The organism is Novosphingobium sp. 32-60-15, from assembly GCF_002280675.1.
GTDB lineage: Bacteria > Pseudomonadota > Alphaproteobacteria > Sphingomonadales > Sphingomonadaceae > Novosphingobium.
On record NZ_NCEN01000002.1, the window covers coordinates 1 to 56,651 of the forward strand.

54 protein-coding genes (1 of these 54 running past the window's edge) are annotated in these 56,651 nt (G+C 60.0%); 26 read left to right on the top strand and 28 right to left on the bottom strand.

The features are described from left to right. A partial coding sequence (locus B7Y89_RS01520) for a methyl-accepting chemotaxis protein (RefSeq protein ID WP_292935076.1) occupies positions 1-688 on the bottom strand: 688 nt, incomplete at its 3' end. Positions 689-970: 282 nt separating this feature from the next. On the opposite strand from B7Y89_RS01520, the gene B7Y89_RS01525 reads away from it, so the two are divergent. Beyond that, positions 971-1,972 carry an HWE histidine kinase domain-containing protein gene (locus B7Y89_RS01525; protein WP_292935078.1) on the top strand — a complete coding sequence of 334 codons (1,002 nt, stop codon included), beginning with the start codon at positions 971-973 and terminating at the stop codon, positions 1,970-1,972. Between the two features lie 422 nt (positions 1,973-2,394). Here B7Y89_RS01525 and B7Y89_RS01530 read toward each other — a convergent pair whose 3' ends face one another. The 8 genes from B7Y89_RS01530 to B7Y89_RS01565 form a co-directional block, all read right to left on the bottom strand. After that, positions 2,395-2,925 carry a VOC family protein gene (locus B7Y89_RS01530; RefSeq protein WP_292935080.1) on the bottom strand — a complete coding sequence of 177 codons (531 nt, stop codon included), beginning with the start codon at positions 2,923-2,925 and terminating at the stop codon, positions 2,395-2,397. Beyond that, positions 2,922-4,361 carry a dihydrolipoamide acetyltransferase family protein gene (locus B7Y89_RS01535; protein WP_292935082.1) on the bottom strand — a complete coding sequence of 480 codons (1,440 nt, stop codon included), beginning with the start codon at positions 4,359-4,361 and terminating at the stop codon, positions 2,922-2,924. The genes B7Y89_RS01530 and B7Y89_RS01535 overlap by 4 nt, the downstream gene beginning before the upstream one ends. An 11-nt stretch (positions 4,362-4,372) precedes the next feature. After that, a complete protein-coding gene (locus B7Y89_RS01540) occupies positions 4,373-5,386 on the bottom strand; it encodes an alpha-ketoacid dehydrogenase subunit beta (protein WP_292935084.1) in 1,014 nt (337 codons plus the stop codon). A 16-nt stretch (positions 5,387-5,402) separates the two neighbouring features. Next, positions 5,403-6,377, bottom strand: coding sequence for a thiamine pyrophosphate-dependent dehydrogenase E1 component subunit alpha (locus B7Y89_RS01545; RefSeq protein WP_292935086.1), 975 nt, complete (start codon positions 6,375-6,377; stop codon positions 5,403-5,405). Positions 6,378-6,390: 13 nt separating this feature from the next. Further along, entirely contained in the window at positions 6,391-7,605 is a 1,215-nt protein-coding gene (locus B7Y89_RS01550) for an acyl-CoA dehydrogenase family protein (protein ID WP_292935088.1), read from the bottom strand. An 8-nt stretch (positions 7,606-7,613) separates the two neighbouring features. Then, a complete protein-coding gene (locus B7Y89_RS01555; RefSeq protein ID WP_292935090.1) occupies positions 7,614-8,765 on the bottom strand; it encodes a thiolase family protein in 1,152 nt (383 codons plus the stop codon). Further along, positions 8,762-9,169, bottom strand: a complete 408-nt coding sequence (locus B7Y89_RS01560; RefSeq protein ID WP_292935092.1) for an OB-fold domain-containing protein — start codon at positions 9,167-9,169, stop codon at positions 8,762-8,764. Before B7Y89_RS01560 ends, B7Y89_RS01555 begins: the two co-directional genes overlap by 4 nt. A gap of 180 nt (positions 9,170-9,349) precedes the next feature. Next, a complete protein-coding gene (locus B7Y89_RS01565) occupies positions 9,350-10,117 on the bottom strand; it encodes a LuxR C-terminal-related transcriptional regulator (RefSeq protein ID WP_292935094.1) in 768 nt (255 codons plus the stop codon). 142 nt (positions 10,118-10,259) lie between these two features. Here B7Y89_RS01565 and B7Y89_RS01570 point away from each other — a divergent pair, with 142 nt between their 5' ends. After that, complete coding sequence (locus tag B7Y89_RS01570) at positions 10,260-11,357, top strand: acyl-CoA dehydrogenase family protein (protein WP_292935096.1); 1,098 nt, start codon at positions 10,260-10,262, stop codon at positions 11,355-11,357. Positions 11,358-11,533: 176 nt separating this feature from the next. Here B7Y89_RS01570 and B7Y89_RS01575 read toward each other — a convergent pair whose 3' ends face one another. After that, positions 11,534-12,310 carry a ThuA domain-containing protein gene (locus B7Y89_RS01575; RefSeq protein WP_292935098.1) on the bottom strand — a complete coding sequence of 259 codons (777 nt, stop codon included), beginning with the start codon at positions 12,308-12,310 and terminating at the stop codon, positions 11,534-11,536. Next, positions 12,307-13,719 carry an aromatic ring-hydroxylating dioxygenase subunit alpha gene (locus tag B7Y89_RS01580; RefSeq protein ID WP_292935100.1) on the bottom strand — a complete coding sequence of 471 codons (1,413 nt, stop codon included), beginning with the start codon at positions 13,717-13,719 and terminating at the stop codon, positions 12,307-12,309. The genes B7Y89_RS01575 and B7Y89_RS01580 overlap by 4 nt, the downstream gene beginning before the upstream one ends. Positions 13,720-13,884: 165 nt before the next feature. Here B7Y89_RS01580 and B7Y89_RS01585 point away from each other — a divergent pair, with 165 nt between their 5' ends. Genes B7Y89_RS01585 through B7Y89_RS01595 form a run of 3 tightly spaced genes read left to right on the top strand, consistent with a single transcriptional unit; the run spans position 13,885 to position 16,264 of the window. Further along, complete coding sequence (locus tag B7Y89_RS01585; protein ID WP_292935102.1) at positions 13,885-14,667, top strand: SDR family oxidoreductase; 783 nt, start codon at positions 13,885-13,887, stop codon at positions 14,665-14,667. 5 nt (positions 14,668-14,672) lie between these two features. Beyond that, positions 14,673-15,488 (top strand): glucose 1-dehydrogenase, encoded by an 816-nt coding sequence (locus B7Y89_RS01590; RefSeq protein ID WP_292935104.1) that lies wholly within the window; start codon positions 14,673-14,675, stop codon positions 15,486-15,488. After that, a complete protein-coding gene (locus B7Y89_RS01595) occupies positions 15,485-16,264 on the top strand; it encodes an SDR family oxidoreductase (protein ID WP_292935106.1) in 780 nt (259 codons plus the stop codon). The genes B7Y89_RS01590 and B7Y89_RS01595 overlap by 4 nt, the downstream gene beginning before the upstream one ends. Positions 16,265-16,307: 43 nt before the next feature. Here B7Y89_RS01595 and B7Y89_RS01600 read toward each other — a convergent pair whose 3' ends face one another. From B7Y89_RS01600 to B7Y89_RS01610, 3 genes are all read right to left on the bottom strand, one after another. Next, positions 16,308-16,742, bottom strand: a complete 435-nt coding sequence (locus tag B7Y89_RS01600; protein WP_292935108.1) for a nuclear transport factor 2 family protein — start codon at positions 16,740-16,742, stop codon at positions 16,308-16,310. Between the two features lie 12 nt (positions 16,743-16,754). After that, on the bottom strand, positions 16,755-17,441 hold the full coding sequence (locus B7Y89_RS01605; protein WP_292935110.1) for an SDR family NAD(P)-dependent oxidoreductase: 687 nt from the start codon (positions 17,439-17,441) through the stop codon (positions 16,755-16,757). 62 nt (positions 17,442-17,503) lie between these two features. Further along, the gene (locus B7Y89_RS01610; protein WP_292935112.1) at positions 17,504-18,169 is read right to left on the bottom strand and encodes a TetR/AcrR family transcriptional regulator; all 666 of its coding nucleotides are present in this window, start codon (positions 18,167-18,169) and stop codon (positions 17,504-17,506) included. Between the two features lie 170 nt (positions 18,170-18,339). On the opposite strand from B7Y89_RS01610, the gene B7Y89_RS01615 reads away from it, so the two are divergent. The 13 genes from B7Y89_RS01615 (at position 18,340) to B7Y89_RS01675 (ending at position 33,015) form a co-directional block, all read left to right on the top strand. Further along, positions 18,340-20,640: a TonB-dependent receptor gene (locus B7Y89_RS01615; protein ID WP_292935114.1), complete on the top strand. Its 2,301-nt coding sequence runs from the start codon at positions 18,340-18,342 to the stop codon at positions 20,638-20,640. A gap of 233 nt (positions 20,641-20,873) precedes the next feature. Beyond that, positions 20,874-21,935, top strand: coding sequence for a nuclear transport factor 2 family protein (locus B7Y89_RS01620; RefSeq protein WP_292935116.1), 1,062 nt, complete (start codon positions 20,874-20,876; stop codon positions 21,933-21,935). Positions 21,936-21,946: 11 nt separating this feature from the next. Next, positions 21,947-22,693: an SDR family oxidoreductase gene (locus B7Y89_RS01625; protein ID WP_292935118.1), complete on the top strand. Its 747-nt coding sequence runs from the start codon at positions 21,947-21,949 to the stop codon at positions 22,691-22,693. 101 nt (positions 22,694-22,794) lie between these two features. Beyond that, positions 22,795-23,994: a cytochrome P450 gene (locus B7Y89_RS01630; protein WP_292935119.1), complete on the top strand. Its 1,200-nt coding sequence runs from the start codon at positions 22,795-22,797 to the stop codon at positions 23,992-23,994. 86 nt (positions 23,995-24,080) lie between these two features. Then, complete coding sequence (locus B7Y89_RS01635; RefSeq protein ID WP_292935120.1) at positions 24,081-25,502, top strand: aromatic ring-hydroxylating dioxygenase subunit alpha; 1,422 nt, start codon at positions 24,081-24,083, stop codon at positions 25,500-25,502. Positions 25,503-25,506: 4 nt separating this feature from the next. After that, complete coding sequence (locus B7Y89_RS01640) at positions 25,507-26,025, top strand: nuclear transport factor 2 family protein (protein WP_292935121.1); 519 nt, start codon at positions 25,507-25,509, stop codon at positions 26,023-26,025. A gap of 25 nt (positions 26,026-26,050) precedes the next feature. Continuing rightward, positions 26,051-27,370 (top strand): aromatic ring-hydroxylating dioxygenase subunit alpha, encoded by a 1,320-nt coding sequence (locus tag B7Y89_RS01645; RefSeq protein WP_292935122.1) that lies wholly within the window; start codon positions 26,051-26,053, stop codon positions 27,368-27,370. Between the two features lie 5 nt (positions 27,371-27,375). Further along, a complete protein-coding gene (locus B7Y89_RS01650) occupies positions 27,376-27,927 on the top strand; it encodes a VOC family protein (protein WP_292935123.1) in 552 nt (183 codons plus the stop codon). A gap of 33 nt (positions 27,928-27,960) precedes the next feature. After that, the gene (locus tag B7Y89_RS01655; RefSeq protein ID WP_292935124.1) at positions 27,961-28,395 is read left to right on the top strand and encodes a nuclear transport factor 2 family protein; all 435 of its coding nucleotides are present in this window, start codon (positions 27,961-27,963) and stop codon (positions 28,393-28,395) included. Positions 28,396-28,515: 120 nt separating this feature from the next. Further along, complete coding sequence (locus B7Y89_RS01660; RefSeq protein ID WP_292935126.1) at positions 28,516-29,862, top strand: aromatic ring-hydroxylating dioxygenase subunit alpha; 1,347 nt, start codon at positions 28,516-28,518, stop codon at positions 29,860-29,862. A 212-nt stretch (positions 29,863-30,074) separates the two neighbouring features. Further along, positions 30,075-31,832 carry an FAD-binding protein gene (locus tag B7Y89_RS01665; RefSeq protein ID WP_292935128.1) on the top strand — a complete coding sequence of 586 codons (1,758 nt, stop codon included), beginning with the start codon at positions 30,075-30,077 and terminating at the stop codon, positions 31,830-31,832. After that, the gene (locus B7Y89_RS01670; protein WP_292935130.1) at positions 31,829-32,242 is read left to right on the top strand and encodes a hypothetical protein; all 414 of its coding nucleotides are present in this window, start codon (positions 31,829-31,831) and stop codon (positions 32,240-32,242) included. Before B7Y89_RS01665 ends, B7Y89_RS01670 begins: the two co-directional genes overlap by 4 nt. After that, complete coding sequence (locus tag B7Y89_RS01675; protein ID WP_292935132.1) at positions 32,239-33,015, top strand: glucose 1-dehydrogenase; 777 nt, start codon at positions 32,239-32,241, stop codon at positions 33,013-33,015. The genes B7Y89_RS01670 and B7Y89_RS01675 overlap by 4 nt, the downstream gene beginning before the upstream one ends. Positions 33,016-33,259: 244 nt before the next feature. Here B7Y89_RS01675 and B7Y89_RS01680 read toward each other — a convergent pair whose 3' ends face one another. From B7Y89_RS01680 to B7Y89_RS01690, 3 genes are read right to left on the bottom strand one after another with little or no spacing between them, the layout of a single operon-like run. Then, complete coding sequence (locus tag B7Y89_RS01680; protein WP_292935134.1) at positions 33,260-33,616, bottom strand: EthD domain-containing protein; 357 nt, start codon at positions 33,614-33,616, stop codon at positions 33,260-33,262. After that, complete coding sequence (locus B7Y89_RS01685) at positions 33,613-34,416, bottom strand: TIM barrel protein (protein ID WP_292935136.1); 804 nt, start codon at positions 34,414-34,416, stop codon at positions 33,613-33,615. Before B7Y89_RS01685 ends, B7Y89_RS01680 begins: the two co-directional genes overlap by 4 nt. Continuing rightward, complete coding sequence (locus B7Y89_RS01690; RefSeq protein ID WP_292935138.1) at positions 34,413-35,591, bottom strand: SRPBCC family protein; 1,179 nt, start codon at positions 35,589-35,591, stop codon at positions 34,413-34,415. The genes B7Y89_RS01685 and B7Y89_RS01690 overlap by 4 nt, the downstream gene beginning before the upstream one ends. A 193-nt stretch (positions 35,592-35,784) precedes the next feature. On the opposite strand from B7Y89_RS01690, the gene B7Y89_RS01695 reads away from it, so the two are divergent. Then, positions 35,785-37,410 (top strand): AMP-binding protein, encoded by a 1,626-nt coding sequence (locus tag B7Y89_RS01695; RefSeq protein WP_292935139.1) that lies wholly within the window; start codon positions 35,785-35,787, stop codon positions 37,408-37,410. Between the two features lie 42 nt (positions 37,411-37,452). Here B7Y89_RS01695 and B7Y89_RS01700 read toward each other — a convergent pair whose 3' ends face one another. Together B7Y89_RS01700 and B7Y89_RS01705 are read right to left on the bottom strand one after the other, a co-directional pair. After that, positions 37,453-38,928 carry an FAD-dependent oxidoreductase gene (locus B7Y89_RS01700; protein ID WP_292935140.1) on the bottom strand — a complete coding sequence of 492 codons (1,476 nt, stop codon included), beginning with the start codon at positions 38,926-38,928 and terminating at the stop codon, positions 37,453-37,455. Between the two features lie 4 nt (positions 38,929-38,932). Continuing rightward, positions 38,933-39,739 (bottom strand): SDR family oxidoreductase, encoded by an 807-nt coding sequence (locus B7Y89_RS01705; RefSeq protein ID WP_292935141.1) that lies wholly within the window; start codon positions 39,737-39,739, stop codon positions 38,933-38,935. 142 nt (positions 39,740-39,881) lie between these two features. On the opposite strand from B7Y89_RS01705, the gene B7Y89_RS01710 reads away from it, so the two are divergent. The 4 genes from B7Y89_RS01710 (at position 39,882) to B7Y89_RS01725 (ending at position 43,952) form a co-directional block, all read left to right on the top strand. Further along, entirely contained in the window at positions 39,882-40,643 is a 762-nt protein-coding gene (locus B7Y89_RS01710) for an SDR family oxidoreductase (RefSeq protein WP_292935142.1), read from the top strand. A gap of 12 nt (positions 40,644-40,655) precedes the next feature. Continuing rightward, entirely contained in the window at positions 40,656-41,198 is a 543-nt protein-coding gene (locus tag B7Y89_RS01715) for a VOC family protein (RefSeq protein WP_292935143.1), read from the top strand. Positions 41,199-41,347: 149 nt separating this feature from the next. Continuing rightward, a complete protein-coding gene (locus B7Y89_RS01720) occupies positions 41,348-42,757 on the top strand; it encodes an aromatic ring-hydroxylating dioxygenase subunit alpha (RefSeq protein WP_292935145.1) in 1,410 nt (469 codons plus the stop codon). A 10-nt stretch (positions 42,758-42,767) separates the two neighbouring features. Continuing rightward, positions 42,768-43,952, top strand: coding sequence for an SRPBCC family protein (locus B7Y89_RS01725; RefSeq protein WP_292935147.1), 1,185 nt, complete (start codon positions 42,768-42,770; stop codon positions 43,950-43,952). A gap of 46 nt (positions 43,953-43,998) precedes the next feature. On the opposite strand, the gene B7Y89_RS01730 is transcribed toward B7Y89_RS01725, so the two are convergent. After that, positions 43,999-44,727 carry an SDR family NAD(P)-dependent oxidoreductase gene (locus tag B7Y89_RS01730; RefSeq protein ID WP_292935149.1) on the bottom strand — a complete coding sequence of 243 codons (729 nt, stop codon included), beginning with the start codon at positions 44,725-44,727 and terminating at the stop codon, positions 43,999-44,001. Continuing rightward, positions 44,717-45,739, bottom strand: a complete 1,023-nt coding sequence (locus tag B7Y89_RS01735; protein ID WP_292935151.1) for an NADP-dependent oxidoreductase — start codon at positions 45,737-45,739, stop codon at positions 44,717-44,719. The genes B7Y89_RS01730 and B7Y89_RS01735 overlap by 11 nt, the downstream gene beginning before the upstream one ends. Positions 45,740-45,892: 153 nt before the next feature. On the opposite strand from B7Y89_RS01735, the gene B7Y89_RS01740 reads away from it, so the two are divergent. Both B7Y89_RS01740 and B7Y89_RS01745 read left to right on the top strand, forming a co-directional pair. Further along, positions 45,893-48,220 (top strand): TonB-dependent receptor, encoded by a 2,328-nt coding sequence (locus B7Y89_RS01740; RefSeq protein ID WP_292935153.1) that lies wholly within the window; start codon positions 45,893-45,895, stop codon positions 48,218-48,220. Positions 48,221-48,319: 99 nt separating this feature from the next. After that, a complete protein-coding gene (locus B7Y89_RS01745; protein ID WP_292935155.1) occupies positions 48,320-49,084 on the top strand; it encodes a glucose 1-dehydrogenase in 765 nt (254 codons plus the stop codon). Here the strand turns inward: B7Y89_RS01745 and B7Y89_RS01750 are convergent. After that, a complete protein-coding gene (locus tag B7Y89_RS01750; protein WP_292935157.1) occupies positions 49,081-49,872 on the bottom strand; it encodes a ThuA domain-containing protein in 792 nt (263 codons plus the stop codon). The two genes, B7Y89_RS01745 and B7Y89_RS01750, sit on opposite strands and share 4 nt — an antisense overlap. Continuing rightward, positions 49,872-50,882, bottom strand: a complete 1,011-nt coding sequence (locus B7Y89_RS01755) for an NADP-dependent oxidoreductase (protein ID WP_292935159.1) — start codon at positions 50,880-50,882, stop codon at positions 49,872-49,874. The genes B7Y89_RS01750 and B7Y89_RS01755 overlap by 1 nt, the downstream gene beginning before the upstream one ends. Positions 50,883-51,040: 158 nt before the next feature. On the opposite strand from B7Y89_RS01755, the gene B7Y89_RS01760 reads away from it, so the two are divergent. Then, entirely contained in the window at positions 51,041-53,494 is a 2,454-nt protein-coding gene (locus B7Y89_RS01760; protein WP_292935161.1) for a TonB-dependent receptor, read from the top strand. A gap of 241 nt (positions 53,495-53,735) precedes the next feature. Here B7Y89_RS01760 and B7Y89_RS01765 read toward each other — a convergent pair whose 3' ends face one another. The 5 genes from B7Y89_RS01765 to B7Y89_RS01785 form a co-directional block, all read right to left on the bottom strand. Beyond that, the gene (locus B7Y89_RS01765) at positions 53,736-54,164 is read right to left on the bottom strand and encodes a nuclear transport factor 2 family protein (RefSeq protein ID WP_292935163.1); all 429 of its coding nucleotides are present in this window, start codon (positions 54,162-54,164) and stop codon (positions 53,736-53,738) included. 75 nt (positions 54,165-54,239) lie between these two features. After that, positions 54,240-54,590 carry a Rieske (2Fe-2S) protein gene (locus tag B7Y89_RS01770; RefSeq protein ID WP_292935165.1) on the bottom strand — a complete coding sequence of 117 codons (351 nt, stop codon included), beginning with the start codon at positions 54,588-54,590 and terminating at the stop codon, positions 54,240-54,242. 9 nt (positions 54,591-54,599) lie between these two features. Further along, a complete protein-coding gene (locus B7Y89_RS01775; protein ID WP_292935167.1) occupies positions 54,600-55,133 on the bottom strand; it encodes a VOC family protein in 534 nt (177 codons plus the stop codon). Next, positions 55,130-55,867, bottom strand: coding sequence for a glucose 1-dehydrogenase (locus B7Y89_RS01780; RefSeq protein WP_292935169.1), 738 nt, complete (start codon positions 55,865-55,867; stop codon positions 55,130-55,132). The genes B7Y89_RS01775 and B7Y89_RS01780 overlap by 4 nt, the downstream gene beginning before the upstream one ends. 212 nt (positions 55,868-56,079) lie before the next feature. Next, on the bottom strand, positions 56,080-56,651 hold the 3' portion of the coding sequence (locus B7Y89_RS01785) for an NADP-dependent oxidoreductase (protein ID WP_292935171.1). 436 nt of this gene lie beyond the right edge of the window; 572 of the gene's 1,008 nt are visible here — the last part of the coding sequence; the start codon falls outside the window, past its right edge; it ends in the stop codon at positions 56,080-56,082.

Below are 56,651 nucleotides of genomic sequence, written 5' to 3' on the forward strand. Positions count from 1 at the left end.
GCGCTTGCGCTGCCGTATTGGTCAGCGCTGCGGTAACGCCGCCCATCGCGTTTGAGGCGACCTGCAGATTGGCGGCCTGGCGCTCATTGCGCTGGGCCAGATCGGCCGAAGCTGCGTTGATTTCATCACTGCCGCGCAGGACGTGCTCTGCCAGTTCGCGGATTTTGGACATGGTGGCCGAAACTGTGCCAAGGCCGCGATTGAAGTTCACCCGCATGTCTTCGTAATCGCCGGGGAAGGGCTCGCGAATTTCAGCAGTCAGATCGTTTTCTGCCAGACGCGAAAGCGCATGGTTCATCTTTGCGATGATGCGCTGCTGCGTATCAAGGTCCGTTGTTTTTTCAATGGTTTCACCGAATTTGGTCATGGCCTTGGTCATCCGGCCAACGCAATCGGTATGGTGGGTGTACTGGATCGGGCTGCGGGTATCGCCAGCGGCCAATGCCTCCATCCGCAAGACGGTGTTGACATAGGGCGTGCAGATGCGTTCGGCGGCCATGACCATGATGGTGATGACCAGCGCGAATGACAGCGCGGCAAAGCCCAATGAAACCGCCAGTCCCGCTTCGGGGAAAGCCCATGCCAGACCTATTCCGACAAAGTTCAACGAAGCTGCAAACGCTAATGCCTTAAGCAGGAAGCCAAACTTCTGGCGGATCGGCGCGACGGCTTCGAACCAGGCTAGCATCTTGAAACATCCCTTCGATGTTTGGAAACATGCGAATAAATTGCGATCTGTGGCGGCGCGTAGACATTTCTTGCTGAGGGAATAGGCTGCGACCTTGAAGATCAGTGTTAGGGTCCGATGCGTAACAACCCTCACAGCACTCCATACGCGCCATTGCGCATGATCTTAGGGGCAGGTCTGGCGCAGCCTTTGCCTTTGTGGGCGCCTTCGCATTTGCGGTTTGCCTTGCCGGACATAAGGCCTAGAGACGGGCTAGGGGCGCGGGAAACTACGGAATTTCATATGGTTGCCAATGCTCCAATGCCGCATGAATGGACGTCAAAGCAATTGGCGCGCGCGGTTGCGGCTGCAGGGGTGGCGCTGTGGGCATGGAACGTTGATACCGATGCCTTCACCATGGATGAAATGGGTTTCGAACTGTGGGGGATGAAACCCCATGACCATGTGACATTCGAACAGCTTTCGGCGCATGTCCACCCGGCTGACCGGGACCGGGTGCGATCAGCCTTTACCGCCACCCGCGTTATTCTGGGCCCCTATGAAACCGATTTCCGCATCCTGATTGGCGATGAAGTGCGCTGGATTGCCGCGCGCGGGCAGGGCGAAGATGTGGGCATTGTCGGGCGCACGATGTTCGGCATTTTCCTGGATGTCACCGGGCGCAAGCAGGCCGAAGAGGGCCACGAATTGCTGGCAGGTGAAATGAGCCACCGGGTAAAGAACCTGCTGGCAATTGCCTCGGCACTGACCGCAATATCATCAAGATCGGCCAAGACGTGCGAGGAAATGGCGCGCGAATTGACCGAGCGTTTGTCGGCGCTGGGCCGTGCGCATGATCTGGTACGCCCCCTGCCCAATGGACAGGGCCAGGCCGCACTGCTGGGCGATCTGCTGTCATTGTTGCTGGCCCCTTATGACGAAAAAGGCGCGTTCATGGGCCGTATCCGCGTGGCGGTTGAGCGGATGGGCGTGGGCGAAAACGCGGCGACCGGCCTTGCGCTGGTGATCCACGAACTGGCGACCAATTCGATGAAATACGGCGCGCTATCGGTGCCGGTGGGCACGCTCGATGTTGCCAGCGAGGCGGTTGACGGCAAGATTGTGCTGACATGGACTGAACATGGCGGCCCCGAAGTTACCAGGCCCGATGGCAGCGAAGGCTTTGGCAGCAAATTGGTGCGACGCAGCGTTGCCGGGCAACTGGGCGGATCGATAGCCTATGACTGGGCCAGTACCGGATTGATCGTAACGCTGACCATGGACCGGGCCATGCTAACCGGCTGAATTCCGTTTGAATCAAGCGCAAAAACGTTCCGTCCGAAATGGACAGGCTGCCTTTTGGCAGCGCCGCGCGGCCTGCGGCCATGTTTGCTAATGCATTCGATTGCTTACATAAATGTAATCAGTAATAGTCCATTTCCGATGCGCTAGGTGCTGCATTAACTAAAAATTAACCTATGCTCCGTTCATGTTCAGTGCAGGTTGGTGTTTGCGCCGGGCTGCACAATCTTATCGCATGATGGCCCTTCGATCCTAAGGGCAAAAGCTTCGTAGGCGTGCCTTTGCCTCGCGCGCCTACACCGGCAGTCTCCCTTCGCTGGCCGCCCCGGCTGGCCGCGAAGGGAGACGCTTTCCCCGTATTACAATTCAATCTGCGCCGGGTTTGGGCATGATGATTCCGTGCGCATTTTGCGGCTGCGGGGGGATCAGCCCAGCTTGCGCAAGGGCTCCGATCCGTCCCAGTCCTTGCCGGCGTCCTTGATCATCTTGAAAATGCCGTCGGCACCGGTCATGTTCTGCAGCAGTTCGATGACGTGGCCGGGGCCTTGGCCCGGATCGACATAGATCACCGCGCCATCTGCACCGACGGTTCCTTCGACGAGGATTTCCGCGCCCGCCTCGGCACAGGCCGCGCGCGCTTCTTCGATGGAATCCACGAAGATGCAGATGTGGTGCAGGCGGTCTGTCACCGCGTATTCGCCGGTATAGATTGAAGGTTCGGCATTTTCCGCGCGGATCAGCTCGATCTGGACATCACCCCAATAGGCGATGGCGATGGAGAAGACTGCGCCGGTGGGCACACCCTTATACTTGCAATCGCCCAGCGCCACGTTCTCCATCAGGTAGAACGGGCCGACGCCCATCGTTTCAGTCCAGTATTTTACCGCTGAATCAAAGTCTTGCGGCAAATAGGCAAGCTGGCCAACGGGGCCGAGGTCTGTAATCTTGCGGGTCATGCGAACAGCCCTTCCGGTGCTTCGAGCAGGGACTTGAAGGTTTGCAGGAACTGCGCACCCGCCGCGCCATCAATTGCGCGGTGATCGACCGAGAGGGTGAAGGAGATGCGGCTTTCAAAGGCAATGTCGCCATTCTCCGCCTCTGTCGCCACGCGGTTCACCCCGCCCACGGCAAGGATCGCGCCTTGGGGCGGGTTGATGATCGCATCGAAGTTTTCGATGCCGAACATGCCGAGGTTGGAGACGGAGAAGGTGCCCCCGTCCATGTCTTCATAGCCGAGCTTGCCGGCTTGGGCCTTGTCGATCAGGGCACGGGTGGTGGCGGCAATCTGGGCGATATGCATACGGTCTGCCTGCCGCACGATGGGCGTGACCAGACCTTTGGGGCTGGCCACGGCGATCGACACATCGGCATGGGCAAAGCTGTGCACTGCATCGCCGTGCACCTGCACGTTCACTTCCGGGTGGCGCACCAGCGCGAGGGCGACGGCCTTGACGATGTAATCGTTGATCGATGCCTTCGTGCCCAACACGACATTGGCGGTTTTGCGCAAGGCCATCAGATCATCCACCCGCGCCGATGCGCGCAGATAGAAGTGCGGGATGGTCTGCTTGGCTTCGGTAAGGCGTTTGGCCACGACCTTGCGGATCTTGTCGAACGGCTGGACCGTGGCGGGATTGGCGACCAGTTCGAATGCCGCACCGAACACCGGCGCTGCCGCCGTGACCGGCTTGACCAGCGCCAGCACATCGGCCTTGGAAATGCGGCCCCGCGGGCCGGTGCCGGTGATGCCGGCAAGCGAAATGCCGTGGTGTGCGGCAAGGCGGCGGGCGAGGGGCGATGCGAAAGCTTCGGGGCTGTCTTCGACCAGTGTGGCGCTGCCCTTCAATGCGGCGGCGCGTTCGGGGCGGGTGGCCTGGACCACATCCTGATAGGTAATGCGGCCATTGCGGCCCGATCCGGCGATGGGTTCAATGTCCACGCCTTCGGCCTCGGCAAGCTTCAAGGCTTCGGGGCTGATCGCGCGGTTGGTGACGATCTTCTTGGGCGCGCGAGCAGGTTCTGCCGCAGCCGGAGCGGGGGCAGCAGGGGCAGGCGCAGGTGCGCTGCCGCCTGATTTTGCCGCAACCGATGTTTCAGCGGGCTTGAAGCCTGCGATGAAGGCATCGATTTCAGCGTCGGGCGTATCGGCATCGGCAAACACGCCCAAGAGCGCGCCCACGGGATGCGCGTCTTCGCTGGCAGGCGTCAGCAGGCGCTTGAGCACCGCGTCATATTCTGCCTCAACCTCGTTAGTGATCTTGGCGGTTTCGATCAGGCACAGGACCTGGCCCTTGGTAAAGGCGTCCCCTTCCTTGACCATCCATTCGGCGATGGTGCCTTCTGTCATTTCGATGCCCCATTTGGGCATGCAGAACGGGCGTATATTGGCCATGTCGCGGCTCCTCAGCGGTAGGCCAGAACCTTGCGCACCGCCGCTTCGATCTTGTCGACCGAAGGAAGGTAGGCAGATTCCAGCTCGCGCGCGAATGGGACGGGGGTGTGTGGCGGATTGACGGCCAAAGGTGGCGCTTTGAGCGCGGCAAAGGCCTTTTCGGCCACCAGTGCGCAAATGTCGCCCGCAAGGCTGCACCGTGGCGGGGCTTCGTCCACCACGATCAGACGGCCGGTGACTTCGACCGAATCCAGGATGGTTTCTTCATCGAGCGGGCTGGTGGTGCGAAGGTCGATCACGTCGCAGCCGATGCCTTCGGCGGCCAGCCTGTCGGCCACCGCTTCGCAGAAGCCGAGCAGAAGACCGGTGGAAACGATGGTGACGTCTTGTCCTGCACGGCTGAGGCGGGCGTGGCCGAACGGGATCATGTATTCAGGATCGTCGGGCACTTCGCCGCTCATCCCGTAAAGCGCCTTGTGTTCAAGGAAGATCACCGGATCATCATCGCGGATGGCGGTGCGCAGCAGGCCCTTCACGTCGGCAGGGGTGCTGGGCATGACGACCTTCAGGCCGGGCATGCCGGTCAGGATCTGGTGCACGGCCTGGCTGTGCTGGGCCGCGGCGTTGTAGCCCGCGCCATAGGCCATGCGGATGACCGCAGGGCATTTGGTCTTGCCGCCGAACATGTAGCGGAACTTGGCGAGCTGGTTCCAGATCTGGTCAAGCGACACGCCGATGAAATCGGCAAACATCAGCTCGGCAATCGGGCGCTTGCCCGAAAGCGCAAGGCCCGCTGCCGCGCCCATGATCGCGCTTTCCGAAATGGGCGTGTCGATCACGCGGTCTGCGCCGAATTTGCCGAACAGGCCGGTCGATGTTGACCAGATGCCGCCGATGGCTTCGGGGCCGCCGGGCGTGCCCATGCCGCCGACAATATCTTCACCAAGGCAGACGACGTTTTCGTCGCGGGCCATTTCTTCTGCGATCGTTGTAACAACGGCGTCGCGGTACATCATTTTTGGCATAAGTCCGCTCCCCGGCTTAGTACGAGATATAGACGTCGGTCAGGACGTCTTCGGCGGTGGGACGATCAGCTGCCTTGGCTTGGCGCACGGACTCTTCGATGGCTTCCAATACTTCGGCATCCAGCGCATCAAGATCGGCGTGGTCAAGCACGCCTGCATCGGTCACGCTCTTGCGGAAGTTCTTGAGGCAATCGCGGAACTCGCGGATGCGGTCCAACTCGCCCGGGCCGCGATAGCGCTGCGGATCGCCTTCGAAGTGGCCGAAGAAGCGTTCGGTATCAAATTCGACCGCCGCCGGACCATTGCCGGGGGTGCGGACATATTCCAGCACTTCGCGCATGGTTTCAAACACGCTGAAGAAATCGGTGCCATCGCCGCGCCAGACCTTCATGCCGAATGCTTCGGCCCGGCTGGCGATGTCGCGCTGCGTGCCGACTGCGTATTCAAAGCCGGTGTGTTCTGAATAGTGGTTGTTTTCGAACACGAAAATTGTGGCCGCTTTTGTGACGACGGCCATGTTCATTGCTTCGAACGTGGTGCCCTGATTGCAGGCACCGTCGCCCGAAAAAGTGATGGCAACATGACCCTTGCCATCGATCTTGCAGGCAATCCCTGCGCCCACCGCGATGGGTGATCCTGCACCCACGATGCCGTTTGCGCCCAGCATGCCCTTGTCGATATCGGCAATGTGCATCGATCCGCCCTTGCCTTTGCAAAGACCTTCGCGGCTGCCCCAGATTTCCTTCATCATGCCGTTCACGTCACAGCCCTTGGCAAGGCAGTGGCCGTGGCCGCGATGGGTGGAGACGATCTTGTCCTCAACCGAAAGATGTTCGCACACACCGACCGCGACGGCTTCCTGCCCGCAATACAAGTGGGTGAACCCGGCGATTTCACCGGTCTGGATATCGGTATGAAGGCGTTCCTCGAATTCGCGGATCACCTTCATCTGGCGGTAAGCGCGCAATAGCGCCTCGCGGCTCAGCTGCATCCTGTCAGTTCCCTTATAGGCCGAGCACAGTCCGGGCGATGATGCCCGACTGCACTTCGTTGGTTCCACCAAAAATTGTCCACGCGCGGCTGTTCAGATAGCGGGCCGAGGCGACTTGCGCCGCTTTGGAATGCACCGGGGCCGGAGCATTGTCGCCATAGAAGGGCCTTGCAAATTCAAGCTGCAAACCGGCGGTGCCGTAAAGATCGACGGCCAGCAGATCGACATCCTGCCGCAAGTTTGACGCCAGCAGCTTGCACAGCGACGTTTGCGGACCCGGCGGGCGGCCCTTGGCCACTTCCGACAGGATTTTCAGCTCGATCATTTCCAGTGACTGGATGCCAAGGCGCACTTTGGCCATGCGGCGCTTCCATTCGGCATCATCGGCCAGCACACCGCCACGGCCATCGGGTTCGTGGGCTGCGGCGCTTTCAATCTGGCCAAGATCGTATTCCAGCTTTGGCGAATGGCATGATCCGCCGCGTTCGTTTTCCAGCAGGAACTTGGCCAGCTTCCAGCCATCGCCTTCTTGGGCCACGCGGTCTTCCACCGGCACGATCACGTCTTCAAGGAAGACCTGATTGACTTCATGATCGCCTGCGAGCGTCAGCAGCGGGCGCACCGATATTCCGGGCTGGTTCATATCGACCAGCAGGAACGAAATGCCCGCCTGCTTTTTGCCTTCGGTATCGGTGCGGACCAGCGCGAACATCTTGTTGGCCCAGTGCGCGTGCGTGGTCCAGATTTTCGAGCCGTTGAGTTTGTAATGCGTGCCATCATCCGAAAGCGTGGCGCGGCATTGCAGGCTGGCAAGGTCCGATCCGCTGCCGGGTTCGGAAAAGCCCTGACACCAGTAATCCTCGCCCGACAGGATGCGGGGCAGGTACTTGGCCTTCTGTTCGGGTGTGCCGAACGTATAAATCACCGGCGCGACAAGCTTGAGGCCGAGCACGGTCAGGTTGGGAGCGCCTGCGAGTGCGCATTCCTTTTCAAAGATATAGCGCTGAACCGGGCTCCAGCCCGTGCCGCCTGCTTCGACAGGCCATTGATACCCGAGCCAGCCCTTTTCATTCAGGATCGCGTTCCAGCGCTGGCCGATATCGGGTTCGACGAACACGGTGGGCGATGCGGCGGCCCCGTCCTTGATTTCAGACGGCAACTTGGCGGCCAGAAAGGCGCGCACTTCGTCGCGGAAAGCCAGTTCTTCGGGTGAAAGGTTGATGTCCATCGGTTCTATCAGCGTTCGAGGATGGTCACGGCCGAAACGCCCGGCGCGCCATAGACATGGGTGAATGCGGTTTTGGGATTGCCCGGAACCTGGCGTCCGCCGCCATCCCCGCGCAATTGCACGACGTTTTCGTAAACCTGACGCAGGCCCGATGCGCCGATTGGTTCACCGCAGGCAAGGCAGCCGCCATCGGTGTTGACGGGCAGTTTGCCGCTGATTTCGGTCAGCCCTTCGGCCAGCCAACGTTCCTGATCGCCGTCTGCGCAAAAGCCGTTTTCGGCCATGTGCATGATTTCGGCGCCCGCTTCGGTATCCTGCAATTGGGCAACGGCAATGTCTTCAGGCCCGATGCCGGCCATGCGGAAAGCATCGGCGCTGGCGATGCGGGTGGCCGTGGCCTTGCCGCCGCCAATGTCGATGGACGGGGCGAATACTTCAAAGCTGCCGGGCGGGCGTGTGCGCATCGCGGCGGCCTTGAGCCGGATCAGCGGCTTGCCCAGTTCGCGCGCCTTCTTTTCACTGGCAAGGATCAGCGCAACGCCGCCTTCTGCGGGCGAACAGAACATGTATTTGGTGTAAGGATCAGACACCAAGGGCGCATCAAGGATGGTCTGGATATCCACCGGTTCGCGCCGCCATGCGTGATCGGCGTGGACGGCATTGCGGAACGCCTTGTTGGCCACGCGCGCCAGCGATGTCTGGCTGATCCCGTGTTCGTGCATGTAGCGCGTGATCTTGTTCGCAAAGAATTGCGTGGTGATCATGTAGCCGGCATCGCCGTACCATTCGGGCAGGTTATATTCGGACGGCAGGGCGTTGAACGCGCCGCGCGGGTGCTTGTCAAAGCCGACGGCCATGCCGATTTCAAATTCGCCCGACTTGATCGCCATCTGCGCCGAAAACAGGGCAGAGCCACCGGCCGCGCAGCCATTGCGCACGTTGATGAACTGCACGCCCGTCAGGCCGAGCCGTTCGACCATCGTATCGGGATTGCCCGCAGAATCCGATCCGCCATAGGCAAACTGGACGTCGGGCCATTCTATTCCGGCGTCGGCCAATGCCGTGCGTACGGCGGCCACGCCCTGATCAAGCCCGGACAGGCCATCGGTGCGGCCAAACGGGTGAATGCCGATGCCGACGATGCAGACGTCCCCGCTCATGCGCTGGCTCCGATGGGTTGAAAGGCGTAAATCCAGACCGGCTCTGCCGCATCGGGATCGAGCGGTATCAGGATCATTTCCAGCGGCATACCGATGGTGATGGCGTCAAAATCGACATTGGTGAGGCGCGCTTCGACGATGACTTGTCCGGGCAGTTCGACATAGCCGACCGGCCAAGGGCGAAAGGCTTCGGGACCGGCGTAAGGCGGCGATTTGGGGCGATAGCGCTGGATAGTGTAGGACCACAACGTGCCGGTGCGGGACAACGGGATGGGGGCAAACCGGTCACCGGGGGGGCACGGAAAGACGATCCGCCCGCTCTCAAGGTCTTGTCCGCCGATCAGCCGGGGTTGGGCCTCATCGGTGAACAATCCGTCTGCAATGGCGTGCCCGGTGGTCTGCATTACTCTCCCGATCAACTGCGATTCTTTAGTTGTCCCCTTAAGCCACCTGAAATGCCACTTTGCCGACTCTGCAAAACGCTAGGGTTGTCCCTTTTACCAGTATGACAGATTAAGGACGCGAACGCGCCGGTTCGCCGCAAGGCCAAAGATCGCCGCGAAGTCAAAGACCGGTGGGGCAGATCAGGTGGCGAGCGAAATGTAGCCGAGCTGCGCCGCTTTGAACACGGTCTGGCTGCGGTTGACCGCGTTCAGCTTCATTGAGGCGTTGTGGATGTGGAAGCGCACAGTGGCGCGGCTGCGGCTCATGATCATCGAGATTTCGAGGTCGGTCTTGCCGATTGCGGCCCAGCGCAGACATTCCACTTCGCGTTTGGACAGGCGCGATCCTGATGGCAGGGCTTGGGCCGAACCCATCGCGTGGACATAGCTGGCGATGAACGTGCGCGCATAAATGCCCAGCGCATCGCCGATTTCGAGGAACACATCGTCCAGTTCGGTGATCGACGAATCCAGCGGATTGAAGCTGACCGCGCCGATCTGCCCGAACGGCAAGTGCACCGGCACAACGATGGCGCTGCGCGTCATCGCGCGGGTTTCAAAGTTCGTCAGGTCAATCGCGGTCAGGTAATGGTTGGGCTGGCGCGTGTGAAACCCGCTGGCATTGACCCAGAAGGGTTCGCTTTCAAACCGGCAGGCCGATGTGATGGGCGAATCGAGCGCGATGCGCGAATTGCGCCACCACACTTTTTCATCATTCCAGCCAAAAACGTCACGCGCAAGGATGTTGCCATCGGCATCAACCGGCGTGCGTTTGTCAGCAATATCGTGGGCGGGGGCGGCGCGCAGCCCCGCTGCCATGGCGATCTTGTGCAGTTCCTCGGCCGCGCGGCGCACGTCTTGTGGACTTACGATCCGGACTGCGTCGATGGCTTCGACTGAAAGTTGCACAAACCTCTCCTGTTCTTATTGCCGTACCCATACCGGTCGCGGGCTTGCTAAACAACGCCGCGATTAGCAAAATTGCCTAGTCTTTTGCGCAGCGTGGCGGGGCCTTGGACAGTGGTAAGGGTTGCCTCGGAGGAGAGGTTGCGTGAATTTTGACCTGAACGAAGACGAGGAAATGCTGAAGGCTTTGGCCGAGCGCTTCGTTGCCGATAATTACGACTTTGATTCCCGTCGCGGTTACCTGAACGGTGCCAATGGTTTTTCGCCCGAGATGTGGGCAATGCTTGGCGAACTGGGGCTGATTGCCGCGCCGTTGACCGAAGAGAGCGGCGGCATGTCGCTTGACGCCACGGCCATTGCCACGGTGTTTGAAGCGCTGGGCGCAGGGCTTGTGGTTGAACCGCTGATCGAAAACGTGATGGTGGCCGCGCGCCTTCTTGAACGGGTGGCGCCCGATGACATCAAGGCTGCGTGGATGGAAGCGCTGGCAATGGGCAGCCGCCGCATCGCGCTGGCCCATGCCGAACACCGCGCGCGTGGGGGCCGGACTTTTGTTGAAACCAGCGTTGATGCCAATGGCGCGTTGAACGGTGCAAAGTCTTGCGTACCGGCAGGTGCCGGGGTGGACGGCTATATCGTTTCAGTGCGTGAAAGCGGCGCTCCTGCCAGTGCTGATGGCGTGGCGATGTACTTTGTCGCCGCTGATGCGCCGGGGCTGTCAGTCAATCCGTGGCGTATGGTGGATGGCACAGTTGCGGTGTCTTTGACGCTGAGCGCTGTACCTGCTGTCCGTCTTGGCGGATCGCTGGCAGACGTTGCCGACAATGATCTGCTGGCATCGCTGGCGCGGTCTGCCGAAGCGGTGGGGATCATGCAGTGCCTGTTTGATGCAACGCTGGATTATTTGCGGACGCGTGAACAGTTCGGCGTGACGCTGGGCAGCTTCCAGGCAATCCAGCACCGCATGGCCGCGCAATATGCAGCCATCGAACAGGCGCGCGCGCTGCTCAATCTGGCCATCGTGTCTGCCGGATCGGACCGCTTTTCGTCTGCTGTGTTTGGCCTGCGCGCGTTTGTTGCGCCGGCGGCGGTGGAATTGGGGCACGAGATGATCCAGTTCCACGGCGGCATGGGCGTGACCGATGAACTGTTCATCGGTTCAGGCCACAAACGCCTGCTGGCGATTTCGCGCTGGCCCGATGATCCCGAAGTTGCGCTGGACCGGTTTGCCAAAGTGGCTTGAGGGAGGCGCATAGGCTTTAAGCCCACCCCCGCCCCCTCCCCGCAAGCGGGAGGGGGGAAAGAAGGAAAAACCACTTCGTCATTGCGAGCGAAGCGAAGCAATCCAGAGCGCGGTGCAGTACCCTCTGGATTGCTTCGCTTCGCTCGCAATGACGAACTAAAGGGTTTGCTAGGGGTTCAGGCCTTGGCCGGGCGGTCTTTCAGCCAGGCTATTCCGCGCCGGAGCAGGTCGTAGAACACCGGCAGATCCCAAGCGCAGCGATCCACCGTTGGCCACCAGTCGAGCATGGGTTGAAGGTCATAATGACCGCGACAATGGCCCAGTGTGTTATAAAGCACCGCACCTGCGCCGTGGTCCTTCAGGTACATGACCGGATGGTTGCCGATGGCGTCTGCGGCCTCGACAAAGCCGGTGCCGGGGGCCGTGCATTCGGTTTCCAGCAGGACGTGCAGTTGCCCGTGGCATTCCATGTGGTACAACTCGTCCGTGGTTTCGAACGGTTCGATCCCTTGGGTCAGCGGATGATCGGGATCGGCCACGGTGACGGTATAGGGCGCGATGGGCGGGTGGCTGATGAACTGGCTGCCGAGCATGTCCATCATCAAGGGGGCCCAGCGCGGCGCATCCCACAGGCCTTTGTTCGGCCCTTCCGACAGCAGGCGCAGCACCGAATTGGTGCCGTGTAGCGCGTACCAGCGCCCGCCCTTTTCCAGCCATGCCCGCAAAGCTTCCTGCGCTTTCAGCGAAGGGGTGACATCGCACGTATAGGTGATGAGAATGTCTGCCGCTTCGATGGCCGCGATGTTTTCGTAATCCTCGAACACGCGGGTGCACACGGATGGGTCCTCGGCCAGCAGCTTGAGCAGTTCAAGCCGTGCGAAGTCCATGTCGTGCCACACGCCGCCACAGATGAACACGCAGTTGATGCGGGGGGGATGCGCCGTATCGGTCATTCAGCGGCCTCTGCGTTGATGTATTTGTCCAGCGTCTGGTGGAACTGGCGAATGCGGATTTCCTGATAATCGCCAAGGTTGATCTGGCCGGTTTTCGAGGCGTGGAGGCCGTCCTGCACATAAGGCAGGTTGTCCATGTCCTGTTCGAAGACGTGGCCCAACACGCCAAGTTCGGGCGCATCGGTCCACTTCTGGTCGTTGGACAACAGCTTCATGGGCACGCCGTGCGGCATGGGATCGCCCTTTTTGACACGGGCAAGGATGCGCACTTCCATCAGGCAGGTGTCAGGCGTTTTTCCGGGACGCCAGCGATAGACGATGTTCGGCATGAAGCCGCCCCACGGCGCGAAGTTGGGGAACACGTTGTAAACAAGGCCGTCCAGCAGTTCGGCGTCGGTGGCGTGATCATGGTCATAGCCGGTTTGCGCGGTGTAGCCTGCGCGCATCGCAGCACCAAGGGCTGCGCGCGCCGTCATGCCTTCGGGTACGCTGACGGCGAAAGGATCGCCCGATGCATCATAATTGTCAGCGCTGCGGCCATTGTATTTGCAGAATTCGTCAACGATCCACTGCTGCGTCTTGCCATCTGGGTCGACGTGCGGGGACATGATCCCGAACGGCACATGATTGACGTTCACATTGTCGCCATAGATCCAGTAGGCGCTGTTGGCATCACCGGTGAAAGGTAGCAATTGCGGATGCGTGACGACCGTGTGCCACGCTTCCATGAAGGCTTCTGCGGTGACTTTCCAGTTGGCCGGAACTTCTTTGGCCACCCAGATGACGGTGGTGCATTCTTCATGCCGCCAGCGTTTGAAAAAGTCGGGCAGGGGGGCAAGGTATTCCTCAAGGCTGGGGCCGCCCGCTTCTTCGCGCAGGAAGATATAGCCTGCCCAACGGCCCACTTCGGCTTGCGGCAGGGACATCTTTTCAGCCGACAAGTGCTTGAAGTCCCACGAACAGGGCATGCCGTCAAAACTGCCGTCCTTGTTCCAGGCAAAGCCGTGGAACGGGCAGGTGAATTTATCCGCCGTGCCATCTTCGGTGCGCAGCTTGCGGCCACGGTGCAGGCAGACGTTATGCATGGCCTTGACGCTGCCATCTTCCTGACGGCTGATCAGCCATGACCGGCCCGCGTTTTCAAACACGGTGTAATCGCCAGCTTCGGGGATGTCCTCTTCACGTGCGGCAAATTGCCAGACGTGGGGCCACATCTTTTCACGCTCAAGACGGGCGAAATCCTCGCTGGTATAGCGGGCTGCGTCCAAGGGTTCAGAGCCACGGTATTCGTAGCTTTCCTCGGTCAGGATGGCAGGTGCGGGACGCGAATCCTGCGCCAGCAGATCCTGCCAGCTGATTGCCTCGCAACGTGCCCTGCCACCACCCATGTTGGGATCGCTGTCAGCCATTTTCGTTTCCTCACCCACGATTCACGCCCGCATCTCGGGCAATGCTGCCGGTTTTGTCCCACCCGCGCGCCCGAGTCACCTTGCTGAAAGCATAGGTTGCACATGGGCGCGGCAGGCGTAACCACTCTATCCATAATTTCTTACGGATTCTCGCGGGAGAGAACAGTGTCTAAAAGACTTGAAGGCAAAGTCGCGCTTGTCACCGGTGGCACCACCGGCATCGGCGCAGCCACCGTTGCGCGGCTGACCACTGAGGGTGCCAAGGTGTGGTTCACCGGATCGAAGGAAGAGGCCGCTGCTGCCTTGGTGGCAGAAACCGGCGCGGTCTTTCGCAAGCACCGCGTGCAGGATGCAGCAGCCTGGGCGCCATTGATCGATGAAATCATCGCCAGCGAAGGCCGGCTGGACATCGCCTTTGCCAATGCGGGCACCGAAAGCGGCGATGGCAGCATCGAGGATGTGGGGATCGAAGGCTGGGACAATGTCGTGGCGGTCAACCAGACCGGCGTGATGCTGACCGTACAGAACGCCATCCTCGGCATGAAGCGCAATCCCGAAGGCCCTGCCGGTTCGATCATCGTCAATTCATCGATGAACGCCACGCGGCCCTTGGGCAATTATGTGACCTATTCCGTCACCAAGGCGGCAGTTTGCGCGCTGGCCAAATCAGCCGCGGTGCATTGCGGGCAGCAGGGCTACAAGATCCGCGTCAATGCGATTTTGCCCGGCGTGGTGGAAACCCCGCTGATCCAGCAGATCATGAACGCGCAGCCCGATCCTGTGGCGGCGCGCGCGATGTATGAAGGCATGGCACCGTTGAAGCGCATGGCGCAGTTGAATGAAGTGGCGGGGCTGGTCGCTTATCTTTCCAGTGACGAGGCCGGGTTCATTTCCGGCGCGGAATACGCAATCGATGGCGCGACAACCGCCGGAATGATGGGGGTTTGAGCATTATGGAATTATCTGCACAACGGCTGAAGGGCCGCGTTGCCTTCGTATCGGGCGGTCTTCGCGGGATCGGCCTTGCCTGCGCCCAGCGTTTTCTGGCCGAGGGTGCCGAAGTGGTGCTGTCGGACCTTGACGCTGAAGACAGCGATACGGTGCAGGGCGTGATGGCACAGCTTGGTCAGGCCGCCAGCTATATCAGCGCGAACGTGGCCAAGGAAGAAGACTGGGAGCGCGCGGTTGCGCTGGTCAAGGAACGGCATGGCAAGTGCCACATCCTGGTGAACAATGCGGGCATCGATTTGACCGGCCCGGTTGAAGAGCTTTCGATGGACGGCTGGCGGCGGATCATGTCGATCAACGTCGATGGCGTGTTCCTTGGCACCAAGCATTTCGTGCCGTTGATGGCGCAAAGCGGCACCGAGTTTCGCGGTGGATCATCGATCATCAATGTTAGCTCGATCATGGGGCTGGTGGGGATGAACGAGGTTTCGGCCTATAACGCCAGCAAGGGCGCGGTGCGGCTGTTTACCAAGGGCATCGCGATTGAATTTGCGCAGAAAAAGATGCCGATCCGCGCCAATTCGCTGCACCCCGGCTTTGTTGAAACGCCGTTGCTGAAGGCGGGCTTCCAGCGCTGGGTCGATCAGGGTTTTGCCGAAAAGCCTGATGATCTGGTGGCAGGTGTGGTGGGCATGACGCCGATTGGGCGGCTGGCCCAACCGGAGGAACTGGCATCGGCTGCGTTCTTCCTGGCATCTGAAGATTCAAGCTACATGACCGGCACCGAACTGGTGATCGACGGGGGATATACGGCGCAATGACAATCGCTTTGGACAATGTGGTGGCTGTGGTCACCGGGGCCGCCGGCGGGATTGGCCGCGAACTGGTAAAGGCGATGAAGGCCGCCAATGCCGTGGTGATCGCCACGGATATGGCGCCTTCCGCCGATATCGAAGGTGCGGACCATTATTTGCAGCATGACGTGACCAGCCAGGCCGGATGGCAGGCGGTGGCGGCGCTGGTGCAGGAAAAGTACGGGCGGCTGGATGCGCTGGTGAACAACGCCGGTATCTCCATCGTCACCAAGTTTGATGAAACGCCGCTTTCCGACTTTCACCGCGTGAATGCGGTGAATGTGGATGCGGTGATCATCGGCACCCAGGTGTTGCTGCCGCTGCTGCGCGAGGGCGGCAAGGCGCGCAAGGGTGGCGCTTCGGTGGTCAACTTCTCAAGCGTTGGCGGATTGCGCGGCGCGGCCTTCAACGCGGCCTATTGCACCAGCAAGGCGGCGGTGATGATGCTGTCAAAGTGCCTTGGCGCGGAATTTGCGGCGCTGGGGTACAACATCCGCGTCAATTCTGTGCATCCCGGCGGGATCGATACCGGCATGCTGGGTTCGATCATGGACCGTTATGTTGAACTGGGCGCGGTGCCATCACGCGAAGTGGCGTTGCAGGGCATTGTGGCCAATCATCCGATTGGCCGCATGGGCCGCCCTGATGAAATGGGCGGCGGCGTGGTCTATCTGTGTTCGGAAGCGGCCAGCTTTGTCACTTGCACCGAATTCCTGATGGACGGCGGTTTCAGCCAGGTTTGATGGGACAAGTGGGGCGGGGCATTGCTGCTCCGCCCCACCCTTTTCAATCCGCAAACACCGTGCGGTAGGACCGGCGCGTGAATTTCCACGCGCCGTCAATCTTGCGCAGTTCGTCGGTGTAGCGTCCGGTGGTGTGGATGCGTTTGCCCGTTGCGGGATCGTCGTAAATTTCGATGGTATAGGCGATGGCATTGGCCTTATCGCCGTCCACTTCGATGGATCCGGGCTGCATGAAGTAGATCATCGGTTTGGTGCAATTGTCCAAGCCGTAATGCTTCAACGATTCCACCCAGCCTGAAACGATCACGTCCTTGCCGGTAAAGCCGCCAAGATCGGGATAGTCGGGCAATTCCCAATAGGCGTCTTCTGCCCAGATCGATCCCCACAGGTCGGCGTCCTTGGTCATCACGCCGTGAGCGTGGGTATCCATCAATTCGCGGATGGCGGTGCGATCTTCGATTGGTCCGGTAAACGGCATTGTTGCGGCTCCTTACCAGGCGTGGGGTTCGCCGTTCCATTTCAGGAAATCGCCCGATGTTTCGAGCGTCCAGTTGGCCGCGACATTGCGGATGCCGGTGGCGCTTTCTTGCGGCGTGATGTCGGCACCTTCGCCGCCCATATCGGTTTGCACCCAGCCCGGATGGACAAGGCCGATGATCACGCCGCGATCCTTGAGATCAATCGCGACAGAGCGCATCATGCGGTTAAGCCCGGCCTTGGCTGCAACATAAGCGTAGAACCCGCCATAAGGCCATGTGGATGCGGCAAGCTGGCTGGACAGGTTGATGACTTTTGCGCCTGCATGCAGACGGGGCAGGAATGCTTGCAACACGCGCAGCGGGCCTTGGACCATGATGCGCATGGCATCGTCCCATGCCGCCCAGTCCGCGCTTTCCAGTTCAGGCGCTACTGGTCCGGCGACACCGGCCACGTTGTAGAGGATGTCGATAGCATCGTTGCCGGTGTCGGCAGCACCGGCCTTCACCGAGGCATCGTTGCCGACGTCCATTTGATGGACTGTCAACTTGCCGCCCGATGACGCAGCCAGAGCGGCCAGCGCGGTTGCACCTTGCGGATCGCGCACCAGCGCCAGCACACGGTCACCTGCTGCGACATGCTGCTTTGCCAGTTCCAGCCCGATCCCGCGCCCTGCGCCGGTAATTGCGATGGTAGCCATTGGTGTGTTCTCCCACTTTCGTTCCGGGCAATGCTGCCAGTAATCGTAATGCCCGGTAATCGTTATGATTTATAGAGCGCGCTGATGGCCTGCATCGACAGCTTGAGCACCATATCAATGCGGTCCTGCCCGAATACCGGGCGATGCAGCAGCAGGCCCGAATGCACCGCAATGGCAAAATCGCTGCCGAGCTTCATCGCGTGCCACTGGTCGCGCCATTGCGGGAAGGATTCAATCATCTCGGCGGTCCACACCTCGTCATAACGGCGTGCGGCGGGTTCGAATGCAGCGTTGAGCTCAGGATCGGTGCGCGCCGCGACGGCCAGTTCAAGATAGGCGGCATATTCACGCGTTTGCACACTGCGCCAATGCGCCTGCGTTGCCAGATCGATCAGTTCTTCATCACCGCGCTGCGCCATTGCCGCCAGATAATCGTCAAGGAACAGGCGGATGCGCTGGTAGAAGATGTGATCCACGACGGCGGCCACCAGATCGATACGGGTGGCAAAGTGGTGGTGCATGGCCCCACGTGACACGGCTGCGCGTTCCGCCACTTGCGCCGTGGTCAAACCTGCGTAGCCACCGCTGACCAGACAATCGACCGCCGCTTCCAGCATTTTAAGCCGTGTTTGCGCAGACTTGCGCTGCTGCCACCGCACCGGCTCATCAGCCAACGGGGTGGGCCGCATTGCGGCGAGCATTCGCTTTTGCATGGTGGAACCGGGCATCGTCATTGTCCTGTCATGCCTTTTCACGCTTGCCAAGACCTCCTGACAAAACCGCTAGTAGGCACATAACCAAGGTTTGGATCATAAAACAGGCAGATTAGCCGGTTATTCGGTGATTCGAGAAATGAGGCGACCAGCGTGAAATGCTGGCGCCCTTACATGGGAGGGAAATGATGAAAGCGAGACACGCCATTCGTCTGATGTCCGGTCTTTCGGCCTTGGCATTTGTTGCCGCGCCGACGTTCGCCGGGGCGCAAGAGGCGCAGGCCGAAGCCACTACGGGCGGCATCGGCGAAATCATCGTCACAGCGCAAAAGAAGGCCGAGAGCATCCAGTCGGTGCCGATCTCGATTGCAGCGGTTAGCGGCGAACAGCTTTCAGCCATGAACGTGACCACGTTGCAGGCGCTGCAAGGTTCGGTTCCCAACGTGCAGATCGATAACTTTGCCAATACGCCCAACAATGCGGTGTTCACCATTCGCGGCATCGGCGTGATCGAACCCGATCCTTATGCCGGCAACACCGTGTCGATCGTGGTCGATGGCGTGCCGCAGTTCTTCTCGATGGGCGCGCTGCTTGATACTTATGACACGGGCCGCGTTGAAATCTTGCGCGGGCCGCAGGGCACGTTGTTTGGTGCAAACACCACAGGCGGCGTTGTCAACGTCGTGACGAACCAGCCCACCGGCGAATTTGGCGGTTATCTGCGCGGCACATATGGCAACTGGAACCGGTTTGATGTGAACGCTTCTATCGAAGCGCCGCTGGTTAAAGATGTCGTCAGCCTGAAAGTTTCGGGCATTCACACGCAGCGCGATGGCTGGGTAACGAACGTCTGGAATGGCGAGGACATGGGCAGCAAGAACGTGGACGCGGTGCGCGGCCAGTTGCGCATCACGCCCAATTCCGATCTGACGGTCACGCTTCAGGGTGAATATGTGGCCGCACGCAATGGTGCGCCGGTTGTCGTCAACGGCGGTTTGCCCGGCGAGGCGAATTACGTTCCCGAAGGCACGTTCTGGAACGGTGCCAAGCTGCCGATGTATCGCAGCCCGTGCGCCGTGCCGAACCAGCCCTGCGTTGCGCCTGACGAATATTTCTCGGGCAACAACGAAGTGCCTGACCAGTCGGACATGACGACCAAGTTCTTTATCGGCACGATCCAGTACGACAATACCGCGCTGGGCGATATTACGGCGATCACCGGCTACAAGCGTTTCACCCTGTTCGAATATACTGATCAGGATGGCACCGCGAAAACCAACAACGCCACGCGCCGCCGCACGCAGGGCTGGCAGTTCAGCCAGGAACTGCGCAGTTCCTTCGATGTGGGTGATAGCTTCAATGCCGTGGCCGGTCTGTTTTACCTCAAGACGGACTATAACCACTACCAGATGTACCATCTGGACTTCGCGCTGCCAGGGTTGATCCAGTACAATGTGCAGGATCAGGGCACGGAATCGTTCTCGGCGTTTGTCCAGACTTATACCCAGCTGACCGACCGGTTGAAGCTTTCGGCAGGCATCCGCTATACGCATGACAAGATCGATGCGCGCTCAACGCTCGACACCGGGCTTGGCAGTGAAGCGCTGACATCGGCGCAGTGGGACAAGTTCGATGTGGTGTTCCCCGGCAGCCTTGATGTGGGCGGCAAGAAAAGCTGGAACAATGTCGGCTGGAAAATCGGGCTTGATTACGAACTGGCGCAGAACCAGTTGCTTTATGCAAGCTGGGCGCGCGGGTTCAAATCGGGCGGCTTTACGGGCCGTATCGGTGTGGCAGCAGATGGCGACACGCCTTATGGTCCGGAAAAGGTCGATACATTCGAAGCCGGTCTGAAGGCCGACTTCTTTGACCGCCGTGTCCGCGCCAACGTGTCGGTGTTCTACACCAACTATCGCGACATGCAGGTTGCGCAGATCTATTTCGATCCTGACACCAACGTGCAGGGCAACCGCATTCTCAATGCGGCGCAATCTGAAATCAAAGGCTTCGAGCTGGAAATGCAGGCCGTGCCGGTTGAAGGCCTGACGCTGCGCGGATCGCTTGCCTACCTGGATACGAAGTACAAGAACTTCCTGTATTTCGATCCGGTAGCGGCGGCCACACTCGATCTGGAAGGCTTTGCCTTGCAGAATGCGCCGCGCTGGGCATCGACATTGGGCGCAAACTTTACCACGCAATTGCCCAATGACAGCAGCATCGTGGCCGATGTCAGCTGGATGTATACCGCATCGAAGTTCTACACCGCCGTGGTCAACACCCCGCGTTCGACCATCCAGCCCACGTACTATGTCGATGCGCTGCTGACATATTACGGGCCGGACAAGAAGTATTCGATCGGCCTGTGGGGCAAGAACCTGTTCGACAAGCGTTACATCTCGACCGTCTATGACAGCCCCGGTTACATGGGTCTGGTCGGCTACGCCCCGCCACGCCAGTTCGGCGTTTCGGCAGGCTTCAACTTCTGATCTGAAATCCTCCCTGGCCCCGGTTGCTTCACTGTAACCGGGGCACTTTTTTGGCGGCTTTACTCTATGCAAACACTCTCCCTCGTCATTGCGAGGAGGCGAAGCCGACGAAGCAATCCAGAGGCGTTACACACCGCTCTGGATTGCTTCTCCCCGCTTCACGGGGCTCGCAATGACGAAGGTGTGGCGACGACGCTACGGGACGCGTTTGCAAGCGACATGATCACCTTTTTATGAGGACACCCGCCTTGATCGGGACTGACGATTTTATCGCCCGCGCTGGCATTGCCAATGCGCTGGCGCTGCACAGCCGGGGCGTTGACCGTGCCGATGCGAATTTGCTGGGCGCGGCCTATCATGATGATGCCACCGTTGATTACGGCTTTTTCGCAGGCCCTGCGGCCACGCTGGTGGCGATATTGGCCGATGCGCAGAAGGGCACCTTGCCCACGTTGCACCGCACATCGAATTGCTGGATCAGGGTTGATGGCAACCGCGCCACGTCTGAATCCTATGTGATTGCTTATGTTGAAGAGGCAGAGCTGCAACGCTGGGTGTTCGGGCGCTACCTTGACCGCCACGAATGCCGCGACGGGCAATGGCGGCTTTCGCATCGCACATATGTGCTGGATGGCAACAGCAACCGCCCGAACACCGCCGTGCGCACCGATCCGCCCGTCGCGCTCGATCACTATGTGCCCGCAGGCGCAAAAGGCGCAGCCGATCCGGGCCGCGCGCTGCTCGCCTTTCACGCAGCCTCTGCACGAGGAACACACATGACTGCCACACCAGACCGCGAAGCTGCGCTTGAAGCAGCTTTGGCCAAAGCTGAAATCCACGATTTGTGCATGGCCTATGCGCGCGGGGTGGACCGCGCCGATGAAGCTTTGCTGGCATCGATATTTACCGATGATTCCACGGTTATTTCCGGCGTCGTCAACGGATCGGGCAAGGACTTTGCGCGCGATATTGCAGCGTTTGTGCAGGCCAACCTTGAAATGTGCTTTCATTCGGTGGCCAACGAATGGATCGATGTGCGCGGGCATGAAGCGGTGGGCGAGCATTACGCGATTGCGCAAATGGTGCAGGCCGGAACCGAAGTGCTGACCGGCGGGCGTTACATTGACCGCTATGTGAAGCGGGATGGCAAATGGCTGATCCAGTCGCGCACGTTCGTGGCGGATTGGACCCATTCGCACCCGTCAACGATGGAACGCGACGGCTTTTACGAAGCGCTGACCAACCGTGGCTGCTTTGGCAGTGCAGACCCCGTTTACGCCCACTGGGCAGCATAAGGATAACCGACATGGGCAAAATGGAAGGTAAAGTTGCGCTGATTACCGGCGGCGCTTCGGGATTGGGGGCGGAAGACGCACGTTTGTTGGCCCGCGAGGGCGCAAAAGTGGTGATTACCGACATGCAGGCCGATCTTGGCGAGGCTGTTGCCGCCGAAATTCCCGGCTGCGTGTTCCTGCACCATGATGTGCGCGATGAAGCGCGCTGGAATGAAGTGGTGGCGCAAACCATCGCGCGATTCGGGCGGCTGGATACGCTGGTCAACAATGCCGGGCTGGTGCGGTTCGGCACGGTCGAGGAATTGTCTTACGAGGAGTACAAGCTTCAGACCGATGTGATGGCGGGCGGCACGTTTCTGGGGTGCAAGGCGGCGATCCCGCACATGAGCAAGGATGGTTCGGGTTCGATCATCAACATGGCATCGGTTGGCGGGATAAAGGGCATCAGCGTGATCCCGGCCTATGCGGCTGCCAAGGCCGGCATCATCGGCATGACCCGTTCGATTGCGGTGCATTGCCGCGAACAGAACTATCGCATCCGTTGCAACTCCATCGCGCCAGGCGGCATTGTCACGCCGATGACCGCACAGGCGCTGGCGCAATTGCCCACCGATCACGCAGGCCTTGATCAGGCGAACAACCACGGCATGGGCCAGCCCATCGATATTGCCAACATGGTCCTGTACCTTGCCTGCGATGATGGCCGCCACATTACCGGCACGAACATCGTGATCGATAACGGCGAAACTATGGGGTGACCGGGCGGGGCAGGGGTAACGCCCTATCCTAAACGCCAAGCGCCAGCGGCTTCGGAGTGAAGCATGATCCTTGGCAAAACAAGCAAAGAGGATCACCTGACATGATTGCTGCGCGCCCGGACAATGTGCCTGAAGACCGCGTTGTCGATATCGACATTTACATGCCGCCCGGCCTTGTGGAGCATGGTTTCCACAAGGCATGGAGCGACCTGAGCGCGCATAATCCTGCCGTGGTGTGGACGGCGCGCAATGAAGGCCACTGGATTGCGCTGGGCGGCGAGGCGCTGCAGGAAGTGCAGTCTGATTCAGAGCGGTTTTCATCGCGCGTGATCGTGCTGCCCAAATCGATTGGCGAGCAGCATGGGTTGATCCCCACGACCATCGATCCGCCGCAGCACCGCCCCTATCGCCAGTTGCTGAACGCGCACCTGAACCCTGCAACCATCCGTGGCCTGTCCGAAAGCATCCGCGCCACCGCGATTGAACTGATCGAAGGGTTTGCCGCGCGGGGGCACTGCAATTTCACCGCCGAATTTGCCGAACAATTCCCCATCCGCGTGTTCATGGCGCTGGTTGATATTGACGCATCCGAAGCGCCCAAGATCCGCCATTGGGCCGAATGCATGACGCGGCCCGGCATGGACATGACGTTCGAGCAGGGCAAAGCGGCGTTCTTTGAATATCTGGCCCCGCTGGTGGATGCCCGCCGCGCCCATCCCGGCGACGATATGCTGAGCGGGATGCTGAACGCCGATATCGGTGGCCGCACCCTGACCCGCGATGAAGCACTGTCACTGTCGACGCAAGTGCTGGTGGCGGGCCTTGATACGGTGGTCAACGTGCTGGGCTTCATCATGTGTGAACTGGCCGTCAACGCAGGGTTGCGCGCTGATCTGCGCGCGCGCGGGGCGGACACTTTGCCGGTGGTGAACGAATTGTTCCGACGCTTCGGGCTGGTGTCGATTGCGCGCGAGGTGCGCCATGACACCGAATTTTACGGCGTTCACCTGAAGGCGGGAGACATGATTGCCATCCCGACACAAGTCCACGGGCTTGACGCTGCGGTAAACCCCGATCCGCTGGTAATTGATCCTGCGCGCAAACGTGCGCGCCATTCCACTTTCGGCAGCGGGGCGCATATGTGTCCGGGGCAGGAACTGGCGCGCAAGGAGGTGGCGATCACGCTGGAGGAGTGGCTGAAGCGCATTCCCGACTTCGCAATCGGTGCGCAAAGCGATCTTTCGCCCGTGCCCGGCATTGTCGGTGCGCTGCGCCGGGTCGAGCTTGTCTGGCCTACCTAGTGCAAGAGACAGGTTGAGGCGAATCGGGGTACAGTTCATAAAACAGGCCAAGCTGCCGGTTTTAATTGGCGGCGTCGGAGAGAGTTATGCTTGAAGCCATCAATCCCCACGGCCTGCCCGAACCTGCCGATGCCGATGATCTGGCAGGAATCCGCTGCCCCGGCGCGCCCAGCGTTCAGGAAATTGTGGGTCGCGATGCCATGCCGCCGCCTGCCGTACTGACAATGGAGCAGCCAGCCTATCTGGGCAGCGCGCCGGTTTCGGTTGAACGCTATTTCGATCAGGGCATTTTCGAGGCCGAGATCGAGAAGATCTGGAAAAAGACATGGCAGTGGGTCTGCCGTGAAGATCACATCCCTGAACCGGGCGATTTCTACACGTACGAAGTGGCGCATTTGTCTTATGTGGTGGTGCGCCAGGAGGACATGTCGGTCCGCGCATTCGTCAATTCGTGCCTGCACCGGTCGACCAAGTTCAAGCGCGGCGAGGGCGTGGGATCAGGTGACAGCCTGCGCTGCCCCTATCACGGTTGGACGTGGTCCAATGACGGCGCGCTGAAGTCTGTCCCTTGCGCGTGGGATTTTGCCCATATCGATCCTGACAAGACCGCGCTGCCGCAAGTGCGGGTGGGCCAATGGGGCGGCTTCATCTTCATCAATCCCAGTGCCTCAGGCCCAAGCCTTGAGGAATACCTCTCGCCCTTGCCCGAGCACTTCAAGGATTGGGACATCGCCAACCGCCATGTTGCGGTGCACGTGTCCAAGGAACTGCCGTGCAACTGGAAGACGGCGCAGGAAGCCTTCCTTGAATCGTACCACGTGCTGGAAACGCACCCGCAATTGCTGAAGGGCGTGGGCGATGCCAACGTACAATATGATTGCCATTCCGACACGGTAACGCGGTTCTATGCCGCCAGTGGCGTCAATTCCCCGCACCTGGCCAAGCCGCTTTCCGAAAAGGAATTGCTGGCCACGATGATTCTTGGCGACAAGGATTCACGCGATGACAGCCTTGATGTGAAGGAGGGCGAGACCGCCCGCACGGTCATGGCCCGTCATTTGCGCAAGGTGATGGGCGCGGTTTACAAGTGCGATCTGTCGACCGTTTCGGACAGCGAGATGATCGATACCATCGAATACCACGTGTTCCCCAACATGGTGCTGTTCCCCGGCCTGTCCTTGCCGATGGTCTATCGCTTCCGCCCGATCGGCAGCGATCCGAACCGCACCTTGTTTGAAATCCTGTTCCTGCGGCCCAATCCGGAAAACGGGCAAGCGCCCGAACCGCCAGAACCGTTCCATGTGGCTGAACGCGACAGCTATGCGACCGCGCCAGGCTTTGATGCGGCGATGGGCCATGTCTATGATCAGGATACGGACAACTTGCGCGCCCAGCAGCAAGGCTTCCGCGCCAGTGTCACCGGCGTGCAGAACCTTGGCAATTATCAGGAATCGCGCATCCGGCACTTCCAGATGGTGATCGACAAATATCTGGCGGCAGAGGGCTGAGCGGATGGCATTCGATATGGAAGCCGAAGTACGCGATCTTTGTGCCCGCCGCGATATTCACGATTGCCTGTGCCGCTACATGCGCGGGCAGGACCGGCTTGATCCCGAACTGCACCGCAGCGCATTCCATGACGATGCCTGGGTGGATTGCGGGCTGATGCAGGGCACGGCGGATGAATTCGTTGCTTTTGCGCAAGGATTTCTGGCCGATCTGGGCGGCAGCCAGCACATTATCGGGCAGGCGCAGATCGATGTGCGGGGCGATGAGGCATCGGGCGAGGTCTATTTCTATGCCTGGCATCGCACGGTTGAGGATGGCGAGGCCAAGGATCTGGTCGTCGCGGGGCGTTATGTTGACGAATACACCTGCAAGAATGGGCAGTGGCGCATTAGCTGCCGTCGCGAAATAGTGGACTGGGCGCGTACCGACCCGGCGGCTGACGGTTTCCTTGATGGCAACCCGTTGGTCAGACCGGGGCGGCGCGGAACCGACTTCAGCCAGACCCGCGATTGGCCGGTCTGACAAAGCGCTTCAAAAGGATGCCAAGATGACCGTCCAAGACAAGATTTCCCGCTATTCACCGGACTTTGACGTTGCCGTGCGCGGCGATACGATCACGGCAGACCGTTACATCACGCGCGAGTGGATGGATCTGGAAAACAAGCACTTGTGGCCAAAGGTCTGGCACCTTGGCGGCGTGCTGGCCGATCTGGAAGAAGAGGGCGATTTCATCCGCCACAACTTCGGCAAGGAATCTGTCGTCATGGTCCGGCAGGAGGACGGCTCGGTCAAGGCGTTCTACAACACCTGCCCGCATCGCGGAAACCGGCTGGTGCTGGGTGATGCCGGATCAGCCCCGCGTCTGACCTGCGGTTATCACGGCTGGCAGTTCGATACGGCAGGCACGCTGGTGCATGTGCAGGACCCCGATGACTTTGCAGGCGGCAACCCTTGCGGCAAAGTGAAGCTGGCACAATTGCGTTGCGAAACGTGGGGGCCGTTCGTGTTCTGGTGCATGGACGATGATGTTGCGCCGCTGAAGGAATGGCTGGCCCCGCTGACCGAGCGGCTGGCGGGCTACAAGCTGGACAACTGGGTGCGCGTATTTGCGGTTTCGGCAGATTGCGAATTCAACTGGAAGATCATCCGCGATAACTTCAACGAGAGCTACCACCTGCCCACGATCCATCCCGAACTGGCCACTTTCATCAACGACGGCCTGCCCACGACGCTGTTTGAAATGTATGAAAGCGGCCACAATTCGATGTGGATGATCGGCCATCAGGCCACGAGCCGCAAGGATTACGTGAGCGGCGATGTGCCGCCGGGCCTGTATGAAGCCGCCGAAGCTTGGGGCATCGATCCCAAGGAATATCGCGGCCGCACAGCGGACATCCGCGAGGCGGTTATCAAGGCCAAGCGCGAGCGCGGCGCGGATGCGGGATACGATTACAGCGCCATGACCGACCAGCAACTGGTCGATTATTTCCACTGCACGCTGTTCCCCAATCTGACGATCACGATGTCGCCCGAACAGTGCCAGATCCTGCGCACCGAACCGCACCCGACAGACCCCGAAAAGTGCGTGTTCCAGCACTGGTGCCTGTATCCGCAGAACGCAAAGATGACCGAAGTCATCACGCCGGTTGGCCCTGCACCGCTGCGTCATGACGCGATCACGCGGCATTCGGTTTACGGCGATGGCGTCTCGGTCGGCTATGTCGCGGATCAGGACTTGTCCATCGGCACCACGCAGCAGCAGGGCCTCAATTCGCGCGGCTTCAAGGGCTGCATCCTGCCGGGCCAGGAAAAGCGTGTGCAACGCTTCCATGAACGGCTGAACGATTTTGTCTTGAACAAGGATTGATGGCGATGAGCGGAATCACGGTAACGCCGGGGCAGACCAGCCCCCATCTGATGCAGGTGGCCTTCATTGTCGATGACGTGGAAGCCGCAGCAAAGGCGTGGATCGCCACGACCGGCATCGGGCCGTTCTACATGGTTCCGCACATCGAATTGACCGAAATGACCTATCGCGGGGAACCGGGTGAGGGGTGCGATTTTTCGGTGGCGCTGGCGCAATCAGGCGGGATGCAAGTGGAACTGATCCAGCAGCATTGCGACCGGCCCAGCGCCTATCGTGATACGATTGCCAAAGGTGCGCAGGGCTTCCACCACTTCTGCATCTATACCGACGATTACGATGCCTGCCGCCAACGTTATGTCGATCAGGGCTTTGTTGTCGCGGTGGACAGCAAGTTCGGGAACATGCGCTTCTGCTATGTCGATACATCGCCTGCGCTTGGCTGCATGATCGAGATTGTCGAGCAGGACGATCTTGAAACCGAGGCGTTCACGAAGATCGCACAGGGCGCGGCTGACTGGGACGGCGTGACCGATCCGATCCGCCCTCTTTTCGCCTGAAAACAAAAGTTTGCCCGAGAGGATTTGACGCCCATGCAGTGCCCGATTGAAGACCGGTTCGCGATACAGGACCTTATGATCGCTTATGCCCACGCAGTGGATACGGTGAGCGACATTGACGCCGTGCTTGATGTGTTCACGCCCGATGCGGTGTTCGATCTTTCAGGCATCGGCCTGACGCCGCAAGTGGGGCACGCGGGCATTCGCGAATTCTTCACCAATGTTTTCGCCAATATGACGCACCATGCGCATTACCTGACCAACTTTGCGGTGACCGCCTACGCCGGTGATACCGCCACGATGCGCGCTTATGTCATCGGCATGGGTGTGGGCAAGGATGGCAGCACGGTGACGGTGAATGGGCGCTATTACTTTGACGTTGTCCGCACCGATGCTGGCTGGAAAGCCACGCGCTATACCATGGACTTCCTGATGCCGCTGACCGGCACTTTGGAAAACGCCAAATAAGGACAGGTATGATGGCGCTGTGCTGAAAGTGCAGTGCCGGATCGCCCACCCCTGACCTCTCCCGCGTTCGGGAGGGGGATGAAGCACTGCGCCTAAGCCGCGCTACATATGAGGCCCATCATGGCGACATATATCGAAGTTCCCAATCCGCAGGCGAGCTATCCGACCCATCCCGATGCGCAGTTCCCGCAGGCGCGCGGCGATGCGATTACGGGCGACCGGTACTGGTGCAAGGATTTTTCCCGCCGCGAGTGGGACAAGATGTGGACGCGCATCTGGCATGTGGGCGGCCGCGCGGCGCAGTTGGAAGAGGCAGGCGATTTCATCACGCACAACTTCATGCGCCAGTCGGTCATGATGGTGCGCCAGAAGGACGGCAGCATCCGCGCCTTTCACAACGTCTGCCGCCATCGCGGCAACCGGCTGGTCGGCGTGTCGGAAGGCGGGGTGACCGATCACTTTACCTGCCCGTATCACGGCTGGAAATGGAACATCGACGGCGCGCTGGACCATGTGCAGGACGAGGAGGATTTCCCCCAAGGATCGCCATGCGAAAAATTGCGCCTGAAAGAAGTGCCGTGCGAAACATGGGGCGGGTTTGTCTTCTACAGCTTTGATCCCAATGCCGTGCCGTTGCAGGAATATCTGCATCCGGTGCCGGCGTTGCTGGCCAACCGCGATCTGGCCAACTGGAAGCGCGTTGTCTGGCGCACGCTGCGGGTGAACACCAACTGGAAGTTTGCGTCCGACAACTTCAACGAAGCCTATCACATCCCGGCGGTGCATCCGCAGTTCGAAGGGATGATCGACGATCACTATTCGACCACCGTGTTCGAAATGTACCCCACCGGGCACAACCGCATGATCGAGAAGCTGCAACCATCAAGCCGCTATCCCGATGCGCAGCAGATGAAGCCGCTGTGGGCGCAAGTCCTGGCCGAATGGGATCTTGATCCGGCAGCGTTTGAAGGCCGTGCGCAAGAAGCGCGCATCGCCTTGCAGCAGGCGCGGCGTACGCTGGGGCCGCAGCGCGGCTTTGCCCACTTTGACAAACTGACCGATGACGAACTGACCGACCAGTTCCACCACACCTGCTTCCCCAACCTGACGCTGACCGGGACACCCGAAGGTCTGCACGTGTTCCGCACCGAACCCGATATGGAAGACCCCAACTGGTCCACGTTCGATTACTGGTATCTGGCACCGGAAGTGGCAGGCGGCGCTGATGTGCCGACGCTCTATGGCTTGCGTCCGTGGCAGGAAGCCGAACACCAGACCGGCGATTTTGCGGCCTATACCGCCGAAATTCCGCAGGGCGATTTCCTGATTCAGGATCTGGAAGTGGCGGTGACGCAGCAGCAGGGCCTGCATTCGCTGGGCCATGATCAAGCCTATCTTGCCGGACAGGAAACGCGCGTCGGGCGCTTTCATGAAGTGATCAACGATTACCTTGAAGGGCGGCGTTGAGGCGATCGGCCGATACCATGAAATAATCGGGATTATGTTGTTCGCAAATACGACCCTTACTTTCGTCATTGCGAGCCCCGCGAAGCGGGGAGAAGCAATCCAGAGCGGTGTGTAACAACTCTGGATTGCTTCGTCGGCTCCGCCTCCTCGCAATGACGAAGTGATGTTTGCAAACGACACAAGCGCCAAAATGACAACGGGAGAACTTTCCAATGACTGAAAAGACCACCAAGGTTGGCCGCCGTCAGGTTCTGGCAGGTGCTGGTATTGCGGCAGCCGCCGCCGCATCGGGCGGAATTGCCACTGCGGCGCGCGCGGCAGATGCACCGGCAGCGGCAGGATCATCGTCAACCTGGGATCACGAATGTGACCTGTTGTGCATTGGCAGCGGCGCGGCTGCGGGTACGGCGGCGGTCACCGCGCTGGCCGCCGGGGCCAAAGTGATGATGGTTGAAAAGATGCCCATTCTTGGCGGCACCACCGCCAAATCGGGCGGCGTGACATGGGTGTTCAATCACTTCATTTTCCGCGAACAGGGCATTGCCGATCCCAAGGCCGATGCACTGCGCTATACCGTGCGTTATGGCTATCCGCGCCAGTACAATCCCGACAGCCCGACGCTGGGCCTTGATGAAAACCGCTTCCGCGTGGTTGAGGCGTTCTACGATCATGGATCGGCGGCGGTGGACCATTTGCGCGCATTGGACGCGGTGCAGTTCAAGCAGTTCCGCCTGTTTCAGGTGGACAAGCCCGCGCCCGATTATGCCGACCATCTGCCCGAAAACAAGGTGCCGACAGGCCGCGCATTGGAACCGGCGGTCGGGTCTGGATCATCGCAGGGCGGCGGCAGCCTTGCCAGCCAGATGCACGCTTATCTGAAGGCCAAGGCCGTGCCGATCTTGACGCGCACCCGCGTGACGCGCGTGATCAAGGACGCATCGGGCCGCGTGATTGGCGCAGAAGCGGTGCAGGGCGACAAGACGCTGCGCATCAAGGCCAACAAGGGCGTGGTGTTCGGCACCGGCGGTTACAGCCACAATGTGCAATTGTGCGATGTGCACCAGCCAGCGGTTTACGGATCATGCTCGACGCCGGGATCGACCGGCGATTTCATCCCGATTGCGCAGGAAGCTGGCGCGATGATGGGCAATCTGGGGCTGGGCTGGCGCACGCAAGTGGTGCTGGGCGAGGCGTTGAAGACCCGCGCCATCGGCCTTGGTGCATTTGTGCTGCCGGGCGATTCCATGATCCTTGTCAACAAATACGGCAAACGCGTGGTCAACGAAAAGCGCGATTACAATGACCGCACGCAAGCGCATTTCAGCTATGATCCGGCGCATGAGGAATATCCCAACCACCTGATGTTCATGCTGTTTGACGAACGCAGCATCGATGCTTTCGGCGGCGCATTCCCGTTCCCTGCCAACAAGGCCGAACAGCCGCACCTTATTGAAGGGATGAGCTGGGACGAAGTGTTCACCAAGATTGATGCACAACTGGCCGAGTGGACCGGCCGCACCGGCGGCGCGCGGCTTGCGAGCGAATTTGCGGGCAATGCCAAACAGACGATCAGCAATTTCAACGCTTATGCCAAAAAGGGTGTCGATCCTGAATTCGGGCGCGGCAAGTATCTGTATGACCGCGAATGGCACTTGCTGTTTTCGGCCCGTCGCGCCGGCACGACCCAGCCCGAAAACCCGCATCCCAACAATACGATGCACCCGTTCGCGCCCAAGGGGCCATATTATGCGATCATCCTTGCGCCGGGCACGCTCGACACCGCAGGCGGGCCACAGATCAACGCCAATGCGCAAGTGCTGGCGGCAAACGGACAGCCGATCCCCGGCCTATATGCTGCGGGCAATTGCATTTCTGCACCCACCGGCCAGGCCTATCTGGGCGCAGGCGGCACGATCGGTCCGGCTGTGACCTTCGGCTATATCGCGGCAAACCATGCGGTGAAGGCATGAGGCGTATTGCCCTTGGCGGCGCGGCGTTGCTGGCTGCTGCGTGCAGCGCGCAGGCCGAAGTGGCGGCGGTTCCCGCTGCCTCGGTTGCAGTTTCCTATCAGGCGGACATCGTGCCGCTGCTCGAAAGCCAGTGCGCCACTTGTCATCTGACGGGTGAGGAAGCGGGCGGCATGTCGCTGGTGGGCGATGTGGCGCGTGATTTCCTGGTCGGCAAACCATCGCAGGAAGCACCCGCCATCATGCGTGTGGTGGCAGGCAATCCTGATGCCAGCTATCTGGTAATGAAGCTGGAAGGCACGCATCTGGCCAATGGCGGATCGGGCGGGCAAATGCCGTTCGGCGCGCCGCCTTTACCCCCTGAACAGATCACCAAAGTCCGCCAGTGGATTGCGGAGGGAGCAAAACCGTGAACGCCAATCTTGTGAACCTTGCCGGAAAAGTCGCCATCGTCACCGGCGCGGGCGTTGGCATGGGCGCGGCAACCGCGCGCCTGCTGGCAGCGCGCGGGGCCGAAGTCATCGTATCGGACATCAACGATGAAACTGGCGCTGAAACGGTTGCTGCGATCAGGGCTGATGGCGGCACGGCGCATTTCGTCATGGCCAACGTGGCTGACGAAGCGCAAGTCGAGGCGCTGGTGGCGCAAACCGTTGCCACGTACGGGCGGCTTGATTGCGCGGTGAACAATGCCGCGATTACGCCCGACATCCTGCCCATCCACGAAGCGGATATGGCGGTGTTTGATCGTGTGCTGAATGTCGATCTGCGCTCGGTCATGTTGTGCATGAAGTATGAAATCCGGCAGTTGCTGGCGCAGGGCTCTGCCGGTTCCATCGTCAATATCGGGTCGGTCAGCTCATTCCGGCCCCAGCCCAACAACGCGGCTTATGTTGCGGCAAAGCACGGCGTCATCGGCCTGACCAAGACCGGCAGCCTTGAATATGCCGGCCGCAATATCCGCGTGAACGCAGTGCTGCCCGGTGCGATTGATACGCCGATGCTGCGCGGCGCGCTGGAAACCACCGGCTTTACCGAAGCAGACTTTGCCCCCGCGCTCAGCCTGTTCGGGCGCTTCGGACGGCCTGAAGAAGTGGCCGAAGCCAGCGCGTGGCTGTGTTCGGACGCATCAAGCTATGTCACCGGCCACAGTCTGGCGGTTGAGGGGGGTTATCTGACGCGGTAATATCTTGATGGCTTGGGGAAGCATATCGCCGCTGCGGTGAGTTTATTTTGGTACCCGTTGGCCGTTATCCCCTTCGGCAAGGCAGTCGCCCAATCCTGTCATGCTGAACTCGTTTCAGCATCCATTCCTCCCCACGCACCGCCGTGTGATTGGAGAGATGGACCCTGAAGCAAGTTCAGGGTGACGAAATGGGGATAACGTAGGCGAATGGGGAACGCGCTAACCGAGTGCAGCTATAAATTACCTAAACTTGCGGCAGCGCTGATGCGTGTGCCTCAACCGCGTAAGTGCGCATCCGCGAACGGTCGAACAGGCGCTCCTCGTCCGTAACGATTTCGGCCATTGTTGCCGGATCGGCCATCGCGGCAAAGCAGGCGTCGCAAGTGGCCTGATCGGGGAAGTCGATCTCCAGCACCACGTCGAAATCGAGCGCGGCGTCTGTTCCGTCCAGCGGGTGCAGGTGTTTGCGGACATAGCGCGTGGCCCAGCCCGACAGGACTTTCTCACCGATCAGCCGGTGGCGCGTTTCATAGTACGCGATGAAATCGGCCTTGGTCATGCCTTCGCGGCGTTTGAGCAGGGTGAGCACGGTTACCGTCATGCATAAGCCTCAAGCCAGCGGCGCGTTGCATCGGCCACGGCGCGGGCGCGCAGGGCGGGGTGGGGGAAGGCATCGCGCAGGGCCTCTGACCGCAATTCGATGGCCAGCGGGATGTTGGCGGGAAGTGCGTGGTAGAGCGCGGCCAACGGAAGCGCACCTTCGCCGCATTGTTCGCGCAAGTTGATGGCGTCGTGGATCACCGCGTCGAAATCTGCGGGATCGGGGCGCAGGGCACGGGCATCGCAGAATTGGGCGTAAGGCAGCAGAGCGGGGTCCACTTTGGCGATTTGCGCCACGGTGGTGCCTGACCGGTCAACATGGATCGGATCAATCAGCAACGCGCGCAAGGGGTGCGCCACCTGATCAAGGATGGTGAGTGCCGTAGCCAGGTTCTTCACCTCGGTAAAGATGCCGAACTCCAAGGCGACGCGCATGCCCGATGCTTCGGCGTGGCGGCACAAGGCGGCCAGATGCGCGGCGGTGCGGGCATGATCGGGATCGGACGATACGCACAGCACATTGGCCGCGCCCAGTTCTGCGCCCACGTCGATGATCTTGCGGTGATCGTCAATTATGCTGTCGGGCTTGATCCAGACCACTTCGACATCGAGCAGCGGCAGGCCGGTTGCGGCCAGCGCGGCGCGGGCATCGCGGGTGTGGGCGGGGGTCCATTCAAGGGGATCGACCCACAGCCCGACCATATCGAAGCCGCCCGCGCGGGCAGCTTCGATGGTATCAACCGGGCCAAATTCGGGCACGATGCCCGATGCGAACGAGATCGGGTTCATCACCCTGATCACATCACAGGTTCGGGCAAGTCCTTGTCATCTTGCAAGTACCAGTCCAGCCATTCGTGGAAGAACTGGTTACCGCGTTCGTTCCGGCCGAACATCAGTTCATCATGCGCGCCTGATTCAAGACCCTTCTGGATTTCAAGACCGATCACGTAATCTTCGGTGTAGGTCACATCGCGGAAGAAGTTCATCGCCGCTTCGACATTGGCGCGGTCTTCCTCATCGCGGATCGGTTCGCGGCGGAGGTAATTGAGGACGGTGCGGTTTTCGCCCGGCGTGGGTCCGGGGAAAAGCTGTGCCACTTGCGTGATTTCGGGCGCGATAAAGGCCGACACGTTGGGGAACATGATCCGCACGAAATCAAAGCCGTTGTTTTCCTGTGTGCCCCAATTATCGCGCGGCACGTCCTTCAACGCTTCGGCAATGCGGTGGTGCGGAAAGCCGATGCGCTGGTGCGGGCCGAAACCTTCGTAATGCATGCAATTGGATGGCGTGCGCGGGAAAATGGTTTCGGGGTGCAACGATGCGAAGTGATAGCCTTCAAGATAGCCGTCATAGGCCACTTTCCAGTTGGCACCGTGAATCGTGCGGCTGCCCATATAGGTCCAGTTGCCGAAATCGAGGGCCTGGAAATCGTCAAGGAAACCACGGAAATAGGCATCAACGTCAATCGGTGCATTGGGCGTCAGCACGACGAAAATCATGCCCGCGCGCTCTTCACACGGCAATTCGCGCAGGCCCATTTCAGACTTCTGCACTTCGCCGAACTTGCTGGCTTCGGAAACGCCGATCAACTTGCCATCGGCGCCATAAGTCCAGCCGTGGTATTTGCAGGTGAAGCGCGGGCAATTGCCGTGGCCTTCGGAGGCTACGGGCGCGGCACGGTGCGAACACACGTTGAGGAACGCGCGGACTTTGCCCGCCTTGTCGCGGTTGATCAGCACCGGCATGCCAACGGCATCCATCGCCTTGTAATCACCCGCATTGGGCAATTCGGCGGTGAAGGCGAGCATCAGCGGCACGCGCTTGAAAATCAGCTCCATTTCCGCCTTCCACTGATCGGGATCAGTATAGCTGCGGGCCGGTACGCGCATGGTAGTATCGGTGAGGAAGGTCTCTTTGTTTTCGACATAGTCGCGCATGATGGCGGCGACATTCCCGATACGCTCAATTCTGTTCATCTGGTATGGCCTCTCCGTGCCCGCTTGGCGGGTTCAGATGACAACCATGCCTTGCATGCGCGCGCGGGGGAAGCTGTGACAGGGGTTAGGTTTTGGGTTTGACGGGCTGCCTTTACGGGAAGGGCGTGGGAGAAGGCCCGAACTCGCCTTTTCGCCAATTGCAGGGCAACGGGCGGGCGGGGGACAGGGGGTTATGATCAAAGATACTGCAAAACCGTGGGACTGGCTCCCGATTCCGGCACCGCATCAACTGGCTTTTGCCCGTGATGGCGTTTGGGGGATGAAGACGCTGGCCGATCTGGCGCGCGAACGGGCGCAGCAAACGCCTGATTTCGTGTGCTTTATCGATGGCGAGGGCAGCTATACTTTTGCGCAAGTGCTGGCGCAGGCGCAAAGCCTGGCCGCAGCGCTGCAGGCGCGCGGGATTGGCGCGGGCGATGTGATCGCGTTTCAGGTGCCGAACTGGCGCGAGGCGGCGGTGATCAATCTGGCGGCGGTCATCGGCGGGATGATCGTCAACCCGATTGTGCCGATCTATCGCGACGCTGAAATGCTGATGATGCTGGGCGATTGCCGCGCCAAGGCGATCTTTGTGCCGCAGCAATGGCGGCGGGTGGACTATGCCGCAATGGCGGTCCGTTGCCGCGATGCGCTGCCCGATCTTGAGCATGTTTTCACCGTGCGCGGCGATGGTCCGGACGATTTTGCTGCGCTGGTTGCTGCGGGCGAAAGTGCAGCATTTTTCGCGCCGGTGGTGGACCCCATGGGCGTAAAGATGGTGCTTTACACATCGGGCACTACGGGACGGCCCAAGGGCGTGTTGCACAGCCATTGCACGCTGGCACACATCGTTGCGCAAAGCGGGCGGCACTGGGGCATGCAGGCGGGCGAGGCGACGCTGATGCCTTCGCCGGTCACGCATGTATCGGGCTATGCCAACGGGCTGGAAGCGCCGTTCATTTGCGGCATCCGGTCGGTGCTGATGGAGGCGTGGAACGCGAACGAGGCGCTGGCGCTGATCGAGCAGCACAGTTGCGTGGGCACCGTGGCGGCAACGCCGTTTCTGGTGGAACTGGCAGCAGCGGCGCGCGCGGCGGGCAAGGGCTTGCCCAAGTTCCGCTTCTTTGCCTGTGGCGGGGCGGCGGTTCCGGCAGACCTGATCCCCGCAGCCAATGCCGCGTTTGAAAACGCCCGCGCTTTCCGTGTGTTCGGTGCATCTGAAGTGCCGCTGGTATCATTCGGGTGGCCGCAGGATGAACGCCTTGCCGCGACGACCGATGGCGAAGTGGTGGATTATGACGTGCGGATTGTGGACCATAATGACCATGATCTGCCGCGCGGGACCGAGGGCGAAATTCTGGCGCGTGGGCCGGGGATGATGATGGGCTATGCCGATCAGGCGCAGACAGCAGAAGCGATTACGCCCGATGGCTATTTCCGGACAGGCGATCTGGGCGTGCTGTCCGCCGATGGCGCGATTACCATCACCGGACGCAAGAAGGACCTGATCATCCGGGGCGGCGAGAATATCTCGGCCAAGGAGATCGAGGACGTGCTGCACAGCCACCCCGCCGTGCGCGAAGCCGCTGTTGTTGCCATGCCGCATGACCGGTTGGGCGAGGGCGTGTGCGCCTACGTTATCCTGTGCGGCGATGCCGATGCAGCCGCGCTGGCCGCACATGTGGGCGCATCGGGCATGGCCAAACAGAAAATCCCCGAACGCTTCGAGATGGTCGACGATTTCCCGCGCACTGCCAGCGGCAAAGTGCGCAAGGACCAGTTGCGCGCTGCAATCAAGGATCTGCTGGCAGCGGGATGAAGCGGCGGTTCAGGCCCGAACCGCCGCTTTGCCGCGCATTTGTCAGCCCCAGTTTGCCCCGGCGGCATGGCGCCCGGCACGACGGCCGAAATAGCTGCCCGGCCCGAGGCTGAGGCCGCTGGCATAGGCTTTGCCGGTGCGCGGGATGTGTGCCGCGCTTGCGCCTACAACGTAGAGGCCCGGAACCACGTTCGAATGCAGGTCCAGCGCGCGGCCCAGCGCGTCTGTCTTGATCCCGCCCAGCGTGATGAACAGGTAGTGCGATTTGTCAAAGCTGATGTCGAAGGCGGCATATGGCCCCTGATCGAGCGGCTTGATCCAGTCAGGGTGCTTGTGAAAGCGCGAATCCTGTCCCTTGGCGGCATCGGCATTGTAAGTGCGCATGGTTTGCACCAGTGATCCGGCGGGCAGGCCAAGGCCCGCTTCCATTTCCTCGACCGTTTCCCAACCATCGACCAGCGTATGCTTGGCCAGCGGGTTTTCGGGATAGGCAAAGATTTCGCTGTCAACGATCAGGTATGCCGTCTGGCCCGGTTGCTCCATCACAAAGTTGCCAAGGCGGCCGTGATAGACATCCTCGCTGACAAAGCGTTCGCCGTTGCGGTTGATGACGATGCCCTTGATCAGCTGGCCGGGCGGATAGATTGACGCGGTGGGGATCACCCCGTCCATCGCCACGGCATGTGCGCCCGCCGAAAGGCCAAGGCGCACGCCCGCGCCGTCGTTGCTGGGTATGCCAAGCGGTTCGCTGGTTTCGGTCAAAAGCGGCAAGTGCTGTTTGATCAGCGGTTCGCACATGTTGTGGCTGCCGCACGCCACGATCACCCCGCGCCGCGCCTTGATAAACAGTTCCGCGCCCGGTTGCTTCACCTTGACGCCGATAACCCTGCCATCAGCCTCGTCCTGCACCAGTGCGATGACCGCGCTGTCGTAAATGGCGGCAATGCCTTCGGCCTCGCAGCGTTCCAGCAGCGGCTTCATGCCTGCCGATCCGGCATTTTCGCCCACGCCTGCAACTTTGTGGCCACGCGGGGCGGGACGGGCGGCTTCGCGATAAGGCCACGCCTTTTCGTTCCCGGTCCACATCAGGCACGTGGTGTCTTCCAGCCAGACCGCTTTGCCGGGGAAGTATGTGCGCTCGAACGGGACGCCTTGCGCTTCGAGCCAGTCGAAGTGGTCCTTGCAGTCGTTGGCGAAGGCAATCGCGGCATTCGGATCGAGCGGATCGCAGCTGGCCAGCAGGAAGGCGGCGAGCTGTTCGGCATCATCATCATAGCCTGCGGCCTGTTGCACAGCAGTGCCACCGCCCAGATACCAGATGCCCGATGACAGCGCGCTTGCGCCACCGCCGCCTGAGGCACGTTCAATGATCAGCACTTTTGCGCCCGCGCGATGGGCCTCAAGCGCGGCACAAGTGCCGGCGGCGCCTTGGCCCGCGACGACAACGTCAACTTCCTCGTCCCACTGTGCAACATCGGCAGGGCGGATCACGGCCGGAATATCAGCATTTTGCGTCATGGGTTCACTCCTTGCCCGTCGCCTTTGCCACGCTGGCGCTGATTTCCTCGCGCGTCGGGTTGCGGCGCAGGGTGAGGCCGCCGTTCACTTGCAGGTTCTCGCCGGTCATGAAGCATTCGTCACTGGCAAGGAATGCCACGGCGGCAGCGACATCTTCGGACGTGCCCCAGCGGCCAAGCGGATAGCTGTTGCGGAAGCTTTCAAACAGGCCGGGGACGCCCTTGGCAGCTTCATTCATCGGCGTGTCGGTAAGGCCGGGCGAGATCGAGTTGGCGCGGATGCCTTCGCTGCCGAATTCATGCGCGATGCAGCGCACGATGTGATCGGTGCCCGCTTTTGTGCCCATGTAAATGGCGTGATCGTTCAGCATGATCGTTGCGGTGGCCGAACTGATGGTGATGAGCGATCCGCCGCGTCCGCCAAGCGACGTGGCCATTTTGCGAACCATGGCCTGAAAGAACTGGTGCGGGCCGACCAATTGCAGCGCGGTCATCGCGTCCAGCTCTTCACGCGTCACATCAAGAAACGGTTTGAGCAGGCCCCATCCGGTGGCGTTGACGGCAATGTCAATGCCGCCCATTTGCGCCACAGCGGTATCGGCAAGCGCGTTGACGCTGGCTTCATCGGTAATGTCGCAAGGTGCCCACAAACAGCCGGTGGCGGCGGCAAAATCGGCCAGAACGCTTTCCTTGCGGCCTGCGACAAGGACGGTTGCGCCTTCATCCATCAGGCGCTGTGCGATGACCTGTCCCATGTTTCCGGCGCTGCTGGCGCCAAGCACTACGGCGGTTTTGCCATCCAGACGTTTCATGCAGTATCTCCCGATCCGTGTTTCATTCATGCTATCATCGGGCGCGCAATCGCTGTTCCTGTTCAAAAGGGGAGTAGTGGCGCTGCCGTGCCCCCTTCAAGGAAGGTAGCAACGTATTTTCGGGATTTGAGGAGCAAAGCGCATGGATCTGGGTCTAAAAGGCAAGAAGGTTATCCTTACCGGCGGCAGCCGCGGCATTGGCCGGGCGACGTTGGAAATTCTTGCGGCAGAAGGCGCGGATATAGCTTTTTGTTCACGCAATGCCGAACAGGTTGCCGAAGCAGCGGCATCATTTGGCAAGCACGGCGGTAAAGTGTTCGGCTCGGCCTTCGACATGGATTCAGGCCCTGACGCTTACCGTGCCTGGCTATCGGATGCTGCCGAAAAGCTGGGTGGCTGCGATATCTTCATCCCGATGATTTCAACTTCGGGATCGGGCCAGACCGGCGATTGGCAAAAGGGCCTTGATCACGACATCATGGGTTCGGTCATCGGCGTTGAAGTGCTGGAACCGTTCCTTGAAAAATCGGAAGACGGTTCGATTGTCATTCTTTCGTCCACCGCAGGGCTGGAAACCTTTATCGTGCCGCAGGGCTACAATGCCTTGAAGGGCGCTTTGATCGTTTATGCCGGCCAGCTGAGCCAGGCACTTGGCCCCAAGGGCATACGCGTAAATGCGGTTTCGCCCGGCCCGATCAAGTTTACCGGCGGCAGCTGGGACGTGATCGAAGGCGCCGTTCCCGAATTGTATAAATCGGTTGAATCCGGGTTCGCGCTGGGCCGTTTCGGTGCACCAGATGACGTGGCAAAGGCTGTGGTATTCCTTGCAAGTCCGGCTTCATCGTATACGACGGGCACCAATCTGGTCGTCGATGGCGGCTTCACCAAGCGCGTGCAGTTCTAAGGAATAGCGATTATGACGAGCGGGGCCGGAAACGTGGGTGCGGTGGCAATCCAGCACATCGGCGTTTCTGTCCCCGATCTTGCAAAAGCGCGCGAATTCTACATCGATCTGCTGGGCGCGGTAGAGGTGGGCACGCCTCTGCAATGGCGGGCCAATCCGTTCATCGATGCGATTGTCGGATTGAAAGACAGCGCGGCGCGGCAGTTTATGTGCCGGTTGGGCAATGCCTTTATCGAAGTGTTCGAATATTCCTCCCCGCAACCAGCGCCACAAGACCCGGATCAGGGGGTAAACCGCTATGGTTACACGCATTTTGCGGTGCAGGTTGAAGATGTGCAGGCCTGCTATGAACGCCTGTTAGCAGCGGGCATCCGGGTCCATGCGCCACCTTCCTTACCCGGCATAACGGTTGACGCAGACGGCACCAAACATGGCTATGCCGCCACATATTGCCGCGATTTCTTCGGCAATGTCTTCGAGATCATGGAAATCTATGACCATGAACAGATCCACCCTGTGTGGCGGGCGGGCGAAGGCGTGATCACGCCGGACTGAGGGGTTGGGGTCAGGCTTCTGGGCCTCGTCAAAACGCCAGTCCCTAGCCAAAAGCGCAGGGGTGTGGGCCCCTCGTTCTTGACCTTGATCAAACGGTGATAGCGCAGTCCATGAGACAATCCGCTTCGTAACAAACGGAGAGGAAAATCATGGCTGACCGCGATCCCGGCGACTTTCAGGCCGCACGCTGCCCCGGTACAAGCTGGGAAGACATCCTGCGCAATGATGATGTGCAGCCGCCTGCGTTCATGACCGAAGACCGGTACGAATATCTGGGGTCTGAGGCGATTGATGCGGCGCGCTATTACAGCCCCGAATTTTTCAAGGCCGAGTGCGAGAAGATGTGGCCCAACGTGTGGCAATTTGCCGCGCGCGAGGAAGACCTGCCCGAAGCGGGGGATTACGTCACTTATGATAACGCAGGCCGGTCCTACCTGATCGTGCGGCAGGAGGATGGCAGCGTAAAAGCCTTCCATAACGTCTGCCTGCATCGCGGACGCAAGCTGAAAACCGATAGCGGCAGCGCCGAACAGTTCCTGTGCCCGTTCCACGGCTTTTCGTGGAACCCCGACGGATCATTGCGCAACATTCCGTGCCGCTGGGACTTTGCCCATCTGACCGACAGCAAGATGCAATTGCCGCAAGCCAGCCTTGCGCAATGGGGCGGCTATATCTTTGTGCGCGAGGCTGAGGATGGCCCGACCATCGAGGAGTTCCTGGCCCCGCTGCCCGAATTTTTCAAACGCTGGAAGCACGAAGGATGCGTGACCGTGGCATGGGTTGCCAAAGTGATCCCGGCCAACTGGAAAATCACGATGGAGGCTTTCATGGAAAGCTACCATGCACTGATAACACACCCGCAATTGATGCCGTTCACCGGCGATGCCAACGCGGCCTATCACGTGCTGGGAACGCACGTGAACGTCAATTATACCCCGTTCGGCGTGATCAGCCCGCATATCGAGGCGCAGGCAAAGGCCGAACATTGGCCCGAGCAGCGCATCATTGACGAATTTCGCAAATACAACGGCCGCAGCGCCGACAATTATGACGCGGACAAGGACAATTACGCCATCACCGTGCCAGAAGGCAGCACCGCGCGCGCCGCACTGGGCGCAATGATGCGCGAAGTTTCCGAAAAGCAGTACGGCGGCGATTACGCGGGCGTATCGGAAAGCGAGTTGCTGGATGCGCTGGTTTACAACGTGTTCCCCAATTTTGCGCCGTGGGGCGGGTTCATGCCCAACATCGTCTATCGCTGGCGGCCCTGGCCCGATCAGGACAAATGCCTGATGGAAGTCCGCGTCATCGCCCGCGTACCGCAGGGTGAAGCGCGTCCAGTCGGTGTGCCGATGCACATGCTTCGCGATGACCAGATCTGGGCCGATGCGCCGGAACTGGGCGTGCTGGGCGCGGTGCTGGATCAGGACAGCGAGAACATGGAATTGTGCCACGAAGGGCTGAAGGCTTCCAAAAATCAGGCCGTCGAACTCGCCGATTATCAGGAAGTGCGCATCCGCCACCTGCACCAGACGCTTGACCGCTATTTGAACGCTTGAGGGCCACGCCATGACCGAACTTTACGATAAATACGCCAATGCCGCCGAACGGATGCTGCATTTTGTCGAGACAAAGACGACCGATCAGGCGTCTGACATCATGCGCGTGCCGGTGGCCGATTATCTGGATGAAGGCCGCTTCAACCGCGAGATCGAGCGCATCTTCAAGCGGCTGCCGCTGATGCTGGCGCTGACTATCGAATTGCAAAAGCCCAATGATTACAAGGCGATGGATGTGATGGGCAAGCCGGTGCTGATAACGCGCGGCAAGGATGGCAAGGCGCGCGCGTTCCTGAATGTGTGCAAGCACCGCGCCATGCATCTGGCAGCAGAGGGCAAGGGCAATTGCGCGCGCTTTGCCTGCCAGTACCACGGCTGGACATATGCCAATGACGGCAAGCTGATCGGCATTGCCGAGGCCAGCACCTTCGGCGATCCCGACCGGTCGACCCTGCACCTGACCGAACTGCCCTGCGATGAGGCAGCGGGGCTGATCTTTGTCATTCTGACGCCCGATCTGCCGATCAATGCGGTGGAATGGATGGGTGGCATGTACGAAGACTTTGCCGCGCTGAAGCTGGAAACGTGGTATTACCACAAGAGCAAGGCGATGAAGGGGGCGAACTGGAAGGTGGCCTATGACGGCTATCTTGAAGGCTATCATTTTCAGGCCGCGCACACCAATACGGTTGCAACGCGCAGCCCTTCTAACCGGGCCAGTTACGAAGGGTTCGGCCCGCACATCCGGCTGGGCTTTCCGCAAAATTCGATCACCCGCCTGAAAGACCTGCCGCGTGACCAATGGGGGCATCAGGAAAACAACGGCTATGATTTTATCCGCATGCTGTTTCCCAACATGAGCTTCTTCCTTGCGCCCGAAATGGGCCAGTTGGCGCAACTGTTTCCGGGGCCGGACGCCAACCAGAATACCACCGTGATGAATTACATCTTTCCGGTAACGCCCGACACGCCAGCGGCGCTGGAACAGTTGGACAAGATGTGTGATTTCTTCTTCGATGTGGTGGAAGAAGAGGATTATTTCCTCGGCCTGAAAGTGCAGAACGGGCTGGAATCAGGCGCGATGACGCACCAGACGTTCGGGCGCAACGAACCGGGCAACCAGTTCTTCCACAAATGGGTGGCCTATTACCTTGATGAAACGGGGCAGACCCCAGTGCCGGTGATGAAGGGGTAGGCGTGGTATCGATGCCCCCTTCCGCCGTGCCGGAAGGGGGATCGCATCAGTGCCGCACCATCGCGCCGCCATCGACCCAGACCCCGTGGCCCGACATGAAGCGCGCATCATCGCTGCACAGGAATGCGATAACATCGGCGATGTCTTCGGGCTGGCCCAACCGGCGCAGCGGGGCCTTGTTTTCCCAGAACGTCTTGAATTCGGGCATCTGTTCGAATGCAGGCGCGGTCATCGCGGTGGCAATCGCCCCGGGCTGCACGCAGTTTACGGTGATGCCGAACGGCCCGAGTTCTGCCGCGGCAGATTTGGTAAAGCCCAGCACGGCGTGTTTCGATGCGGAATAGGCGCATAGCCCTTCATCGCCGTGGCTGGAGGTGGTGGACCCGATGGTGACGATGCGGCCTTTGCCCGCCGCCTTGAGATGCGGCACCGCATCACGCACAAGCCGGAAGACGGTCATCACGTTCACTTCCAGCACCCGCGCAAAATAGGCATCGTCGTGGTTTTCAAGCGGGTGGAAGGCGCTTATTCCGGCACAAGGCACCAGCGTATCCAGCCCGCCCATCGCGGCGACGGCAGCTTCGACCAGCCTCGCATTCGCGTTTGCGCCGGTCAGGTCCGCCACGAAATCAACGCCTTGTGCCGTATCGGCGGTGAACACTTGCGCGCCATCTGCGCGCAACCGTGCCGCCGTGGCCGCGCCAATGCCCGAAGCTGCGCCGGTGACAATCGCGCGGCGACCGCTCAATCGGCCTGCCATCGGTTCAAAGGCCATCGGCGATTTTCAGCACGAGTTTGCCGGTGTTTGCGCCAGTGAACAGTCGCATGAAAATGGCATAGGCGTTTTCGAGGCCGTCCTGCACATCTTCATCGATGCGCAGTTTCCCCTGCGCCATCCATTCGGCCATCACCGCACCACCTTCTGCAAAGCGCGGCACATAATCCATGATAAGATAGCCGTGGATCGTGGCCTGTTGCGCCAGCACTTGCCACAAGTTGCGGATGCCGATTTTGGTGGGGGAATTGTATTCGCTGATCAATCCGCACAATACGATGCGCGCATGCTTGGCAAGGTTCAGCAGTTCGGCATCAAACACATCGCCGCCCACGTTTTCAAAGATAACGTCAACGCCATCGGGTGCGGCCTGCCGGATTTCGGCGCTAAGTTCCTCGACCGATTTGCCTTTGTAATCAATGCTGACGTCAAAGCCGTAATCTTCTGTCAGGCGGCGGCATTTTTCAGCGCCACCGGCAATGCCGATCACGCGCGCGCCCATGATCTTGCCGATCTGGCCCACCGCTGATCCGACCGCGCCCGCCGCACCCGAAACGAGCAGGGTTTCGCCCGGCTGTGGCTTTGCGACATCAGTCAGCCCGAAATAGGCCGTCAGGCCAACCGCGCCCATCGCTGAAAGGAACCGCGATGGCGAATCAGTGATGGCCGGATCAACCTTCATGGTGAAGCCGCCGGCGTGATTGATCGAGTAATCCTCAAGCCCGTTCATGCCCAAAACCCAATCGCCCACAGCGAAATCGGAGGTATCCGAGGCGGCGACGATGCCAACCGTGGTGGCGCGCACCGGATCACCCAACGCAATGGGCGGCATGTAACTGGGCGCATCATCCATCCACCCACGCTGCGCCGGATCAAGCGAGGCGTAGCAATTGCGGACCACGAAGCCGCCTTTGGGAGCTTGGGGAACTGGTTGTTCTACAAATGAAAAGTCATCGGGGACCGGGGTGCCGACAGGGCGTCTGGCCAGCAGGAATCGGCGGTTTACAGTCATCGGGCTCTCTCCGGGTTGTTGGCGCAAGGATGCAGGATGATTTGTGGATCGCACCTGTAACAAGTCGCAGTTGGATCGGGAAACAGCAACGTGGATTAAGGTAACGAGTCATCGTCCGAAATGAGGCGAGGCGACCCATCAGGGAGGATACCGATGAAAGCCCATACTACGCGGCATATGCTTGCCGTTGCATTGTCCACAACCGCGCTTGGTCTGGCTATGCCTGCCTACGCTGCGGACGGACCCCAGGACGCGGCACAGGCCGATACTGTAAGCGAAGCGCCTGCCGAAACCGGCGCGATCATCGTCACCGCGCGTCGCCGTTCGGAAACGCTGCAATCAACGCCAGTGGCAATCACCGCCGTCAACACCGCGATGCTCGAAGCCAAGGCCGCCGTAAACATCGGCGATCTGCAAGGCGCGGCACCGGGCCTGTTGATCACACAACAGAATTCAGGCGCACAAGCAGCCAACATTTCCATTCGCGGCCTGACGTACGCCGACATTGAAAAGTCGCAGACGCCAACTGTTGGCGTGCTGGTAGACGGCGTGGTGATTGGCACCAACACCGGCCAGTTGCAGGACGCATTCGACATTGCCCAGCTTGAAGTCCTGCGCGGCCCGCAAGGCACGCTGTTCGGTGCCAACACCATCGGCGGCGTTATCAGCATCACCCGTTCAAAGCCGACGATGCAGCCGGGCCTCAAGGCCGAGGTGACGTATGGCCGGTTCAACTCGCTGGCGGTCAAGGCGATTGCCAATTACGGCGATGGTGACACGTGGGGCGTCAAGGCGTTCTATTTCCACAACGAAACCGACGGCTTTTACAACAACGTCATCCAGGGCAAGAATGGCGGTTGGAGCAAGGGCGACACATACGGCGGATCATTGCTGTTCAAGCCCGCCGGCACCGGTTTTGAAGCCCAGTTCACCATCGAAAACGTCAAGCAGAAGTTCGATCCGGTGGTGGCCAACATCACCAATAGCAGCGAAGTATTCTGCGGCTTCATCGCCACGCGCGAATGCAACCGCAACACCACCAGCGACTTGTACACCGTGTTCAGCGCGCCTGCTGAAAGCACGTACAGCGCGCCTGATGCGACGCTGGAACTGAACTATGATCTGGACGCGGTAAAGCTGACCTCGATCACGGGCTGGCGCAAGAGCACCGAAGCCCAGACGCAGGATTTCGACGGTTCATCGACCGATCTTTACTATGTTGACCGTCGCCAGCACTACGAACAGTGGAGCCAGGAAATCCGCGCTGCGGGTGAAATGTTTGACGGTTTCGATTACGTGGTTGGCGCATTCTACTTCAAATCGAAGTACGATCTGACCCAATGGAGCCGCGTATTCGGCTTCAGCCCGAACACTCCGCCCACCACGTTTGACCTCAATTCACAGCATGTTGAAGGTGAAACCGAAAGCTATGCGTTCTTCGGTGACTTCAACTGGGCATTGACCGATACCGTACGTCTGGCATTCGGTGGCCGGTGGAGCCATGACAACAAGCAGCTGTTCAACGGTTTTGCCGGTGGCAAGCTGATTGATCCGAACACTGTCCAGCGCAGCCAGTATGTGCCGGTGGGTACAGGCAACGCCAATTTCAGCAAGTTCACGCCAAAGGTAGGCATTGACTGGCGGCCCAGCAACGACGTGATGGTCTATGCATCATGGTCGCGCGGCTATCGTTCGGGCGGCTTCAGCCCGCGCGCTGCAACCGCTGCAACCGCCAGCACGCCATTCCAGCCGGAAACGGTTGATTCGTATGAAGTCGGTGCAAAGTTCTCTGCCCTCGACAACCGTCTGGAAGTGAACATTGCAGGCTTCGTGTCCGATTATAAGGACATGCAGCAGAACCTGACCCTGCCCGGCGGCCCCACCGGCAACCAGACAGTGACCGGCAACGTGGCTGGTGGCGCGTTGATCAAGGGCGTCGAACTTGACGGTTCGCTGCGCATTACCGACAATCTGCGCCTTACCGGATCGCTGGCAGTGCTGGATTCAAAGTTCCGCAACTTCGTGGCCAATGGCGTATTCGGAACGGCCATCGTGCCCTTCGATTATTCGGCAAACCGTCTGATCTACGCGCCTGATTTCACTGCTTCGCTGGGTGCAGAATATACCCAGCCCACCAGCTTTGGCGATATTTCGGCAAATCTGGGCTGGCGCCACATCACGCCATACGACCAGCAGTTGTCGGCAGCATCGCTGACGCCAACGACTGTGGGCGGCAACGTGACGAAGGTTACGGTCAACGGCAACGATCCGCGCGTGCGCACAACCACGCAGGACCTGATCGATGCCAGCCTTACCTTCAACTTCGATCTGAACAACACCAAGGCCTATGTCCGCGTGTTCGGACGCAACCTTGGCAATGAGCGCACATCGACTCACGCATTCACCGTGGCGGGCCTGTGGTCCTTTGCCATGGCGCTTGAGCCACGCACGTATGGCGCGACGATCGGCTTCAAATACTGAGGCCTATCGTTCGCCTGAGTTAATCCACCTTGTCGGGGGGAGGGGCATGGAGGTTTGCTCCTTTGTCTCTCCTCCCGCTTTCTTTTGGAGTTGCAGCCCATGTCTCGTCTTTCCGGTAAAATTGCGTTGATCACCGGCGGCGCGTCTGTCCCCGGTCTTGGCAGCGCTACCGCGCAGCGCTTTGCCGAAGAAGGCTGCAAGGTGTGGCTGACCGACCGTGATCTGGCCGGTGCCGAAAAGGTGGCCGAAGGCATTCGTGCAGCGGGCGGACAGGCCAAGGCCATGCTGCACGATGTGACCGATGAAGCGCAGTGGGATGCCGTGTTTGCCGCTATCGAAGCTGAAGACGGCAAGCTGGACGTCTGCGTGAACAACGCCGGGATCGCGGTTTTGCGGCCAATCGAGGACATGACGACGGCGGACTGGCGTTTGCAGAATTCGGTCAATCTTGAAAGCGTGTTTCAGGGCACCAAACGTGCCGTGGTGATGATGCGCAAGACCGGCACCAAGGGTTCGATCATCAATATCTCGTCCGTTGCGGGCTTGATCGGTGTGCCTGCATGTGGCGCTTATGCTGCGGCCAAGGGCGGTGTGCGGCTGTTTTCAAAGACCATCGCAGTGGAAACCGCAAAGGACGGCATCCGCGTCAATTCGGTCCACCCCGGCATGATCCTGACCAACATCCAGGGCGTGGCGATGGAAGACAACGCTGCCAATTACGATGCCACGCTGGCTTTGGTGCCAATGGGTTACATGGGCGATCCACTGGACATCGCGAACATGAACCTGTTCCTGGCGTCAGATGAATCGCGTTATGTCACCGGCACCGAACTGGTCGTCGATGGCGGTATGACCGCTCTTTAAGCCACCCAGCGGATCGCGTTTTCTACCAACCGGCGATAGTCCGGGCTGTCATAGGCAGCCGGACCATCGCCGGGTTGCAAATAGACCACACGGCTGTTGATGGCGTTTTTCGCCCAGCCGACAAGGTTCGATCCGGGCGGGTGTTCCCAGCCTTCGCGTGAATACATGGCGCCCCGCAACGCATTTTCTGCGGACCAGAAGTGATCGCGGGTGAAGCTGGCCGATGATCGCAGCAATGGCGTGACGCTGTCTTCGTAGACTTGGCCGAGATAGAGTTCGTCCGTCAGCGTAAAGCTGGCGGGCAAGCCTGCGGTGACAGGATGATTGGCGGCGACGGTCACTTCATGGGTTACATCGTGGCAATAGCCGCTGTCGCTTACCCGATGCCCGCGCGATGTGCCGGGGTGATAGTGGAACTGCCCGCCCAGCCATTCGTGATATTCGGCCCATGTGGGCCAGCCTGCCAGCGCATGATGCAGCGCGACAACGCCGGTGCCCTGTTCCAGCAACGCACGAAAGCCGGATTTCAGCGCATCATCGGGTTCAAGGTACAGCGGCGCATTTTCCGGAGCTTCGAAATCGAGGCCGGGCATATCGTAAAGGACCAGCACATCGAAGCCGCGCATGCCTTCGGGGTTCATCAGGCGCGCTGCGGCGGGTTGATCGACCATCGTTGCGGTGATCCCGTCCATCGCCTGAAACATCGCATCAAATGCCGTGCGATCAAACGGATGGCCGCGCACCGCAACAAGGCATTTCAGGGGTGCGCGATGGTGGATGATCGGCATTATGGGCCGACTTTCACGATGACTTTGCCGATGGCTTTGCCGGTCAACATCCGGGCATAAGCAGTGAGGGTGTTTTCAAGCCCTGCGGTCTCATCAAGGTTCACCGTCAGGCGTCCCTCAGCCTCCCAGCCACGCAGCACAGGCAGAAATTCAGCGCCACGGTGCAGGAAATCGGGGATGAAGAAGCCTTCGATGCGCAAGCGCCGCATCAGCACCTGATCGAACCGCGCAGGGCCGGGCAGGGGCGCATCGTTATCATAGGCCGCCACCATGCCGCACACTGCCACGCGGCCATAGTGCGCCATGTTGGGCAGGACGGCATCCAGCAACGGACCGCCCACATTGTCGAAATAGGCATGGACGCCGCCGTCCACGCTGGCGAGGCGGGCGGCGACATCTTCGGATTTGTAATCAATCGCCATGTCCACGCCCAACTGGTCGGTAAGGTAGCGGCACTTGTCAGGCCCGCCTGCAATGCCGATGACTTTCGCGCCAAGGTTGCGCCCGACCTGACAGGCGAGCGATCCGGTTGCGCCCGCCGCCGCCGATACGACCAGCCATTCGCCGGGCTTGATTGCGGCCACTTCCTTGACGCCCACATAGGCCGTCCACGCATTCATGCCCAGCGCGCCAAAGTGCTGGCGGATATCTGCCACATCCTCGTCCAGCGCTTCCAGCCCGGACAATGCAGGCACAACCGTTGCGTAATCGGCCCACTGCCCGAAACCGCGCACCAGCGTGCCGACCGGCCATGCCGCATCACGGCTTTCGCTGATACGGCCAAGGACGAGGCCCACCATTTTGGCCCCAAGCGGCAGGGGTGGCTGATAACCATCGGTGCGCGGGCTCATCCACATGCGCGTGCCCGCATCCATCGAAAGCCAGCCCACTTTCACGCGAACTTCCCCGTCCTCCAGCGCGGCCAAATCTTCCTTTTGCAGGCTCAGTGCGCTTGCAAAGTCCGATCCTTGGGGATGGCGGTCTAGCTGCCAAAAGCGATTTGCGATCATCCAGAATTCCTCTCAATCGCATGGGTTGCCGCCACGACAAGCTTGCCACACCTAGCCAATTGATCAGGCTAGTCGATTAGTGAGGCGTCGTTTGCGATGCGAAAAACTAAAGCCGTGCGCGATAAACGGTTGTGATAAAATTTACGGGAGGAACAACGATGCGTTCACTTAAAAAGCTTTTGTTGGCAACGTGCGCACTAAGCGCTGCCACACCGGCATTTGCCCAAGACGCAGCGCAAGATGGGGCCAGCGCAGGCGGACTTGAAGAAATCATCGTAACCGCACGCAAGCGCGAAGAATCGGTCCAGACGGTGCCGGTTGCGGTCACCGCCATTTCCGAACGCGTCATCCAGCAGCGCGATATTACCAGCATCGAAAAGATCGCAGGCGCAACGCCGAACCTTTCGGTCGGTCGTGCTTCAAACGGTTCGGGCGCGCAGCTGACGATGCGCGGCATCGGTTCGTCATCAACCTCGATCGGTATCGAACAGTCGGTCGCTGTGGTTGTCGATGGCGCCTATTATGGCCAGGGCCGCGTCATTCAGGAAGGCTTCTTCGATCTCAAGCGCGTTGAAGTGCTCAAAGGTCCGCAGGCGCTGTTCTTCGGCAAGAACGCCACCGCTGGCGTGATTTCGCTGACCACCAACGATCCGGGCCAGGACCGCGAATTCATCGCGCGTGCCGGTTACGAATTCCGCTCGCAGCAATACCTTGGCGAATTTATCGCGTCGGTTCCGCTGTCCGATACCTTTGGCGTGCGCCTTGCCGTGCGCGGTTCGATGATGGACAAGGGCTATTACCGCAACGTATCGGTCAACCGCACTTATACCACACTCGACATCCAGAACCTGCTGACCGGCGGTGCGGGCAATCCTGTTGGCCATCTTGCTTTGCCTGCTGCTGCCAATGCGCCGGGCGAAGATGAACTGCTGGGCCGCATCACCTTGAAGTACACGCCGGACGACAAGCTGACCGTGACGGTCAAGGGCATGTTCGATCACAACGAAGTGAACAACTCGTCGTGGAATTATGTGGCGTACAATTGCGGCAACGCAAACGGCATCAGCCAGTTGACCGGCTATGCTTGCGGCACGGATTTCGTCACCAATCAAAACAACATGCCGGCTGATATTGCCGCCAACTTCCCGTTCGCAAAGAGCGATGGCGCGCTTTACAACCGCTATCGGTCATGGGCGCTGAACGGCAATATCACTTATGCCGTCAACGATAACCTGACGATCAGCTCGGTTACCAATTACAACACCAACAACAACCGCTGGGCCTGCGCCTGCGATTTCCAATCAAGCAACAACGGCACGTGGGCGACGGAAAATTCCACATGGCGCGCGTTCTCGCAGGAACTGCGTGCGCAGACTGCGTTCGATGGGCCAATCAACCTGATGGTTGGCGGCCTGTACCAGAAGACCAAGCGCGAATTTGCACAGTATGTGATGTTCGCAGGCCTGCGCGACGATGCAGCATCGGCGGCAAACCGCTATGTCGCCTCGTCCAAGACCAGCTTCACCGATGGTGAAACCACCGCTCTGTTCGGTCAGGTAACATGGGAAATCGTTGACCGGCTCGAACTGGCAGGCGGCGTGCGCTACACGCATGAAACCAAGGACAGCTATTTCACGCAGCCTTACAACAACATCGGCGTGCAGGGCATCTTCCGTGACAAGGCTGATCCGGATGGCCAGGGCGAAATCACCGCGCAGCAAACCTTCAACGACTGGTCGCCTGAAGTCACGCTGACGTGGAAGCCGGTTGATGACGTGCTGGTCTATGGTGCGTACAAGACGGCCTATAAGTCGGGCGGTTTCTCGAACGGCGGTATCAACTCTAAGTTCTCGGCTGATCCGCTGGCCGATCTGACCTTCAACCCTGAAAAGGCGCGCGGGTTTGAATTCGGTATCAAGTCAACCGTTCTGGACAACCAGTTGCGCCTGAACCTTGGCCTGTTCAGCTATGCCTATGATGATTTGCAGGTCGATTTCTTCAACTCGCCGATCTTCGCCTTCCAGACGCTGACCGCCGATGCGCGCACCAAGGGCATCGAAGTTGAATTCGAATATGCACCGCGCAGCCTTGATGGTCTGAACGTGCATGGTTCGGTCAATTACACTCACGCCCGCTACACCAACTTCCCCTCGGCACCATGCTATGCAGGCCAGACACCTGCACAGGGCTGCACGCTGGTGGCCGGTGCTCCGCGCCAGAACCTGAATGGCAAGCCATTGTCGGTTGCGCCTGAATGGACCGGCGCTTTCGGCATCGGTTATGATGCGGCAATGGGCAACGGCATGAAGCTGGGTCTCAATGTCGATACGCGCTATTCCGGCGCTTATCTCGCATCGGGCTTCGGCAATCCGTTCTCTGAACAAAGCAAATATGCCGTGCTTGATGCCGGTATCCGTTTTGGCGCAGAAGACGATAACTGGCAGATCGCGCTAATCGGCAAGAACCTGACCAACCGCTTCTTCGTAAGCGGTGTGGTTGATGGCCCGTCGACCGGTGGCGGCACCGGAACGCCAGCAGGCATCCGCGCCGACCAGCTGGGCTTCGGCAACCTGCCACGCACCGTGCAGGTAACGGTGACCAAGCGCTTCTGATTGCACTGGTTCAGACGCAAAGAAAAAGGCGGAGCCCGCAAGCTCCGCCTTTTTTGTTTGGCAATGTAAATCCCCAGCCCCGTCACCCCGGACTTGATCCGGGGTCCATTTCTCCCCAAGCACCGGCGGTCTGAATGGAGGGATGGACCCTGAAACAAGTTACAAGGGTGACGAAATAGGGATGACGTTTGCTGACGGGATAGAAGCCAAACAACTTCGGGGATGATAAATCCTGTCCGGTTCAGCAGCCCTTGGGCGCGTGCTGGCGGTGGATGTTGCGGAAGCTGCGTGATTTGAACAGCCATTTGCCGTCAATCTTCACGCAAGTATCGTCATACTGCCCGCGATCGCGCATGGTTATGCCGTTCTGGTCATAAACCTCTGCGGTATAGCTGCGCATTACGGCGGTATCGCCGGTCACTTCGATAGAGCCGGGCCATGCTTCGAACATGATGCCGGGATAGCCCTTCATCGCCTCTATCCACATCGCCTTGATCGCGGCGCGGCCCCGCGTCGTGCCAAGCTCGGGATAATCGGGAAGCGACCATTCCGCGTCCTCAGCCCAGGTTGCCGCCCAATCATCGGCGTCAATGCGCGTCACCGCATCGGCATAAGTTTCAAGCAGTTCGCGAATGGCAAGGCGGTCTTCGGCAGGGCCAGTGAACGGCATCGGTTTCTCTCCATCTTATCGTTGGTATTGGCAGAGAGTAACGCGGCACCGGCCCTTGTGAACCTGTGGGATTGGTTAGATCTGGATCGGCAGTTCATCCATGCCGGGTTGCGCGTCGGGCACGCACACTTCGATCTGGCCACCTTCCACGCGCACGGCGAACGTACGCAAATCCTTGTAAGCGCCGCCCACGCAACGCCCCGTCGCCATTTCAAAGCGCGCGCCGTGCAGCGGACACATGACCGCACCACGGCGGATGCGTCCGGTGGAAACCAGCGCGGCCTGATGCGTGCAGCGGTCATTTACCGCAAACAGGCCGTCATCGGTTTTGGCCACCAGCACATGCCAGCCGCCCAGCTTTGCAGCAATCTTGCCTTCTGCCGGAAATTCAGCCTCGGGGATCAGGGAATGCCAGGTCTCGCTCACAAAAAGTCCTCAAGTCATGCGGATGGTATGGATCGGGTCAGTGCCGCGATAGTCCTTTGCGGCTTGCGCGACCATTGCATAGAAATCAACCAGCGCTTTGGTAGGGGCGTAAAGTTCGGTCATCAGGCCCAGCGTTGCAGTGGTATCGGCAAAGGCAAAGAGGAAGCCGTCGTTCATCTCTGCGCGCAAGGCACAGGCCGCGCCTTGTGCTTCAAACCGCGCGATTTCGGCGTCAACGTCGTCCACAAAGACAGCCGCGTGATGCATGCCCCACTTGCCCGAACCTTCAGGATAGATGTCGCGGAATGGCGATGGGCCGGGATTGTTCTGCGCGACAAATTCCACCATCACATCGCCCCACTGGCCATAGGCAGACGTGTGATCGAGCAAGCGTTCGGTGCCGCGATGGACCGCGCGTTTAAGCGGAATGTTGTCCGCCACGAAAAATGGCCCCGATCCGAAAGCGGCGTGATGGGCGCGCGCGGCGCTGCGCACATCTTCAACAAAGAACGCAACCTGCCGGATGGGGAGCGCGGCCGTCATATCGACGCGCCACCATCAATGCGGAATTCGGCACCGGTGGCAAAGGCGCTGGCATCGCTGGCAAGATAGACGGCGATGGCTGCGATTTCCTCGGGCCGTCCCAGACGCCCCACGGGGTGAACATCGACAAAGCTGCGGTAAAGCGCATCGGGGTTGTCAGATTGCGCCAGCACCTTGTCGATGATCGGGGTGTGGATCGCGCCCGGATGGATCGAATTGCAGCGGATGTTGTAGCCTTTTTCGGCAAAGTGCAGCGCACACGATTTGGTCATCAGCGTGACCGCTGCCTTGGCCGCGTTATAGGCGACCAGATTGGACGCAGCTTTGATGCCCGACAGCGACGACATGTTGATGATCGATCCACCGTGCGCCTTCATCTTGGGCAGTGCGGCCTGAATGCCCATGAACACGCCCAGCACATCGATATCCAGTTCGTGGCGGAACTGGTCCAGCGTAACCTCTTCAATCGACCCCAGCGTGGTTATCCCGGCATTGTTGACCAGCACATCGATCCGGTCACACGTGGCGACGGCGTTGGCCCATGATGCCTCCTGCGTCACGTCCAAGGTGATGAACCATGTGCCCAGTTCGCTGGCCAATGCTTGCGCGCGTTCGCTGTCGATGTCGGCGATGATGACATCTGCGCCCTCTGCGACATAAGCGCGGGCTATAGCCTCACCCAGGCCCGATGCGCCGCCAGTAACGAACGCGGTCTTGCCGTCCAGAACTCCCATTACCCTATCCCTTTTTTTCGGCGTTTTTCCCGCTTGCATGTGTTACCCCTTTTTCGTCACCCTGAACTTGTTTCAGGGTCCATCTCTCCATTCAAAGCGGCGGTGCTAGGGGGAGAAATGGACCCCGGATCATGTCCGGGGTGACGGGGATGGGGATTTACGTTGCCGAAAGTATCGTGTTTGCAAACGACATAGAGCCCTTGCTCTACGCCTTAAATCAGGACGAGCGTCTTGCCGGTTGTCCGCCCGCTCATCAGATCGATGAAGGCCTCGGGCAGCTTTTCCAGTCCCTCGCGCACGTTCTCCAGCGGCTTCAGCTTGCCTTCGATGAACAGGCGATCCAGCATGGCTTGCGCTTCGCCCAGCACTTCGGGATGATCATACGTGATGAAGCCGCGCATGGTCAGGCGGTTGACCACCAGTTGCCACAAGTTGCGGTTGCCGTGCGGGTTGTCGGCATCGTTATATTGCGCAATCATGCCGCACACCGCAATCCGGCCATGCAGGCGCATCAGCGGCATGACCGCTTCAAGCGTTTCTGCGCCGACATTGTCAAAATAGACGTCGATGCCTTCTGGTGCGGCCTTGGCGATAGCGGCGGCAAGGTCAGGCTCGGCCTTGTAATCAATCGCCACGTCTGCGCCCAGATCGGCCACGATTTGCGCCTTGGCCGGACCACCGGCAAGGCCGATCACGCGGCATCCGGCGGCCTTGGCCAGTTGCACCACGGTGCTTCCCGTGGCGCCCGCAGCGGCGCTGACCAGCACGGTTTCACCCGCCTTGG

Excerpts from the sequence above, each read along its gene's own strand:
- B7Y89_RS01725 (WP_292935147.1), top strand. The coding sequence starts at position 42,768 with ATGACCGAACTTTACGATAAATACGCCAATGCCGCCGAACGGATGCTG.
- B7Y89_RS01765 (WP_292935163.1), bottom strand. The coding sequence starts at position 54,164 with ATGCCGTTCACTGGCCCTGCCGAAGACCGCCTTGCCATTCGCGAACTG.
- B7Y89_RS01635 (WP_292935120.1), top strand. The coding sequence starts at position 24,081 with ATGCTTGAAGCCATCAATCCCCACGGCCTGCCCGAACCTGCCGATGCC.
- B7Y89_RS01655 (WP_292935124.1), top strand. The coding sequence starts at position 27,961 with ATGCAGTGCCCGATTGAAGACCGGTTCGCGATACAGGACCTTATGATC.
- B7Y89_RS01615 (WP_292935114.1), top strand. The coding sequence starts at position 18,340 with ATGATGAAAGCGAGACACGCCATTCGTCTGATGTCCGGTCTTTCGGCC.
- B7Y89_RS01535 (WP_292935082.1), bottom strand. The coding sequence starts at position 4,361 with ATGGCCAATATACGCCCGTTCTGCATGCCCAAATGGGGCATCGAAATG.
- B7Y89_RS01745 (WP_292935155.1), top strand. The coding sequence starts at position 48,320 with ATGTCTCGTCTTTCCGGTAAAATTGCGTTGATCACCGGCGGCGCGTCT.
- B7Y89_RS01755 (WP_292935159.1), bottom strand. The coding sequence starts at position 50,882 with ATGATCGCAAATCGCTTTTGGCAGCTAGACCGCCATCCCCAAGGATCG.
- B7Y89_RS01610 (WP_292935112.1), bottom strand. The coding sequence starts at position 18,169 with ATGCCCGGTTCCACCATGCAAAAGCGAATGCTCGCCGCAATGCGGCCC.
- B7Y89_RS01700 (WP_292935140.1), bottom strand. The coding sequence starts at position 38,928 with ATGACGCAAAATGCTGATATTCCGGCCGTGATCCGCCCTGCCGATGTT.
- B7Y89_RS01760 (WP_292935161.1), top strand. The coding sequence starts at position 51,041 with ATGCGTTCACTTAAAAAGCTTTTGTTGGCAACGTGCGCACTAAGCGCT.
- B7Y89_RS01680 (WP_292935134.1), bottom strand. The coding sequence starts at position 33,616 with ATGACGGTAACCGTGCTCACCCTGCTCAAACGCCGCGAAGGCATGACC.
- B7Y89_RS01720 (WP_292935145.1), top strand. The coding sequence starts at position 41,348 with ATGGCTGACCGCGATCCCGGCGACTTTCAGGCCGCACGCTGCCCCGGT.
- B7Y89_RS01650 (WP_292935123.1), top strand. The coding sequence starts at position 27,376 with ATGAGCGGAATCACGGTAACGCCGGGGCAGACCAGCCCCCATCTGATG.
- B7Y89_RS01640 (WP_292935121.1), top strand. The coding sequence starts at position 25,507 with ATGGCATTCGATATGGAAGCCGAAGTACGCGATCTTTGTGCCCGCCGC.
- B7Y89_RS01545 (WP_292935086.1), bottom strand. The coding sequence starts at position 6,377 with ATGCAGCTGAGCCGCGAGGCGCTATTGCGCGCTTACCGCCAGATGAAG.
- B7Y89_RS01750 (WP_292935157.1), bottom strand. The coding sequence starts at position 49,872 with ATGCCGATCATCCACCATCGCGCACCCCTGAAATGCCTTGTTGCGGTG.
- B7Y89_RS01560 (WP_292935092.1), bottom strand. The coding sequence starts at position 9,169 with ATGCAGACCACCGGGCACGCCATTGCAGACGGATTGTTCACCGATGAG.
- B7Y89_RS01525 (WP_292935078.1), top strand. The coding sequence starts at position 971 with ATGGTTGCCAATGCTCCAATGCCGCATGAATGGACGTCAAAGCAATTG.
- B7Y89_RS01645 (WP_292935122.1), top strand. The coding sequence starts at position 26,051 with ATGACCGTCCAAGACAAGATTTCCCGCTATTCACCGGACTTTGACGTT.
- B7Y89_RS01690 (WP_292935138.1), bottom strand. The coding sequence starts at position 35,591 with ATGAACAGAATTGAGCGTATCGGGAATGTCGCCGCCATCATGCGCGAC.
- B7Y89_RS01555 (WP_292935090.1), bottom strand. The coding sequence starts at position 8,765 with ATGAGCGGGGACGTCTGCATCGTCGGCATCGGCATTCACCCGTTTGGC.
- B7Y89_RS01715 (WP_292935143.1), top strand. The coding sequence starts at position 40,656 with ATGACGAGCGGGGCCGGAAACGTGGGTGCGGTGGCAATCCAGCACATC.
- B7Y89_RS01530 (WP_292935080.1), bottom strand. The coding sequence starts at position 2,925 with ATGACCCGCAAGATTACAGACCTCGGCCCCGTTGGCCAGCTTGCCTAT.
- B7Y89_RS01550 (WP_292935088.1), bottom strand. The coding sequence starts at position 7,605 with ATGGACATCAACCTTTCACCCGAAGAACTGGCTTTCCGCGACGAAGTG.
- B7Y89_RS01595 (WP_292935106.1), top strand. The coding sequence starts at position 15,485 with ATGACAATCGCTTTGGACAATGTGGTGGCTGTGGTCACCGGGGCCGCC.
- B7Y89_RS01660 (WP_292935126.1), top strand. The coding sequence starts at position 28,516 with ATGGCGACATATATCGAAGTTCCCAATCCGCAGGCGAGCTATCCGACC.
- B7Y89_RS01580 (WP_292935100.1), bottom strand. The coding sequence starts at position 13,719 with ATGGCTGACAGCGATCCCAACATGGGTGGTGGCAGGGCACGTTGCGAG.
- B7Y89_RS01540 (WP_292935084.1), bottom strand. The coding sequence starts at position 5,386 with ATGCCAAAAATGATGTACCGCGACGCCGTTGTTACAACGATCGCAGAA.
- B7Y89_RS01605 (WP_292935110.1), bottom strand. The coding sequence starts at position 17,441 with ATGGCTACCATCGCAATTACCGGCGCAGGGCGCGGGATCGGGCTGGAA.
- B7Y89_RS01780 (WP_292935169.1), bottom strand. The coding sequence starts at position 55,867 with ATGGGAGTTCTGGACGGCAAGACCGCGTTCGTTACTGGCGGCGCATCG.
- B7Y89_RS01590 (WP_292935104.1), top strand. The coding sequence starts at position 14,673 with ATGGAATTATCTGCACAACGGCTGAAGGGCCGCGTTGCCTTCGTATCG.
- B7Y89_RS01775 (WP_292935167.1), bottom strand. The coding sequence starts at position 55,133 with ATGACGGCCGCGCTCCCCATCCGGCAGGTTGCGTTCTTTGTTGAAGAT.
- B7Y89_RS01695 (WP_292935139.1), top strand. The coding sequence starts at position 35,785 with ATGATCAAAGATACTGCAAAACCGTGGGACTGGCTCCCGATTCCGGCA.
- B7Y89_RS01740 (WP_292935153.1), top strand. The coding sequence starts at position 45,893 with ATGAAAGCCCATACTACGCGGCATATGCTTGCCGTTGCATTGTCCACA.
- B7Y89_RS01710 (WP_292935142.1), top strand. The coding sequence starts at position 39,882 with ATGGATCTGGGTCTAAAAGGCAAGAAGGTTATCCTTACCGGCGGCAGC.
- B7Y89_RS01735 (WP_292935151.1), bottom strand. The coding sequence starts at position 45,739 with ATGACTGTAAACCGCCGATTCCTGCTGGCCAGACGCCCTGTCGGCACC.
- B7Y89_RS01665 (WP_292935128.1), top strand. The coding sequence starts at position 30,075 with ATGACTGAAAAGACCACCAAGGTTGGCCGCCGTCAGGTTCTGGCAGGT.
- B7Y89_RS01670 (WP_292935130.1), top strand. The coding sequence starts at position 31,829 with ATGAGGCGTATTGCCCTTGGCGGCGCGGCGTTGCTGGCTGCTGCGTGC.
- B7Y89_RS01705 (WP_292935141.1), bottom strand. The coding sequence starts at position 39,739 with ATGAAACGTCTGGATGGCAAAACCGCCGTAGTGCTTGGCGCCAGCAGC.
- B7Y89_RS01730 (WP_292935149.1), bottom strand. The coding sequence starts at position 44,727 with ATGGCCTTTGAACCGATGGCAGGCCGATTGAGCGGTCGCCGCGCGATT.
- B7Y89_RS01620 (WP_292935116.1), top strand. The coding sequence starts at position 20,874 with ATGAGGACACCCGCCTTGATCGGGACTGACGATTTTATCGCCCGCGCT.
- B7Y89_RS01600 (WP_292935108.1), bottom strand. The coding sequence starts at position 16,742 with ATGCCGTTTACCGGACCAATCGAAGATCGCACCGCCATCCGCGAATTG.
- B7Y89_RS01625 (WP_292935118.1), top strand. The coding sequence starts at position 21,947 with ATGGGCAAAATGGAAGGTAAAGTTGCGCTGATTACCGGCGGCGCTTCG.
- B7Y89_RS01630 (WP_292935119.1), top strand. The coding sequence starts at position 22,795 with ATGATTGCTGCGCGCCCGGACAATGTGCCTGAAGACCGCGTTGTCGAT.
- B7Y89_RS01575 (WP_292935098.1), bottom strand. The coding sequence starts at position 12,310 with ATGACCGATACGGCGCATCCCCCCCGCATCAACTGCGTGTTCATCTGT.